The organism is Flavobacterium glycines, from assembly GCF_900100165.1.
Lineage (GTDB): Bacteria > Bacteroidota > Bacteroidia > Flavobacteriales > Flavobacteriaceae > Flavobacterium > Flavobacterium glycines.
Genome location: NZ_FNEO01000002.1, coordinates 57,672 through 115,342 on the forward strand (window position 1 = coordinate 57,672; position 57,671 = coordinate 115,342).

Below are 57,671 nucleotides of genomic sequence, written 5' to 3' on the forward strand. Positions count from 1 at the left end.
TTGGCTTCTATGATTGTCGCGTTGACCTTGGTTCCGTTTTTGGGAAGCCGATTTTTAAAAACGCACGAGCACGGTGAAGGGAATATTTTTCTTCAGTATTTGCAAAAGTTTCTTACTAGAGCTTACAGGGATATTATGCCAAAAGCATTGAAATTCCCAAAAACTACGATTGCCATTTCAGTATTTTTAAGTGTAATTGCTTTTGGATTGTTTTCGGTAACCGGATTCAAATTGTTTCCAACTTCTGAAAAACCTATGTTTCTTATCAACATAAAAATGCCACTTCAGGCGAATATTACCGAAAGTGACCGAGTGACAAAGTTGGTGGAAGCAGAATTGAAAAACCATAAAGAAATAGCGTATTTCACTTCAAATGTGGGACACGGAAACCCGCAGATTTATTACAACGTTCATCCACAGGACAGAAAATCTGATTTTGCTCAAATTTTTGTTCAGTTAGATGAGGAAGCAAAACCTTCCGAAAAAACTATTTTGATACAAAAATTGCGTAACAAGTTCAAAACAATGCCTTATGCCAAAGTGGAGGTAAAGGATTTTGAACAAGGACCACCATTGGAAGCTAATATCGTCGTGCGATTATTTGGCGAAGACCAAGCGGTTTTACGCAAACTATCTTCTCAAGTAGAAACTATTTTACGAAATCAAGAAGGCACAGTTTATATCAACAACGAGTTGAATACGTATAAAACCGATGTTAAAGTAAAAATCGATAAAGAAAAAGCAAGAACATTGGGCGTACTAACAAGCGAGGTAGATAAAGTGATCCGACTTGCGGTGGCAGGACTAACCGTTGGCGATTACATTGATGACCGTGGCGATGCAAGAAACGTGACCATTACACTCCCAAGAGACAAGTTTTCCAAATTGGGCGCATTAAAAAGTTTGTACGTAAATAACATTCAAGGAACCCCGATTGCGTTGAATCAAATTGCGAGCATCACTTTTGAAACCGCACCCACAGCCATCAACCACTTTAACAAATCACCCTTTTCAAAAGTCAGTGCGATGACAAAAGATGGTTATTTAGCGAATGACCTGTTGGTAGATATTGTTCCTAAATTGGATAAACTAAAAATGCCTAAAGGCTATTATTACAAACTTTCGGGAGAAAAAGAATCCGAAGGCGATGCGTTGGGAGGCAATTTTCTTTCGGTAATCATATTGAGCGCCTTTTTATTCATTGCCGTTTTATTGCTGCAATTTAAAACGTTTAAGGGAATTATCATCGTACTGTCTATCATTCCATTAGGCGTTCTTGGTGGTGTGTTGTTTTTATTGGCGACAGGAAATCCAATGTCATTGGTATCGATTATCGGTTTCATTGGACTGTCCGGAATTCAGGTGAAAAACTCCCTTCTTTTGGTTGACTTCACCAATCAATTGCGACAAGAAGGAAAATCCATTGACGAAGCCATTGCCATTGCCGGTGAAACCCGTTTTCTCCCTGTAGTGCTGACATCCATTACGGCAATCTGCGGTTTGATTCCGCTAGCGGTGAATCCCAATCCTCAAATATCTCCGTTGGCGATTGTATTAATTGGTGGGTTGATAAGCTCTACCATCCTGGCAAGAATCGTTACTCCGGTAATGTATAAATTGATTCCGCCAAGCATAGAAAATAATTAACAACAATTTAAATTGATAAAATGAAAAAAACAATTTTAATAACAGGAGCATCATCAGGTTTTGGATTGATGTTAGCAAACAAGTTGCACACAGAAGGACACAATGTAATTGGTACTAGTAGAAATGCAGAAAAACTACAAGCCACAGTTTCCTTTAAAGTTTTGACTTTGGATATTACGAATGAGAATTCCATAAAAGAATTTACCAAGCAACTTTTTGAAACTATAGATCAATTAGATATTTTGGTTAATAATGCAGGTTATATGCTCACTGGATTAGCAGAGGAAACTTCAACAGAGGCAGGAAAACTTCAATTTGAAACTAACTTTTGGGGAACGGTAAATGTAACAAAAGCCATATTGCCTTATTTCAGAAAACAAAAGTTTGGTCAGATTATTACAGTTAGCTCAATGATGGGACTTATATCGTTACCTATGCACCCAATTTATGCTGCATCCAAACACGCCTTGGAAGGCTTCTTTAAATCATTACGATTTGAGGTAAGTCAATTTAATATCAAGGTTAGTATGGTACAACCTATGTGGGCAAAAACAAATATTGGCACGAATATGATTTCTATTGATGGAAATATAACAGACTACAGGAACTATAAACTGCAGGTGAATAAGTATATCAAAAATGGTTTGGCAGATGGAGACGATCCATCAATAATAGTGAGCAAAATTATCAAAGTGATAAACGCCAAAAATCCAAGGTTCCGAAACATTGTAGGGAAAATGGCTGGAATGGTTTTATTTCTTAATAATTATGCCTATTCTATGTTTGAAGGTGCAATACATAAAAGTGTAAAAACTGCAAAATAAAATAACTAAATTTAATCTGCCCTTTAAATTCATTTGCGCTCCTTTAAAAAACAAATGACTGAAACGAAAAAAATATCAAGGAGAGAATTAATTAAACAAGGAGGACTTATTTTATCAGCTTTAGCTTTACCTTTTCCATTAACAACATTTTTAAAATTTAACGAAATGACAGATAACAAAAATTTTGACGTAATCATAGTTGGCGGAAGCTATGCAGGACTTTCGGCAGCAATGTCTTTGGGACGAGCATTAAGAAATGTTCTGGTAATTGACAGCGGTTTGCCTTGTAACCGACAAACCCCTCATTCGCATAACTTCATTACGCAAGACGGAGAAAAACCAGGCGTTATTGCGGAAAAGGCAAAAAAACAAGTGTTGCAATACGACACCGTAAAATTCTTAACTGACCTTGCCGTTAATGGAAAGAAAACCGATAAAGGGTTTGAGATTTCAACCCAATCAGGGCAACTATTTTCAGCTAAAAAACTCGTTTTTGCAACAGGCTTAAAAGACATAATGCTAAACATTGATGGATTTTCTGAATGTTGGGGAATTTCAGTACTTCATTGTCCCTATTGCCACGGATATGAAGTGAAAAATCAAAAAACAGGGATTTTTGCAAATGGATACGGTGCATTTCATCTGGCTCGACTCATTCGTAACTGGACAAAGGATTTAACGATATTTACCAATGGAAAATCGGAATTGACCGCAGAACAAACCGATGAAATCAAACGACACAATATTTCAATAGTTGAAAAGGAAATCACCTCATTAAAACACAAAGACGGAGTTGTTGAAGAAATAATATTTGCAGACAATTCAACTTTTGAATTAAAAGCTATCTATTCAAGACCTCCTTTTGAACAACACTGCAAAATCCCCGAATTATTGGGTTGTGAATTGACCGAACAAGGACTTGTTAAAATAGATGCGTTACAGAAAACAACAGTGGATAATATATTTGCTTGCGGAGACAATACCAATCCTCTACGTTCTGTACCATATGCTGTATCAGCAGGGAGTATTGCAGGAGTAGCAATAAATAACGCAATGACAGAAGAAGAATTTTTGGAAAAATAATAGAAAATAAATGGAAAACAAAAGGCTTCAGTTACTTCAGAGTTTTATTGGAAAACCAATTTCAAAAAGTCCGTCCCATTCACCAAATGGTTGAATGGGACGGTTATTTTTACCTCCCAAAATCATCCTGTAATCTAACAATATCCTCTTCATCAGATGGGTTTTCAGAATCAGTATGTTGCCAAATTTCAGCAACTATTCCCCATGAATCCAATCCTATTAAACGATGACGTTCTCCTTTATCCATTTGGATAAAATCCTCAGGTGTAAGTTGTTGAATTTCTCCTTCTTCGTCTGTTGGACTTGTTTTTACACCCACAATTCCTGCTACAATTTTCCAAATTTCTGCTCTTCGGAAATGATATTGCCAGGACAAACGCTTATTCGGTGCAACTACCAAAATTTTAGGACTTAACTTATTAGTAATTTTAATTATATCCATCTCAAGATGCGGAAAATATTTAGCTGCAAAAACAGCTGCCTGATCTTCGTCAATTACGAAAAAACCACCCCAGGGTCTTGTTTCATCTTTCTTGACAACAGTAAAATTTTCTTTTTTTAATTCTGCTTCAATTTGTTCAAAAATGACTTTTTTATCAATCAGATTAGAAGTATTCAAATTCATTTCTATTATTTTAAAATATTATTTTTTGTCGTAATTCAATTAATTACTCATTAGCAGGTTTACCAATAGTAGCCAAAATCCCTCCGTCTACATAAATCACCTGACCATTCACAAAATTACTGGCATCGGAAGCCAGGAAAACAGCTGTTCCGGCTAAATCTTCCGGATCTCCCCATCGTCCTGCCGGAGTTCTGCTAATAATAAAATCATTAAACGGATGACCATCCACACGAATTGGAGCTGTTTGTGAAGTAGCGAAATAACCTGGTCCTATAGCATTTACCTGAATATTGTGTTTTGCCCATTCGGTCGCTAAATTTCGAGTAAGCATTTTCAATCCTCCTTTGGCAGAAGCATAAGCACTTACATTATCACGACCTAATTCACTCATCATTGAACAGATATTGATAATTTTTCCTGATTGGCGTGCAATCATTCCTTTGGCTACCAACTTAGACATGATAAAAGGTCCCACTAAATCCACATCTATCACTTTACGAAAATCAGCTACCTGCATATCAATCGCTAAAACGCGCATAATAATTCCGGCATTGTTAACCAAAATATCAATTTTACCATGATTAGCTTCTATAGCAGCTACTTGTTTTTCAGCTTCCACTTCATCAGTTACATCAAAAACATAACCGGTAGCCTTAAAACCTGATTTTTTATATTGCTCAATCGCCACATCCAAAGGCTCCTGAACATTATTAGTAATAATTAATTCAGCACCGGCTTTGGCCAATCCTTCAGCCATTGCCATCCCTAATCCGTGAATCCCTCCTGTTATTAACGCTGTCTTACCTTCAAGGTTAAATAAATTCATTTTGTTTTACTTTAAAATTATTTTGGTTACTATTTAATTGACTTTCTGTCGAAAGACTTTCTGATAATTCTTCCAGAGTTCTTCCTTTGGTTTCAGGCATTTTAAAGAAAACCCAAAACAATTGCCAAACCATCATCAAGCAAAAAATACTGAAGACGGTTGTAGCTCCAATTTCTTTGAATAAAAACGGAATAAACGACGGAATCAAGGCCGCTAATACCCAATGAACTGAAGTACCAAAAGAAGTTCCGGCTGCTCTGAGTTTGTTAGGGAATAATTCGGAAATAAATACCCAAATTACAGAACCCTGGCCTACTGCATGAGAAGCGATAAATAAAAAGAAAAACACCGGGACAGTCATACCTTTCCATTCAAAATAAAAAGCCAATGTTACTAATCCTAAAGAAACAACATAGCCTACCGAACCTAAATACATTAATGTTTTTCTACCATACTTATCAATCAAGGAAATTCCAATTAGGGTAAAAATCAAATTAACAATTCCAATCCCAATACTACTGAAAAAGGAAGCTGATTTTTCCAAACCGGCCAATTCAAAAATACGTGGCGCATAATACAGGAAAGCATTAATACCTGAAAATTGATTAAATAAGGCTATAAAGAAAGCCAGTAGCAATGGCTTTCTGTATTTTTTCATAAAAATAGATTCATCCAATACTTCATTTTGATTTTCATTCTCCATAGCAGCCATTTCCTCAGCTACTTCTTCATCTGTATTTACCAAACGTAATATCTCAATTGCTTTTTCCTTATCTTTCGTATATTCATAAATCCAACGTGGGCTTTCCGGAATTCCAAAAACCAATAAAGTATAGATTAAAGCGGGAGCCGATTGTACTCCTAACATCCAACGCCAGGAATTCTCCCCTATATCCTGCAATAAATAATTAGAAAGAAAAGCAATTAAGATTCCAAATACGATATTAAACTGATACAAAGCCACCAGTTTACCTCTGTCTTTTGCAGGAGCAATCTCTGAAACGTAAGTTGGTGCGGCAATTGTTGAAGCTCCAATACCTAATCCTCCTAAAAATCGGAAAATAGAAAAAACTATAGAATCATTTGTTAAAGCAGTTCCAACAGCCGAAAGGAAAAATAAAACACCTATTAATACCAATGTTTTCTTTCTGCCCAAACTATTAGTGGGAATAGCTCCAAAAATAGCCCCAATTACGGTACCCCAAAGTGCCGAAGACATCACTACTAATCCATGATACAAATCAGAAGAGCCCCATAATTGCTGTAACTGTTTATCTGCTCCCGAAATCACCACAGTATCAAAACCGAATAAAAATCCGGCCAAAGCTACTACAATAGACCAGTATACTATTTTTTTATTTTTCATTATAATTTTATTTTTTTGATTGGTTATAATTTATTTTTTTAGTCAAAGCTATATGTCAATAATGGAGCATTACCAGCTTTCATTTTTTTATACCTTAATAAGGCTTCTACATAATAATAATCGGCATATATAATTGAATAATCAATTTCAGAACCAGCCGGTTTATGTCCTGTAGAATGTAACAATAATGCAGTATTTTTATCTCTGCTTTGATAATGTTCTGACAACTCTTTGAGCATCGCTTCTGCTTTATCAAAATATTCTTTGGCTAAAACAGCATCCTGAGTATAGGTTGATAATTCTAAGAGTGCTGAAGCTACTACCGCAGCTGCCGAGGCATCCCGAGGAGCCTTAGGAATTGTTGGATCATCAAAATCCCAATAAGGAATCAAATCTTTTGGCAAACGGTCTAAATATACGCGGGTTACTTTATGAGCGAAATCAAGAAATTTAGGATCTTTAGTTTCCCTGTAAACCATCGTATAACCATAAATTGCCCAGGACTGCCCACGAGCCCACATACTACTGTCGCTATAGCCCTGATGGGTAACCGCTTTTATTTTCTTACCCGTCTCCTTATCATACACTACTGCGTGATATGAAGTATAGTCTGGTCGGAAATGATTGTTCATCGTAACTGTAGCATGACTAACAGCCATATCGTATAACTTTTTACTTCCTCCATTTTTAGAAGCCCAAAACAACAATTCCAAATTAATCATGTTGTCCATAATCGTATTATGCTGTGGCCATTCCATATTAGGCACTTCTCTTGGCCAGGACAAAATGGTTCCTACTTTGGGATTAAAAAGTGTTGCCAATGTATCGGCTGTTTTTAAAATTACCTTTTTATACTCCGGATTTTTAGTTAAACGATACCCATTACCATAGCTAGTAAAAACCTGAAAACCTAAATCGTGATCCAGAGCCGGAGTAACCGAAAGTGGTGCTAAATAATTGGTAAATTTATCAGCCGCTGTTTCCCATTTTTGATCTCCTGTAGATTCATATAAATACCAAAGTTCACCAGGCCAAAAACCACTGGTCCAATCTTTGTAATCTACAAATTTCCATTGTTTACTATCAGGGGCAATATTCCTGGGAATCGTTCCATCATTGGGTATTAATTTTAAAGCATCTGAAGATTGTTTTACACAATAAGTTAATTGTGCATCTACATCAAATCCTTTATCTGATTTGTTATTTGTAATAGTACTTCCACAACTCACCAGCATTAAAGTTGCAAAAAGGGAGCCTACAATTTGTTTTTTTAAATTCATAATATATACCGCTAAATCTTTATTATTTTGTCAAATTCCAATAGATGATATACCTTTCTCCATGTATATTATAAATTGGACTCAAAATATTCTCTGTTCCTTTTATTTTAAATTCAAGGCCCATCTCTTTATCCTTCAAAATATTATTTTCAAGTTTTTTTGCCGAAAACGGCAGCTTATTCGAAAGACTATTTGGAACCTTATAATCGTAAGTGTAATAATCATTATACAACTTTGGATTGCTATAAGGTGCGGGTTCAGCCATAGCCTCCGTTCCCATTTTTCCTGCCAATACTACAGGTCCGTAAGTTATTGCCGCTATATTAGGATTATCAACTGTTGGCACTACTTTTATCTGCATCCCAAACGAAACTTCAATTGTATCTCCATCCATCCATTTACGCTCTAACACAATATAAGTTCCTGGTTTGGTTTTAACCATCTGTTTTTTTCCGTTTACTTTCACTTCGGCACTAATTGCCCATGACGGATATCGAATATGAATTGGCATGCTCACTGGATTAGGAGTACTAAGGGTCAGTTTGGTACTTCCTACATTTGGAAAACTAGTTTCCTGTTTTACGGTGATTCCTTTTTCTTTCCAATTCAATTCGGACGGAATAAAAAGATTTACATAAAGCCCTTTATCATGGTAATAAATAAACTCCCCATATTTTGCCTGATTTTCAAAACCACTTCCCACACAACACCAAAATGAATTTTCAGGCGTACTGTAAACCTTGTGTGCACCGGGTTTCATCGGTAGAAAATAAGCTACCATACCTGTTTTTGGATCCTGCTGCCCCAAAATGTGATTGTAAAGTGCTTTTTCATAATAATCAACATATTTTATTTGCGGATTATAGCCGTACAAATGACGGGTTAGTTTTAACATATTGTACACATTACAAGACTCACCTGTATAACCACTCAAATGCTCTGAAAGATGATCCGGTTCAAAAAATTTCTCCTTATCACTATTACTACCCGTAACAAATGTGTGATGATCGACAACAGTATTCCAGAAAAACTCAGGGATTTCACGATTTTTTGTCCCTCCTTCTAATTCATAATCACGAGAGAGTCCTATTAACTTAGGAATATAAGTATTAGCATGTTTTTTATTGAGATTATCAACCTTATCCATTAACGGATTCAACGCCTCTTCGTGATAAAAAAATTCGGCAAGAAATTTATATTTGCTTTCTCCTGTAATTTCATATAAAGCATAAAAAGAATCATTCATTCCCCCAAACTCATTTCTAAGCATTCTTTTACGCTCTTCATTAGTCAAAGGCTTTAACTTTTCGTAAGCCCAATCAGCCATTCCCTTAGCAATTTCTAATGCCGACGTACTGTCACAATACAGATATTGGTCGATTAAACCTGAAAAAAGTTTGTGTTGGGTGTACCAAGGTGCCCAAACACTTTTTCCTGCAATGGCGCGGTCTATTAAATTTTGTGGAAATGCACTCAGATAGCCTTTTTGATTCAATATTTTTTGAACCTCAACCAAGCCCGTAACCAAACTATCCGCTTTAACTTTGTACATTTTCTCTCCCGTAGCAGCATATAATAAAGCTAAACCTGAAAGGATATGCCCCGTACTGTGACCTCTTAAATCACAATCCAGCGATTCCCAACCACCTAATTTATTCATCGTAAAATAACCACCTTCCTGACTACTAAATGCCCCTGCATTAGTTCTAAAACTATGCAATAATCTATTAGCATCGATATCCATAATCCACTTACTTTCACGCACCATATTATCCTTAAACGGGCTGTCCAATAACTTCACATCATGAAGATCAAATCCTAAAACTTTTACATTTTTGGTATCATCCAATTTCAATTTCCCCGGATGCTGTCCCGGATAATGAGATTGCCCATACATACTAATTGACATGCCTGCTACTAAGATTAAATACTTAATCATTCAATTCTCTTTTTATATTAAAATCCATTCTCTTTTATGTAAAAAACTCTTCTTCACAAAAGTTCTTTCACAATATCTTTACTCTTTTTGATCAGAAAAAAACATCCCTGCTAAGAATATCCAATGTTAGCCAGAAAAATAATTTTAAGCGATAAATTATAATTCAATTACTATAAATTATAGTTCTTATACTCTATAAAATCCAGCAAATACAGCCATTTATCCATTCACCCCACACCATCATAAAAAAAGCAGCTAAACTTTACTGCTTAACTGCTTCTCTTTTTTTATACGCTGGAGCGAACTATTTCCTAATCCAAAAACATCGTTCAACAGGCTCTGCAGATTGCATTTGACCTACCATTCCATATTGCCAGGCTACTACTGTTACTTTGATTGGGAAATGGGTTCGAGGTGGAATTTTAGTAAAATGCAGTACATTACCTTCTACATAAACCGGCCCCTCTTTTACATAATAATTTACTTTTGTCCCCGCACTTGATTTTGCATTTAATGCTATTTTTTTTATTCCAATTTTAACATCATCTATCGGTGCAAAATCAATCTGTTGTGGTGTACCATCTTGATTTTTAATTGGAAATCGCAAATGCAACTGCTGTATGGCACTTTTATAAATGGCATCCCCTTCATTGTGTGCCAAAAGCCAAATATCATTACTTCGTTTACTATTATTAAAGCCGAGTTTATCAAATCTAATTTGGAATGTAGAATCATTAACTTTCTTTACGGGACCACAAATACGGTCAATTAAAAGTGGTGTTTTTGCAAAATCAAAAACCGATTTTAACCTTAAACTATCTGCAAAAAAAGTTTTTAAAGTAAAAGAAATACCATCTTGTAAAGGCTTAAACTTTAAAGCATAATTGGCATGGGTTTTATCTGGCTGAACTGTTTCTCCGTCTTGCATTAAACCAATGTATTGCATTTTCTTGCCTCTGGATTGCGCATAAAAATGTTCCGTATTTTTTGCCATTTTTTTATCAAATACCCAAGAAGCGGTTTTTCGGTCGCCTTTAAAAGTGGTAAATGAAGCAGTTTTCGATTGCGGAATAGAATCCTGTCTCCATTTGTCCATCAACCAGCCAGATGCCGGTTTTACTGTTTTCAGCTTTACGAAATCATTTGAAGCCAACTTATTTGGCAATCTCCTTTTAGCTGCTTCGCGAATATAATTCGCAACATACTTGACCATAGCATCTGAATAATCAAAATGACCATGTCCTGCATCAGCAAATAGCGTAATAATACTTTGAGGATGTTTTGCAATATATTTATATGCTGGTTGAATACGTGCGTCCCACCATTCGTATTCTCCCATTATAAACAAAGAAGGGATTCCGTCTATGTTTCGATCCCCCCAATTTGGATTCGGTTTTCCGTTTCCTGTCAGATTTGTTTGCGGGGCATCGCCATGAATTGAAACTAAGGTTAAGGTACGTTCCGGATTAAAAGCAGCAAAATTCCAGGGAAAACTGGCCATAGCAGAATGTCCTATAGGGACAATTGGAGCATAAGCTAATTCCTGATAGCCTGAAACATTAGCCAATTCCTGAAACATTTCTGAGATAATCTTATCCTCTCCTTTTGTCGTATCATACATCCAGCTCACCACTGGTGTGACCCAAACTTCGGCAAAACCCAATTCAGTCATTACTTTTCTAAAATAGGCATGCTCCAGCATCCCTTCTTCAATCATATTGTGCTGACCAAAGATGATTCCTTTTACTTGTTTACAATTTTCGGGAATCCACAAATACGCTTGTGGATGCTGTTTGGTTTCGTCAGAAATCATTCCTTTTACCGGAGCACTCCATTGCCATACCTGACTATATCCGCTGAAGCTTAAAAGACTTAAAAGCAACAATATGTAATTTATTTTTTTCATCTTCATAACGATTTATTTTTTCACTTCAGAAAAAATTAGCGCCACACCTCCACTAGCTTTCAACTCATAAACTAATTCACTGCCTCCTTTTATGAATTGTTCTTTAACGGCAACTTTAGTACGCGTTTGAATGTTATCATCATCCTGAAATGATTTCACCACATATTTCTTTCCTTTTTCGAGGAATGTTGTTGGAACGGTTATTTTACGAGCCTGATTATTTGTAATAGCACCAACAAACCAATCAGAACCGGTTTTACGGGCTACTGTAATGTATTCTCCCACCTGTCCATCAAGTACTTTTGTTTCGTCCCAAACCGTTTTTACCTTATCGAAAAACTCAATTTCAGATTCACCCTGATAAGCTGAAGGTTGGTCATACCAATACATAAACTGTATCGGGCTATAATAAACCACCGATAAAGCCAACTGGTGAGCATGTGTATTTTTTATATCTTTTCTATAATAACAAATGGTATAATCGGCTGGTCCGGCCAAAAAACGGGTAAAAGGTAAAATCGTATTATGATTCGCGTCAGGCATTTCTTCATTGCCACGAATTCCTTCCTGAGTCATCAAATTAGGATAAGTACGGCTGAATCCTGTTGGACGGTACTCATCATGGATATCCACCATAAAACCATATTCTGCACATTTTTTAACTGCTTCGTGCAACCATGTCGTCCAACGTTGATTTCCTACTTGTACAAAACCAAATTTAATTCCTTTGATGCCCCATTTCTTATATAAAGGCAAAATAGAATCTAATTGCTGAATCAATGCCCGTTGATTAACATAAACCCAAAGTCCAATTCCCTTGGTAGCAGCATAAGCCGACAATTCAGGTATATTTAGGTCTTTAGTTTCAGAAACTGTAGTCGCAGTGGAACTCATTTTCATCTCAGGACCGTACCAGCCCGCATCGAGATGAACATATTGTAAATTGCGTTCGGCAGCAAAATCAATACATTTTTTAGCGTCAGCCTGTGTCATTTTTGCCACTCGAATTACTTTCCCTGGTTTAATCCACGACACGTCCCTTAATTGATTTTCAGGATTTAGATTCAGAATAATATCTTTATTCACAACTAAATCTGTCGATTTCTCAGCAGCCATAATCACTCGCCAAGGAGTGCTATACGCAGGAATAACATCCACACTGCTATAAATTGTTGCCTGAAGCGTATTGGGTTTAGTCGCATTAAGACTGAATTTCATACGGGCATAATCCGTCATTTGAGCCTCGGCTATCGCTACGGTTAAACCATTAGCCAATTTCATTGTAAGAGGACGCTCACTCTGCCCTTTCCAGTCTTTTAAAGGAAGTAATGAAAATGGTCCTTGTGCCCACGGTTCGTAATAAGCCAAAGTTCCTTCGGGCATAGTAAACTGTGTTTGTTCTCCAACAATATGCAGAAATAAACCATTCGTTGGTTCCGGAAAATGATAACGAACCGCTACTCCTTCATCGTAAGCGCGTACAACAACGTTCATAAAATAACTTTTGTTCTTGTCGTAACCATCGCCTTGCTTTTCTTTAGGAAGTTCCCCTTTACGAAACGATACTGTCATTTCGTTATAGTTATTACGAATAACAGCATTTTCACCGTAAACAGGTTTCCATGTTTCATTTACGGCATTGCGTTGAACTCCTGTAAAATTTAAATTCTCACCCCAGACTTTACAGGTATCATTAGGGATTCCAAGTGCTGACTCGAAAGTTTGATTTTCAATCAAAACACCCAGTTCAGACTCCTTTACAACCATTTTTCCTTTGAAAGAAAGCGTATAATACATTTGTTTCTCTCCCGCATTATTGTGCTTTTGATAAAAAGCAAATTCGTAAGCCCCGTTTGGCGATTTTAATTTTTGAACGGTTTCTTGTAAGATGGCTTGCGCTTTTATTGTTAATGTAAAACAAAGCAACACACACAAAACATACATTCTATTCATTTTTATATTAATTTTAAATTATATACTATTCTATTATACCTTGAATCAATTTTACAGATCTGATAACTAGATACTAACTCTCATTATTATTAACTTCAGAATTGAAAAAACTATTTAAACCTGCTTTATCAAATAAAATTCTCCCTAACTTAATATCTGACCACCCTTTTTTAAGTTTATAAGTAAATGTGGGTACATCATCAATCAAATCACAATCTAAATAATAAGTGACAACTTTATCACTTAATACGTTTTTCAATTCCTGAATATGTGTAGATATAAAAAACAAGGAACTACCATAATTACTAACACCATTAATAGTTGTTTTACATATTTCTAGTGCGTCTTCAACATTTGTTCCACTAAAAAGTTCATCCAAAACTGCAAAACAGTTTATTCCTTTTGAAGCTCTTTCAACAATATTCTTAAGATTTATTACTTCCAGCATAAAATGACTATAACCATTAAGAATATCATCCCTCCTATTAATACCAATGGAAAAATTAGCAAAAATTGGTATTTCTCCTTTACTGGCAGGAATTCCAAAACCAAGATTTCCCAAATACAAGCATAAACTAATCGATTTTAATATCGTTGATTTTCCAGACATATTTGGTCCATTCAATACAATAACATTAGTAGCTGTATGCAAAGAATTTTTAACTGGATTTTTTATTAATGGATGATAAAAATCAACAAGATTAATTTCGGTTTGTGTAAAAATTGGAAAAGTAAACTTGTTTACTAAAATAGCTCTGTTTATTGACAAATATGCTTCAAATAAAAATAGATCCTCCCAAAATACTTCAATTCTGTTATCCAATATTAAGTATGAAATTTTTTCTTTAATTTCATTAATATGACTCTTGCGAAGCTTCTTTTCTCTAAGTAAATATTCGTATTTACGTAAATCAAAATATGATAAAAAAGACATAATCCTATTAATTTCAGAACGATAGCATTCAGGAAAAACATCTAACTTCAGTCTTGAAAAATAATTTAATTCCAGTCTATGAAAAAATAATATTAATTGATAAATTTTATTATTAAATAAAATTTCTCCTTTATTTGAAGTAAAGAAATGATACTTAGTATTTTTTAAATCTTCTGCTTTTAATTCATTAAGAAAAAAATGTACTTCATTTAGATAAAGAACCGTATAAGAATAATTATCTAGAACTTTAATATTAGAAGCAAAACCTCGAAAAATTTTTTGTCTTTCAATAATCCGTTTCTCATCCAATAAAGGTGTTTCTAATAATTCAAGAATTTTCTTTCTTGCAAAAAGATTAAGTGAATAATCAAAAATAGGTAAGATCTCTTTTTTAATATTTAAATCTTGGACATTATTCATCTTAAATTACTTCTATTTAATTATTTTATCAATAAGAAAATTGAACTCAAATGTTGAGCAAAGCTTCATATCTTACTTTTATTTTGTTATTCTAAACCAGTCGAAATCGGCATAGCCACCTATTCTAACATTCGGTTGACTTATGGCAAAAACTCCAATTTTGGCAGAAATCCATAAATCTTTTTCGGCGATTGCTTCTTGTCCAATTTCAAAAAAATCGATTCCGTTTTCACTGTAACTAAAACGACAAGCTGCATTAGGAGCTGTGATTTTCATACGCAATTGCACTTCATTTGAATTTAAAGGTTTTTCTTCAATTAGTTTTTCCAATGTCCCTTCATTAGCATTTACACAACTAATTTGCTGCACCCAATATTTCCCATCATGATAGGCAATTGCAGCATAAGCATACGATTTCCCCATTAACAACAAGCCTGCTTTTTTTCCAGACGTTTCCCATTCGGTAGTTAACTTCACTTTGGTTGTTGCCGTAAAATCCGGAGCCGGTAATTTTTGCAATAATAGATTGGGTACATTCCAAAGATTGGGTTCCTCCTTCTGGTTTATAGTAAAAAGTCTCAGATAATCTGTTCCCGGAATTTGAGCGCTCCATTTAACAGACGAATTGGCATACCATTGCCATTGCAACCCAGCTTTTCCATTCTCAAATTCATCGCTTTCAAAAGGATGTATTACCGATAAGCCATTACCAACAATAGGTTTTACATTAGAAAGTACGGGCTCTCCAACTCCGTTCCCATCATAATCCTTCCCTATCATTGGCCAGGCTTCTTTCCATTCTATTGGTTGCAGGTGCAATACACGTCCGTAAACTCCCTGATCCTGAAAATGAATAAACCAGGAAGCATCATCAGGTGTTGTCACCCAAGCGCCCTGATGGGGACCATTTATTGCAGTACTTCCCTGTTCTAAAACAATTTTATCTTCATAAGGTCCGTAAATATTTTTAGAACGCATCACTACCTGCCAGCCATTTTCAACTCCTCCTGCCGGAGCAAAAATGTAATAATAGCCGTCTTTTTTATACAATTTAGGTCCTTCCATAGTATGATGCTTATCGTGTGCATCAAAAACATTTTGTCCTTCATCCAGAACCATCGTTCCTTCGACATTCATTTTATTAATAGCCAACATACTATTTATCCCGGCACGACTTCCTGCCCAGGCATGAATCAAATACGTATTTTCACCATCCCAAAGCGGACAAGGATCAATGATTCCTTTTCCTGACATTACCAATATTGGCTTTGACCATTTGCCATAAATATCTTTGGTCTTAATCATATATACCCCAAAATCCGGATCGCCCCAATAGATATAAAATTCTCCTTTATGGAAACGTATGGCCGGTGCCCAAACCCCTTTACTGTGTTGTGGAATATTAAAAACGGCTTCAGGAATTTGTTGTTCCAAAGCATAGTTGACAATCTGCCAATTCACCAAATCCTTAGAATGCAAAATGGGCAAACCCGGAATACAGTTAAAACTACTTGCTGTCATATAATAATCATCCTTTACACGAATCACATCGGGATCAGAATAATCGGCATACAAAATTGGATTGGTGTAAGTACCATCACCCCTATCAGATTGCCAAACTTCCGAAATATAATTGCCTCCTTTTAGCTGTAATTCAGTTTTTTTTACCGATGTACAGGCACCAAAAGACAAGCCTAACACTAATATATATGTATATTTATTTTTAAAAATCATTCTCTTAATTTCTTACGAATTCCTCCCTTATTTTATTACCTTAACTTCTAAAGGATTAGCTATAATTTTTGCTTGTTTATCAAGCATTTCATCCCAGTCCATAACATCTCTAATCTGTTTACTTCCTGTCCAGGCAAAACCAGCATAATAAGTTATTTTATCCTCCGGATTAGTAAGAATTAACAAATTACTTTGATCGGCTGTTTTGGAATCATGAACAAAAGCAGTATCAATTAATTTTGGACTTAAGACAATGCCTTCACCAACAAATGCACTATCAATTGGCTCCCAATGACGAAACCATCCCTTAGGTTTGTTGATATTCACTTCTCCTTTTTTATCATGAAGCGTAATCCCTACTGTATAATTTGGAATTTCTTTATCAGCTTGATAGCTTACTTCAAATTTTGAAAAATTAGAATTCAGGTCCAATGAAATTCTTTTGGTTTCATACACTCCATAACTACTCCAGGGAGCATAAGTCAATTCAAAAACAGTTCTCAAAGGTCCAGTAGCAATAGTTTTGTAACTCACATAATTTTTAGATACCTGTAAACTATCTTTTTCCCACAGCCCTGTACCACCTGTACCACGACTGGCACCTACATGATAAGGATCATAACCTTCTCCATGCTCAATATGGTAATATCCCGGATTGGCTACATTTTTTTGATACCAACTGTCAATTATGGAATAGTCCACTTTTTTCAACCATAAGTCGATACCACTGGAAAGTGTTCCACCCTCTTTACCTTCTTCAACTAATTGTTGTGCTACAGGACCATAAGCTCTGAATGCCACCTTATTATTTTCCCAGGCGTAATCATCAATACGTTCCGGCACAAAACGGGAATAAGTCCTAATTTTACTTTCAGGCTCTTTTACTATATCAGTGACTATTACATATTTTGCTACGCTATTTGCTTTAATTTCTGCTTCAAAAAGCAATTCATCTCCCTTTCCATCATTGTTATAATCAATCCATTGGGTTCTTAGGTATTCATTAGCTCCCAGAAATTTAACCCGAATGTTTTTCTCGGAAATATTTTTTAATAAACCTGATAGTTTTCCAATTGGAATACTAACAATTTCCTTACGGTTGAAATCCAGATTATTTTTAACTTCAACATTTATTGCCTTTAATTTGTTTTTTACTGAACAACCGGATGCGTATCCAAGTACAAAAAGGCTACCTAGTATAACACTTAATTGGGAACGTATTTTCATGATCTCGTTTTATTTAATTTTAAAAGTAACTCCCTCCACATGCTCTCCTACAAAGAATCGGGCCATGTCTGAAGTTTTATACCATTTGGGTTTGCCCTGCATTTCATCATGTATCAAAAACCCATTTATCTTAAGGTTTTCAAATGTCACATCCTTTATTTTTCTTTGTTCATTATAACCAGCTATTATAGATAAGTTGGCATTTTTACCATTATAATCGATGTTACGAAACACCACATTTTCAATACCTAAACCTGGCGCAGTACAATATTTGGTATTATAAAACACTCTTAAATTAAGCAATTGCCCTTCTCTAAAATCTTCTACTCTTATGTTTTCAAATAGGACATTTTTAGCCAAATTATTATCCCCTACATTAATACTCAGACAGCCCTGATAATCGACCTGCATTTCTTTCTGATCCAAAATATCAATATTAGTATATTTCAAATTTTCTAGAACATCGGGATCTTTACTGTTCCCATGTGTTCCTATCAGAATAGGATGACCAACATCAGCCCAAAGTGTCGAATTTTGCATTGTTATGTTGTTACAGCTTCCTGTAAAACCTCCACGAGTTCCGTAAACAGTAGTACAATCATCAGATGAACGAATGAACACTCCATCAAATAACACATTATTAGCAGCCATCACATTCATCCCGTCACCCCAACCATAAAAACTGATAGTCTTTACATTTTTAATTGATACTCCGTCTGAGCCTCCGGTAAAACACTGTGAAGCAAACAGATCTTCTACTTCTACATTTTTTGAATTAGCAATCCGTATTCCACTTCTTATTTCCTGATAAACAATTCCTCTTCCCTTAATCTTTACATTTTCGACACTATCCAATCTAATTTGCCCTTTAAGTACGGCTCCACCAGCCAAATAAACCGTTTTATTAGAAGGCACCTGTAATTTTTGATTCGGAATTTCATGAATACCAGAACCAAAATAGATGACATTTGGATCTTTAGGATTCGGTACATCTTTCTCAATTGGATTAGCAAAAAGATGCAGATTATGAAAAATATCATCATTGATTTCTACCGATAGATTTGCCGGCTTTATCAAGTTAAAGTATAGCGTATTCTTCTTAATTCGGGTACTAATACCTTTCGACAAAGGTCTTACCCTAGCTGAATTGATATTTCCTTTATTTGAAGTCACAGCTACTTCAACCGTTCCTGAAAAATCAAAAGATGCCATCGAAGCATTTTGCACCGAATGGCCTGTACCAATGACCTGATCTACTTTTATAATATACTCAAACAACTCTTTCCACTCTCCGCCCGGTTTTCTAACCTTTACTGAAAAGTCATTATTATGCATCGTATTTATAATATCCTGAGTGGCATTATAAACCACCAAACTATCTTTGCTAACTGCAAAAACATTAAAAACCAAAAGACAAAATACTATTGAAATATATCCTTTCTTAAATATCATTTTTTATTATTTTTTAAAAATTCAAAGACTAATTGATTAAAAGCCTCCGGGTTTTCCACATTACTCACATGACCTGCATTAGGTACAATTACTTGTTTGGCAGCAGGCACACATTCTAACAACTTATTGCGATTATTTTTATCTGCTTCACCAGTTAAAACCATCACCGGAACTGTTATTTTTTGTCCTTTTAACAAATGAATCACATCATTACCTAATACTAACCGAGGCTCAGCATGCAATGGTTGCCATTGATCCCATTTGTAAATCATATCCCAAACGGGTCTTCTTATTGCTTCTAAATTAGTACCGCCTTTATGCATCAAACCATTTAACCATTCCCATTTTTGATTCATGATTCCTGCTTTTTTGATTTTTTCGATTTCTGCTCTTCGAATAGCTAATTGCTCTTTTGTCCAAGGTTCCGATGGTCCAGAAACCGGAAAAATATCACCACTAGCCATTGTAGCTGACAAAAGTCGGTCTTGATGCAAAGCCAAAAAATCCGTTGCTATAAAACCTCCCATTGAAAGTCCCACTAAATGAACCTTTTTGATTTTTAGATAATCCATTATTTTCAAAAGGTCTTCGGCATGTAAAAAAGATTCTCCTTCTTTTGGCATATCCGAATAACCATACCCCCTACAATCGTATCGAATGACTCTGTACTTTTTGGCAAATTCAAAAAATTGCGGATCCCATTCGCTATGATCAAAAGAATGCCCGTGGATAAAAATTAGTGGCTCTCCTTTTCCTAATTCTTCATAATACAATTTAGCATTTCCCACCTCAACAAAAGCTGTTTTTACCTCTTTGGGTAAGGCAGCATTTTTATATACATCCCGAACCATAATGGGCAAAACGGGACTATTATAAAAGGATGAAAATCCATCTTTATTTGCTTTTGCTACATTGACATGTGTCAGGAAAAAACCATAGGTATTCGTCGTTTTGTCAATCCAGGGATAAGCACCTGCCCAACTGGGACTACTAATTAAAACTACATTGCCTTTAGCATCCAACTCTTCTCTCCATTCTCCTAAGCCATAAATCCCATTATGCTTTTCAGCCCGTACTCTTTCCACATATTCGTGATTGGCAACTTTTGCATCTCTTATTTGATCAGACTGCATCTCTGCAACAGATGCCGCACTTAAAATTGGTTTACCTTTATAAATTCCATCATGACTGATCATCTCTAAAAAGTGAGCATAATCGTGTAGCGTACTTTTTGCTCCTCCTCCCAGCATAGGACTATGACCTCCACTATCATCCACAGGTACAAAATGAGTATTCTTCATTTCTAATGGAATAGCAATATTCTCCTGAAAAATAGTTTCAAAATCTTTACCAGTAGCCAATTCAGCCATTCTGCCTGCCACCTGCATTGCCAATCCCCCATAATGAAAAGTACTTCCCGGCTCGGCTTCAGCTGGTAAATTCACTATGTGCTTTACTGATTCTTCCAATGTTTGGTAATTATCAGTAACCGAATCTTTGGGTTGGTAATCCGGAAAACCGGAAGTATGTGAAAAAAGCTGTCTCAAAGTAGCTTCTCCTTTAACATCTTTAAATTCAGGCAACCATTTGTTCACCTTATCATCCCAGGAAAGATTGGTCTTTTCGACCACCGAAGCTATTGTTGCTGCAGCCAGCCATTTTCCGGCAGAGGCAATAAATACCTGAGTCTCTTTATTATAATTTCCGAAATATTTTTCGTAAATAATTTTGTCTTTTTGAGAAACTATAATTGATGCACCTGAATAATAAGAACTGTCCACCCAAGTTTGAATTTTCTTTTCAATAGGAGAAAAATTATAATCTCTGTGTTTTATATACAATTGGGTTTGTCCAAATAAATTACTACTTGCTGTTAGCAAAATAATAAAAATTGCAACATCATAAACTTTAACAAAAATTTGATCCAACGCTTTCATCATTTCATATCAATTATAACCCTTTGATACAACAATGCAGGCAGTTTAAAACTAAGCGTTTTTTCTTTTTTGTTATAAATCCCGTTATACTTTGTTCCGGCTGCATCCGTTAAAATTCCGCTGTTGATTTTTCCTTCTACAACAACTGAAAGCGTTAAAGCGGCATCCGAACTGAAATACAGCAGTCCGTTTTCGCTTTTTAATACAGCTGAAGCTACTTCATTCCCCAAATCAAGCGTATAATTCCCATTGGAAATGTTTTTTCCATTACCCAGAAAAAGAGTAAAATCATTCGCTTTTTTACTGATTATCCCATAAGTTCCCATAACTGAAAATGAATTAAAATTCATTTTTTCATTGGTACTCGTATTCGAAAAAATAAAATCTTCTTTTCCCGATTTATTAGTTACATGGATACCAACAAACTCATTTTTCCCAAAGTAATCCACCGACTGAATATTCGTTTCATTATTCAAAGCCGGTTCGTAAACAGCTACAAAAGGGCGATTCCAGGCTTCACCGTTTTGTCTCACTACCAATGTAGGTATTGGATTGTTATTGATATCATCAGATAATAATCCATGACTCAAAGCAGTTGATTTTGGCGATAACACTGAAAAAACTTCTCTGTCTGACTGTCCTTGAAACCAAAGGTTCATGTTTACTGTTTTGTCCTGAAGTTTTAAATTGAATCTTCCTTTAAAATCCTGAGCTGTCTCTATGGATTTTTTGTCCCACATATAATCATAAGCCATTAAATCGCCATCGCCAAAAGCTAATTTAGAAGTTGATTTTAAATCTAATGAAGTTCCATTTGTTGCCGTCAGTTCCAAATTTTGTCCGAGATTATGAAAAAAATATTCATTCTTTATGTTATTACCCTCTTTCTGAGTGGAACGAAAAATATCAATATAATACCCCTCTCCAATAGTATCCTTAACAATCCCCATGACCCTGCGTTGATTACTGTACGTTTCAGGCTCTAAAAAAGACACATCCGAAAAAGTGATTCCGGAAAAAACACCTTCTTTGACCCCACTTTTAGGATAAGCCGCATTCAAACTGAAAGCATGGTTGCTTTTCATTTCCGGATACTTGGATTTCCCATTTACAATTACGGTATTATGAGCAGGAAACTGAGTGTAATATTCAGCATATTCAATCGAAAAATAGCTGGAACCATGACCCATTTCAGGAGCCAGGGGCAAACCTTTTCCATACAATTCCATAGCTATTCCGTTAGAATGCATATGATTTCCTAAGGAACCGATTTGACTAATCATTAATGCCGAATCTCCTTCTCCCTGACGTTGCACCAGCCAACTTGCATGCGGCACATGAAACAAAGGTGTTGTAAAATCAATGAGTGGAGCTGCTTTTATATTAGTATCAAATTGTAGTGGTTTTTCAGCAAAAAGGTCCTGTATACTTTTCCCAATAAATTTTCCTTCTCTTGCTTCATCACTATAAATCGTTTGATACATTTTGGTAAAATACTCCTCATCGTCTTTTTTACCATATTTTTTAGCATTTTCAATCAGGTATAGCATAGGTTCTTTGCGCAGTTTGTTATAATGACCGTCACCAAAAGAAACCATATATTTATTTGGATACAGGTATTGCGCACTTGACTTTACAGCCTGTTTTAATATTGGCATTTCTTTTAACAAATCAATATTAAAATTACGATCATAAAACTCGGCAAACGAAATAAAATCGCTTAATACATTCATAGAATAACCCGGGCTTTCGTTCCAAACTCCCGTTTTTTTATCATAACCATAATCCATCAATTTATTCATAGACCATTGTCTGGTTGAGGTTTGATTCATAATCTGATCCAGGTAATATTGGGCTCCTTTACCGTTTTTATACGCAGAATTATTTTCTAAAATCAAAGCGATATGTGAAATATGAGCTGCTTCAAGCAGATTCCAATTATTAAAACTCACCCCATTTTTAATTTGTAAGTCTGCCCATTTTTGTAGGGTTGCATCATAAATTGTTAAACTTTCCGGATTTTTATCACGAATGAAATCATGTAAAAAATCATAACATTGCGTTATTTCATTTAAAATATGATCCTGAATGACTTCAAACTGAATGTAACTAACCAAAGTTTGATGATGTCCATGACTTAGATCAATAGGTTCATTCAAATAGTAAACCCCTTTTAAATAAGTATCCAGAACACTGTATGCTAAATTTGCATATTCTTCCTTTCCGGTGTACCAATACAGAAATGCAGCATCTCTGGCAATACTTAAAATTTGCCTGTTAATAGCATTTGTAATACCACTTGTAGCAGCTATAGGTCCCCATTCCCACACATTAGTAGTACTATTTTGAAGATATAAACCTCTCGGATCATCCATGTAGGGCTTAATATCTTCTAATTTTGGGGTTTTATAGCTGGATGGTGTTCCACGTCCACCAATAAACTTTACAGTAGGAACCGGTGCTTCTCCATCAGCATGATCGTATTTCCCTCCATTGATGTAAACCTGTGTTGATTTGGTTTTCCAATACATCTGCAATCGGGAGACTAACCAGGTTTTATCTGTTTTGTAATGCTTAAGATATGGTACAACATTATTTTGAGTTTTTGCAATAATAGCTGCAGCCCAATCTTCTTTTTGTACCAGTTCTTTTACTTGTTCCAATGACATGTCTTTTCCAAAAACACGTGGATGTTGTGTCCCAATGTTTTGAGGAACTGGTAAGTTTTGAGATTTCACATTACTTATTGAAAATAGTAGAAAAAGGAGTACCAGAATTTTATTTTGCATGTCAATCATTATTTTATTTAAGTAAGTTACAGAATATTTGATTACTAGTTGCCAAAGCAAATTTTGGCAACTATACTACTGTAATCAAACTAACACAAACTAACCAAAATTTGTATTGTATTCATCTCCATCTTAGAAACATTTTTAACCGTTTAAAAAACACAGAATCATTTATTTAACTTTTAAATTTATTGTCTTGCTTAAATTGTAATTAAGCAGTTGCTGACTAAGCAAACCAGCAACTGCCATAAATATTAGAAACACACTAATTACAAGTTAACCAAAACTTGTTTTTTTTTATATAATTCATCAGTATAACTATCTTTCCTAGACCGATTATATTTTTTCAACTTTTATATAAATTCTGATTTCGTTATTCAATAATCAGAGTAAATCGGCATTGTGATTATTTAATTCTCAAACCAGCTTTAATCTTTTTCAATATTACTAAGAATCCCTATTTTTAAAGATAAATTATAATTCATTTACTATAAATTATAACCCATAAACAATGGAAAACCCTCCATATTATTAACTTTTACCATTTAACACTTATAATCAATAGTATTTAAAAGTATAAAAGATTTAATTTATTTTATAAATAAGAAAGCCGACTATTCTATTAGAAATAGCCAGCTTTTAATATTTATTTTTTGTACAATAAAAAATTGATTTTATTACTTTTTAATATATTCCTGACCAATTATATGAAGGAGACACAATAGTCTGTGTAGTATTATTAAAAAATAAACTACCATATCCAACTTGATCTGTAATAGTTGAAGTTGTTCCTTCAATACTATTATTATTAATAACCTGTAATGTATAAGGCATATTCATGCCTCGATAATTATGATAATAATTATAAGCCATATACCAAATAGGACGAAATAAACCACGATTATTTGATGAAATTGAAGTAACAGGGTAGGTAACTCCCCAAATAGAAGTATCAGGTGTCCATGATGTCCATGTTACTGAATTCCCAAGATTATATTTAGCCGTATATTCTATAGCCTTACCAATTACCCCACTACGGGAATCATAAAGACTCGTGCTTCCTTGGTTATACGATATTTGAGCCGCTTCAAGAAAACTTGCTAAACCCAACTGTACATAATATTGGTCTCTTGCAGCCTCAAGTGGTTGTCCTGAATTTAAAAAAGCAGTTTGAATTGTACCTACATCAGCACCATCAGCAGCCGTCTTTTTAAAATAATTTTCGCCAAGGTTATACATTGTTAAATTTTGTGAAAAAACGCCAAAAGCCATAAGGAATTTCCCCTGACTTGAACCCCATGAAGGCCATCCATCTCGCACAAATGGTACAGCTAAACCATATTGTGTAGCATAGTTTGTCATACAATTGTACATGATATTAAACATGCTGATTGCATTTTGTTTTTTTGCGGGAGTAAAATTAGTATAGTTGTAAATCATATCGGCTCCATATACCATAAAATGCATTCCATAACCAACACAGAGTTGCCAATCATTGTCTGGATATTGAATTGAAGTTAAAGTTGAGCTCCATGAATCAAGTAATTCAATTGCCTTATCAGCATACCTACTTGTTCCTGTCATATTCCACATTACTCCATTTACAAAAACTGCCATAGCATCATTCTCGTAATCGTTCTTATATAAATTCCTTCCTACTTGTGTATGTGCATGAGAAGTATAAGTTGGAGACAAAAACGCACTATATTTAGTTTGAAAATTTGTAAACGAAGTACTATAAGGCTCAACACCGGCAATAGCCTGATTATAGGCATACTGCATCTGAGTTTGGGTTAAAACTGTACCTGGATGAACAAATGTATTTGAAGTTTTAAAAGTAGAACCATTACTTTGTATAATTTGTTCATTTATTTTTTCATTTGCTTCTGTTTTTGCTTCTAAATTTTCTTCTTTAGAACAATTGGAAAATCCTACAAGTATAATACTTGTAAATAATAAAATTTTTTTCATCATGGTTAAAATTTTTAATTAATAAATTTTTAATTCGTAACCTTTCCTCTCTATTTATGCTAATATTTTTTTTATATAAATTACCAACAATAAACGATCGAAACGCCTCTGTTCTTTATATTCTCTATTTAATACTAATTTCCAAATGAATTCAACAAATCATTATCATTAAAAATTAATTCCGAATAAATAACAAAAGCCAACTACATTTTATTAAGTAGCCGGCTTTAATTCAATTAATAGTTTTATTCTTTGATAATATTTTTTACGGTAATATCATTCCCGTTTATAACATACAACAAGTAGGCACCTGAAGGCAATCCTTCCAATGAAATCGTTTGCAGCGTATTTGTTAATGATTGAGAACGTAACTTAACACCCAAAATGTTGTACACTTCAAGTGTCGCGCCACTGTAAACTTCATTCACTTTTACATTCAATATTGAAGTCACAGGATTAGGATAAACTACTACATCTTCAGTTGTATTTCCATCAGTAATTAAAATTTTACTAACCACTTTATTTGTAGTAACACAAGAACCCAGTTTGTCTCCATGATTCAAATGTGCCTGAACCGAGCTTGAGTTCACACAAATTGCTTGGTTATTATGGCAAACCATCACTTTATCACCTGAATTACCACATTGTACATTAAGTGTTTTAATGACAATAGAAGCTGTTGTCTGACATCCTTTATTATCAGTTATCACTACAGTATAGGTTCCTGCAGCAGACACCGAAATGGCTTGTGTAGTTTTGGCTGTACTCCAAACATAGGTGTAAGGTGCCGTTCCTCCCACAGGATTCGCTGTGATGCTAAGAGATGAAGGGCCATATCCAATGTAAATAGTATTTTTTTCATCTACAGCTGCATTAAGAGCGTAAACATCTGGAATGTTTACGGTTAACTGAACTGCATTGGTATCATCGCAATCTGTATTATTTGCTACACCACAGGCTAAAGCAACACCAGCTCCAAATCCGTCACCATCATTATCTGCATACAAAAGCTTACTGTCATCACAATCAGCGTTATTGGTAGCATATCCTTCAGGAGCTACAGAAGTACAAAAGAAAACTTCAGTTGTTGAACCAAATCCATCGTGATCTGCATCAACATAATATTTAACAGGCTCATGAACTGTCACATCATTATCATTGCAATCTGTATTATTGGTAGCATAGCCTTGTGGAGCGACTGAAGAACACAACATAGCCGTTGTAGTCGATCCGAATCCGTCCTCATCGGCATCTACATAATATAGAATAGGTTCGTGTACGGTAGCATCGCTATCATTACAATCGGTGTTGTTAGTAGCATAGCCTTCAGGAGCTACAGATGAACATAACATAGCTGTTGTAGTCGATCCGAATCCATCCTCATCGGCATCTACATAATACAATTTAGGTTCATGAATTGTAGCATCAGTATCATTACAATCGGTATTATTAGCAGCATAACCTTCAGGAGCTACTGACGAACACAACATTGCAGTTGAAGTTGAACCAAATCCGTCTTTATCAGCATCTACATAATACAATTTAGGTTCATGAATTGTAGCATCGCTATCATTGCAATCTGTATTATTAGTAGCATATCCTTCAGGAGCGACTGACGAACACAACATCGCCGTTGTAGTCGATCCGAAACCGTCCTCATCGGCATCTACATAATATAAAATTGATTCATGAACTGTAACATCGTTATCATTACAATCAGTATTATTAGTAGCATAACCTTCAGGAGCATCGTTCACAGTAAGCAAAGCAGTTGTAGCCGATCCAAATCCATCTTTATCTGCATCTACATAAAATAGCTTATTCACAGTTAGTGGTTGTGTAACAGAAGTTGCAGCATTGTAGATTTCATCTCCTGACTGAGAAGCTGTGATAATGGTTGTTCCTGCACCAACAATGTGAACTTTACCATCAACAATTGTAGCAACTTCCGGATTAGAACTTGTATAATTTACTGTCAATCCTGAACTCGCAATAGCTCCGGCTGTAAAATCAGCATCCTCTATTGTTTTTGCAGATAGGTTACTGAACATAATACTCTGATCATTTTTAACCACCACAAGATTTCGTTTCACCACATCGGCAGCATAATAGTTAGCATCCCCAACTTGAGCAGCTGAAATTTCAGAAGTTCCTGCTCCAACAATATGTATTTTTCCATTTACAATAGTTGCAACATTTTCATTGGAACTTGACAAACTTACTGTTAGTCCTGAACTGGATGTAGCCGAACCAAAATCTGCCATTCCCATTTTCATAACGTCTATAGTTGCGAAAGTTATTGTCTGATAAGCCGGGGCAACCAAAGCCTGCAACTCGGCTACCGTTTTAACCGTCTTTACCCAATCTACCTGATAATTAGCCTCGCCTGATGTAATATCAGCTATTTTAAATTGAAAAGTTGTTAAACTCGTTGGAACAGTTAAAACACCTCCTGTACCAAAACCAGTTTTAGAAAGATCAAAATAATAAATGTCATTACCCACTTTACCAGTCCATTTATTACTGCCATTTCCAAAAGATCCCAGATTAGAATCTAGAGTGATATTGGCAACTATTGGTTTTTTCAACTTAATGGCTACAATAGGATAATTGGCTGGATATAATGTTGCTCCTGCTGTTCTTTTGACATCACCACGATAAGAACCGTTGGTTTGCTTGGCAAGACCTACCCGTAAATGACCATTATCCGCAGCAACAGTAGCTCCATTTGTAGTTGTACTCCAACCATCTGTAGTTGTCGAAAAATTATCATTAATTAAACCCGTTGCCGGATCAAAGGCAGTTAGCTCTGCCACTGTTTTAACCGTTTTAACCCAATCTACCGTATAACTTGTTTCACCAGAAGCAATATCGGCTACTTTGAACTGAAAAGTTGAAAGTGTTGTAGCAGCAGTAGTTGACAACATAGTAGGCGTTGCACCAAAACCTGTTTTAGTAAGATCATAATAATAAATCTCCTCTCCTACTTTTCCTGTCCATTTGTTAGCAGCATTACCATAGCTCCCTAAGTTTGTGTCAAAAGTAAAATTACAACTAACAGGCTTCTTCATTTTAATGGCAAGAATTGGATAATTTCCCGGATGAACCGTAGTAATGTTATTCTGCATGTCTCCTCTTCCTTTTCCATTCGATTGAATCACTGTAGTAATTTTTAATTGCCCGTCTTCTGCTGTAGCTACAGATCCGGTAGTTACAGCTTTCCATGTCTGAGTTGAAGTTGTAAAATTATCATCAATTAATCCCTGATTTACGAATGTATAATCACTTGCCGGATTCAAATAAAATAACAAAGAACCATACCCCGGATTGTCCGCTCCAAAAGGCGCACCTTCAGCCCCCATTCTTCCTAATACAGCCATCGTTTGAGGCATTGCCAAACCTTTGCGGTAAACATAATGATTGTACGCAATTTCGAACACGGCCCTTAAATCACCTCTTCCATTGGGAGAAATAGCAGTTGGTGTATAATCCTGATAATTTTTCTCGCAATAATCATAACTGGTTTGATAAGGAACATCCATACCCAAATTGTATTGAGAAGTATATTCATAACCTCTCATAATAGCATTATTATTAGCGGAGTACAAATCAACCCCTTGTTTCAAGGCCATTTCTGCCAATTCAGCAAGGGAACCTATCGCCAACATTACATGCGGTTGATCCCGGTTACTTTCCTGCAATTGACCTGCATCAGTAAGTACATAATTTTTAATGCTTCCATTACCTTCTCCGTAATAATAGTAGTTTATAGTTTTGTTGAACATGGCTGTATCTTCGGTAAAAATGGCTATTCCCATTAAGGCTTTCATACAAATAATATCCCAGTTACCATGAGCACAAGGTTTGAAATTTCCAATTATTGGATAAAAAACCGACTTCAGCATATTTTGGCACTGCAACACTTTGGCTGCCGCCCATGAAGGGTAAGCAGAACGCATGATTTCAGCTGCATTTACGAACATAAATCCATATAGGCCATTTAGCTCCGCATCAGCACCAACTATAGATTTAGTAGTAGCCGAATAGGCATCCAATATCTGAATAGCTTTTAAAGCGTGTGCCTCATTACCATTAATTTTATACATTAATGCATTGTAATAAGCCGCCAGAAAATCGCTTTCTACATTATTTTTGACCGTTCCTCCGGCTACCCCGTCAATAGTAAGAGAAGCATCTCTTGTAAGAGCACTGTAAGGTCCTTTCATAGTATAAGTGGCAGAGGCTTTACCCGAAGCTACTAAAGCCTGATAACTCTGGTACGGACGACCTGCCTGTTGAGCTACTAAATCCTTAATCCTGTTAAGGTCGGTTGTATTATGAAGCAAACCAGGATGTACAAAAGTACCACTGAATTCAAATTGTGGATTAGTAGTTCCTGAAGGATTTAAGTAAGCGCGCAGCGCGTCTACAGAAGCAAAACTTTTTACCCAGTCCACCTGATAATTCGTTTTATTCGAGGCAAGTTCTTCAGAAGTTAATACAATATCAGCGATTTTTAATTGAAACGAAGTCAATGTAGTAGGCTGGGTTGTTGAAAGTGTAGTAGTCCCCAGCTTACCGGTTGAAAGATCCCAATAATACACGTTTGCTGTCTCTGTCACAATTTTAGTCCCATTATTATTTGTGCCGTTATAAGAACCCAGGTTCGTGTCAAAAAAATAATTACAACGTGGGGGCTTGTTCATTTTAAAAGCGATAATCGGATAATTACCAGCATGAATAGTTATCCCTCCATTCTTTTTAAAATCGGCCCGATATGTTCCGGTTGATGATGGTGCCGGAAAGTTTACGTTATATTTTCCATTTAAAATTTGACCTGTTGACCCTGCGGTTGCAGCAACCCAGTTAAAAGTAGCTCCTGTAGAAAAATCATCATTTATAAGACCTGTTTGTGCTTCAGCTTTTATAATAGAAAAAAGTAATAGTACAATGGCCAAGATGGCAGTGTTGAACAAATTATATAATTTTTTAGATACTGTTCCAGATGTAGCAACTAACCCAAAAGATTGGGGTAAAGTAAAGTTTTTGTCAATATTTATCAGTTTAAAATTTCCCATTGGTTGGTTTTTAGATATAAATTCATAGTTTTTTGGTGGTTTTAGTTTTTTATTCAACTTATTATCATTAAGTTGTATTTATTTTCATCATCTCATTTTGACATTAAATCAATATGAATGACATACCAATTAAGTTTAATTTTTATTCATCATAGGCGTTTTGATTTTTGATTATAGCATAGCGTTATCTTCATTTATTTACAATCAAAAATACCTACATGAATTCTTCTTGAATACTAATTATCAACCATTATATATAAACTATCATCCATTTTTCAATTTATTTTATAAAAAACACAGATAAATTTTACAACGTATTAACACAACATAAACTATTGAATTAAAATTATTTACAACAGAACAAAGACACCCCATAATTCTAGCAATTCTAAATAACAAAGCCAAGATTACGCTTAAGAAAACGTAGTCTTGGCATTAAAAAATTAGTACTGGTTTAGGATAATGGTACTTTTACCTTATTTAAAATTTATATTTTGAGCAAAACGTTTTATCACATAATTATTTGTTTTATCCTCCTGAATCAACTCACCATTAATTTTAAAATTATTAATTTCAACATCCTGTATTAGTCTATCTTTTGAAAAACCTTCCAGTAAAGACGGATTTACGGGACGTCCATTATAACTAATGTTTGACAACACTAAATTTTGGATCCCCTTACCAGGAGCATTACTGTATTTTTCATTAAAATAAACTCTGAAATTAAATAATTGCCCTTCCTGAATATCATCAATTCGGATGTTTTCATAACGTATATTTTTCACCAGATTATTATCGCTGGCACTAATGGCTAAACATCCCTGATAATTTCGATCGTCTTCGTCATGTTCCAGAATATCGATATCTGAGAACGTTATATTTTCAATTAGATTTCCCTTACCTTCAGCATCTCCGTGAAGCCCTATATTAGTAGGGTGTGCTATATCTGCCCATAATACTGAATTATGAATAAGATAATTTTTAGCATCGCCATAAAAATCCCAACGATGTCCATAAATAGCGATACAATCATCTGAATTTCGCATAAAAACATCATCAATTTCCACATTAGAACAGGACATCAAATCAATGCCATCGCTCCAGCCTTTACTGCTAAACGATTTGATATTTCGAATAGTTAAATCGTTACTTTGCCCTCCATAAACGGTGTAATGGGAAGGATTAATAAAAGTGAGTCCATCAATAATTACATTTTTCGAATTCCGAATTTCCACCCCTCTTTCGGGCTGCATAATAATACCTCTTCCTCTAATAGTGACATCTTTTGCATCAGATATTAAAAACTTTGCTTTTACAATGGCTCCGCCGTCAATATAAACTGTTTTTCCGGAAGGTATGTGATAAACATTCCCAGGCTGATCATTGGGTTGGTGAACTCCCGGACCAAAATAAATCACGTTGGGATCTTTTGGATTCGGCTTATTTTTTTCAAGGGCATTGGCAAAAAGATGTAAATTATGCAGTCTGTCGCCATCAATTTCTATCGATAATTTGGATGGTTTGTCTAATGAAAAAGTTATCGTATTTCCCTTTACTATGTGCTGAATCCCCAAAATTGCAGGACGAATATTTACCTTATTAACTAAGCCATTATTCTTCTTAATCATGACTTCCACTTTACCGGAAAAATCAAAATAAGCCATCGAGGCAATTGACTTAGTATCCAAATCCACTTCTACATTGTATTCAAACAAATCTTTCCATTCTCCTTTTGGAGTTCGTACAAGCACGGTAAAATCGTCATTATGTGCCGAATATTTATATCCTCCCGGTGCCTCATAAGTAATTAATTCCTGAGCTGATAATTGAAAAATCATCAGCAACCCAAGGATTGTAAAAAAAGTTTTATTCATATTTAGTACTATTCTATTTTTCATAGTGGTTATAAAATGTATTAAAAATCAAATGATTAGATTTAAAAAACCCATTAGATTTGAAATTCTAATGGGTTTCAAAATTTGATTCTTTTAGATTCATTTAAAAACTACTCTACGCTATACAATAAAGTTCCAAATCCTAAATCATCATATCCTCCACTATTAACATCATATTCTCCACTTCCTCCTTCCGGATATACAATATCTCTAGCCATTTTTATGTAACGAGCTTTAATCCCTTTTTTTACAGTGTAATGATTGTAAATTCTTTCCCAAACAGGTCTCAAACTTCCTCTTGCAGCATCATCTGCAGCAGTTGTGTGAGTAATATTATCGCAATTAGTATAAGTTGTAAAGGGTACTGATAATCTAGCTGCATTAAATTTAGCTTCATACTCAGCTGCTTTTAAAATCATATTATCATTATAGCCATACACATCTAACCCTTGATTATTAGCCATTTGAGCAATAGAACCTAGCAAACCAATTACCATTAAAGCATGTCCCTGATCTCTTCCTGCTTCCTGAATTTGCCCTAAATCAATATCATCATTGGCTGTTTTAGGATGTATATAATTAATTGCTTTAATTAATTGTCCATTTCCGACACCTTTCATTAAATAATTAATAACATAAGTATATTTAGCAACATCATCATTTAAAACAGCAATAGACATTATAGAAGCTAAATTACACAAATCCCAATTCGCCCAATAGTGAGAACTACAGGTATTGTAATGTGTTTGTAAAAAATTATAATTAACTGGATAAAATACATCCAACATCCATTTTTTAAACTTTGCTAAATCGGTAGCATTCCAACCTGAATAATCACGCATAATCTCAGCCGCATTAGCAAATTGATAACCGTAAATACCAGCTCCCAATGCTTTATTAGAATCTCCGCTAATAGATGTACAGGTAGCTGCCCAAGCATTCAAAATTTGGATTGATTTATTAGCATAAGCAACATCACCTGTAATTTTCCATCGAATAGCCGTTAAATAGGCCGCGTGAGCATCATTAAAAGCAGTACTATAATTATCTGGCAAAGGTTCCTCTAGCGAACCTCCTCCTCTGATAAGAGTTACTACAGGTCCTTTCATCGTATAAGTGGCCGAAGCATGACTATTGGAAATCATTTTATTATAACCTGAAATCCATGGATCTACCAAATTCTGAACATTTGTTTTCATTCGGTCAAAATCGGTCTGAGAATGCAATAATCCGGGATGAGCAAAGACCATATTTGATGGTACTGTGATATCTTCAGTAGTAGTAGTTCCAGTATCTACTTTGCTTTCTGGCAATCCATAATCATAACTACAAGCAATAAAAGATAAAGAACCTATTATTGCGATTGCTATTTTAGCTTTTATATTTTTTTTCATTTTTATACTTTTTTATTTACTAATAATAGACCAAGAATTAAGGTTATTCTTGGTCTATAAATTACTTTTTTTACAAACCAAGGAATGTTTTAAGTTCAGCAGTGCTTTTAAATGTACGTATCCAATCTACCTCATAACCTGTTTCAGTCCCCACTATATCGGCTATCTTAAACTGTCTTGTTGCTAATTCGGTTTCTGTTAAATAATCAGCTGATAAATCGTAGTAAATAACATTTTGAGCGACAAAGTCGGTTTTATATTTATTATTACCCGCATTAATTCCACCTGAAACAGATGGATCAAGGATAATATTACCTGTACCAGGCTTAACTGCCCCTGTTCCGGTAAAAGCAATTTTCATTGCCAAAATAGGATAGGTTGGAGATTGAACCCATTTCGTTTTAGCTGTTCCTGATGGATATGGAAAAATACCATTAATTATGTTATATAAATCTGCGCGACGTTTACTGGCAGTTGTACCTAATTGTGTTGGATCAAAAGTAACTTTCATTTTACCATCTTCAATTTTGTAAGTACCATTTTGAGCTGGTAACCATTGAACATCTGTTGGATCATCAAATTCAAAAATATACTTCCCTTTTGGTGGTGCGATTACTTTAAGTTCAGGTCCAGTGATAATTTGATTTTCTAACCAAACCCTTACTTTTCCGGTAACCGCTCCTTTAGGAACTAACACCCCTATTTGAGTATTTGAAACAGAAATAACTTTACCAAATTTAGCATCATATTTGGTTATTCCGTCGGTAAAAGTAACTTGTACCTTTGATAAATCAGTACCAAAACCTTGCCCATTAATTGTCACTAAATCTCCAACATTAGCAGAATTAGGAGAAAGATTTGAAATAGTAGCTCCGGTCATATAAGTAAAATCTTCCGTTATTACTTTGTTAGTCCAAACTTTTACAGTTATAGGTCCTGTTCCTGCATCCTGAGGCACCCTAACTGTAACTGAAGTATCCGTATAACTTAATATCTCATCCGCAAGAATACCATTAAAATAAATTTTTGCAGCTTTAACATATTGACCAAAATTAGTCCCTGTTAAAGTAACAATATTTCCTGAAGTTCCCTCAGAAGGTGAAACTGAGGAAACCGTAACAGCAGGATAGGTAACCAGGGATTCTCCCGTGAAATCTTTTTCCTGATCACTACATGAAGCCATTAGTACTATACTAAATAATACTGTTAGGGCTTTTATTTTGTTTTTTATAATCTGATTCATAGTAGTATAATTTAAAAAAATTACTAATTAATACTGTGGATTTTGCAATAGTTTCGTATTCAACTGCATTTGAGTTAATGGTATTGGAAACAAATAATGCTTACGCTGAAAATTTCTATTCCCTACTGGATCTAAAAGCAAAGCTCTCAGACTACCTTTACCCGTAGCTACTGACAATTCTCCATATGGATACAATGCTGGTTTATAAACAGCAGTATTACCTTCATAATCAGTACCCTGAATAACAGACCCTAAAATTGGATTGTTCAAGGCTTGTTCTGCAATACCCCAACGTTTTAAATCGTCATAACGCGTATTTTCACCAAATAATTCTACTGCTCTTTCTCTTCTTATTTCGTCTAACATATTCAAATTATTTGCTGTAACAAAGGCATTTGTCAGTGCTGGAAGCCCCGCTCTACCTCTAATCAAATTAATTGACTGGTTTAATTCCAGATCGGTGATAGCTCCATTCAATTCATATAAAGCTTCTGCATAGATAAGATAAACTTCAGCTAAACGAATTTGAGGATAATCTGGAGATTCTGTATTTGCGGCACGATAAGTTCCATATTTATAGGATCTAAATTTTCTGTTAGCATAACCAGAACCACTGTCTCCTCCTGGTCCAAATAATTTAATAGCTCCTGAAACCGGCACAGCATCAGTATTAATATCAACAAAATAAGAGGTTAATCTATAATCACGGTTTTGATATTCATCTCCTACTTTTACATATCCTTTGAACAAAGGGGATTTATCAACAGGCAAACCGTCAGTGCAAAGAAACATATCCATAAATTTTCTGGAAGGAGCTAATCTTGAAGCTACAGTATGGCTTAAATTAATCCCCCCTTGTAATAGACCATAATCGTATTTGCTAGATAAAATAAATTCTTTATTAGTTGATTTATCCAAACCAGCCGGATTAGAGCCTGCATCTTCTAAATTGAACAAATAACACATACTCATATTATTCAATACTGAATTATAATTCCATAATTCATAACCTCCATTCCCCATTACATCTTTTGCTAATGCAATAGCCTCTTGTAAGTAAGCAGTAGTATTTGACGCTACTTCGACAGTACCTGCACCAGTAGTCACACCATCACCATCAGTAGTAGTGCCTACATATTTTTCCCATGTAGCCTCATATAAAAGCACTCTGGCTTTAAAAGCTTCAGCTGCCCATTTGCTCAAATGTCCTTTATCGGCTGCTGCAATATTTTGCTCCAATGGTAAATCAGGAATTGCTTCTGATAAATCTTTTAGGATTTGCTTCATTACTTCATATCGACTACTGCGTTTTCCATATAAGCTCTCATCGTTTATATCAACTACTGTTGTTACAATTGGCACACCACCGAATCTTTTTAATAAAAAGAAATGATGCCAGGCTCTAAAGAATTTTGCTGCAGCAACATATTGTGCAATAGCTGATTTATCACCAGAATAATTCTCAGCTGCCTTTAACAAAATGTTATTTGCACGGATGTATTTGTAAGGATTTGTCCAGTATATATCTGAATTGGTTGCAACTGTATTTCCTCTACCTTCTTCCTGAGCTAACGAAGTTAGATCAGTACCGAAATCCATAAAATTATAAATACTACTACCGTTAATAGCTTTCCAACTAACCATTTTATTATAAAAATCATTAGATGCCGCTTTAAAATCTGCCGGAGTTTTAAAATAAGCTGCTTCTGTTTGTACATCAAGAGGATCTAAATCTAAATAATCACTCTGACAACTGGAAAATAACAATACTGAAGACAGAACTAAGGTTGTTACTATATTTTTCATATTATACTTTTTAATAATTAAAAGGATATATTTAATCCCAGAGAATAGGTTCTTGTAAATGGATAGATAACATTAGAACTATCTCCAAATTCAGGATCATATCCATCTTTTACTTTTGAAAACTCAAATAAATCATTTCCAGAGAAATACACTCTGAATTTATCTAACTGAAAGTTTCCGATTTTAAAATCATTCATGGTATAACCCACGATTAAAGATTTTAATCTAACATAACGGTTGTTTTGTAACATAAAATCATTGTCTTTCCAGTTCCAAGCTGCTCTGGTCGTATTGGCTGTCATTCTTGGGTAAACTGCATCTGTATTTGTCTCAGTCCAGGTTTTACCTATGTAAGCCGTAGTTTGACTACCATATAAAGTATTGAAAGGATAAGATAAGAAACCTGTTCTAAGAATGTTTTGTTCTAAAAGCCCCTGAAAGAAAGTAGAAACATCAAACTTACCGTAATTTGCACTTAGGTTAATACCGTAAACATAGTGGGCAGCAGTATCCCCCATAAATTTCACATCCTTCACATCAATAATACCATCACTATTTAAATCGACTCTTTGTGTGTCTCCTGGACGTAATACATTAACTCCTGAAGGCAATGAACCGTTACCATTAGTATTTGCATAATAGGTATCTACAGCAGCCTGATTTGGAAACAAATTGGTTGTTTGGTATAAGAAAACCGCATTTAAAGGATATCCTACAACACCATTCGTATTTATACCATTTGAAATAGCAGTAGCATTTTCTTTCTTAAGCAAAATATTTCTACTATCTCCCATATTAGCCGAAACGGTATATTTTAATTTACCCAGTTCACCTCTATAACCCAACGAAGCTTCCCAACCTTTGGTTGCTAATTCACCTGCATTGGTTTTTGGAGCAGTACCACCTAGTACATCTGGGAAAATAATATTAGTCAACATTCCAACATTCTTTTTGGTGTAACCATCAAACGATCCAAATAATTTTTTATTAAAGAAGCTGAAATCAACCCCATAAGTTTTCATTACAACTCTTTCCCAAGAAATATCATTTGAAGTAATACCATTTACATAACTGGCTGTTTGTAAAGCCGGAGTAGTACCGAAAACCGAACTGGTATTAGTTATATTAGAAACATAACTATAATTTGAAATACCGGATTGTGAACCCATTTCAGCATAAGAATATCTTAATTTTAAATAGCTTAATGGTTTAAAATCTTTCAGAAAGCTTTCTTCTGTAACAACCCAACCCGCTTGTACACCTCCGAAATTATTCCATTTATTTCCCGGACCAAATTGTGAAGAACCATCACGTCTTCCACTCACTTCTAACAAATATTTATTTTTATAACCATAGTTAAATCTGGCTAAATAAGAATACAATCCTTTATGTCCTCTACCTCCTGTAGCTTCCACTTTGTTTTCAATAGACCCCATATTGATATCATAAACACCGTTATCAACAAAGCCTAATCTGTATCCATACAATCTAGTATCTTCAGTTTTTTCAGCTGTCATACCTAAAAGTGCTGAAAAATTATGATCTCCTACTTCTTTTTCATAATTTAAGAAACCACCATAATTTTGATAGGTAATTTGTTTGTTCTCCTGTCTGATTGAAGAAACGGAATTAACCGATTCAGGCGCCAACTCACCATACCAACTATACTGAGGAACTGTAATAATATAATTAAGATTATTAAAAAAATCTTTATTATAAGCTACTTTAGTTTGGAAAGTTAAACCTTTTGACAACGTAAAAGTAGCTGCCATATTCATCATAATCTGATCTCTGGTCGTTTTGTCTCTACCACCGTCAACCGTTGCTGCTACTGCATTTCTATTACCAGCAATGTTAAAGTTGGCATACCATTGCCCATAGGGATTTCTTGACGGGAAGAATGGCGGATCTTGCGATACCGAACCATCCAGACCAGAAGATGGTGAAGAAAGGTCATATTTTAAATACGATACATTTGTTTCTAACTTCAACCACTTATTAACATTAAAATCATAATTTAATCTAACGTTGTATTGTTTTTTTCCATCATAGGCTGTTTTCAATGCCCCTACATCCTCTGAATACCCATAAGACACACGATAATTCGAATTATCAGTACCTCCTGAAATACTACCATTATGATAGGTAGAAACCGATCTACCAAACATTTGATCATATCTAGGAGAATTGGAAATGTATATATCACCCCAATATAGTGTTGGGTAGATACCGGCATAACCCGTTTGCATTAATTGTAAATTTTCTTTAGACTGCCATCCCCAATAATTAGCCTGAGTACCATCCTGTTCTGCAGCATCTAACCAAACTGTCGCATATTGCTGCATCGTTGGTGCCTGAGGTCTGATTCCTAAAGTATTTATTCTGGTAGTTGTAGCCATTTCAATTCTCATTTTACCTGACTTCCCTTTTTTGGTTGTAACCATAATTACCCCATTAGAAGCACGTGAACCGTATAATGCAGCAGAAGCATCTTTTAAAACTGTTATGGATTGGATATCATCCGGGTTCATATTGTAGAAAGCTTCATTATTAATAGCAGGATTTCCATCGATTACAATTAACGGTGAGCCACCATTAATAGAACTAGCTCCTCGAATTTGCAAATTAATACCCTCACGACCTGGTCTTGATGAATTACGGGTCACAGTTAAACCTGGAGTCTGACCTTGTAAAGCCAAAGCCGGGTTGGTAACTGCTCTATCTTGAAAAGCCTTAGCTGATACAGTTTCGATAGAACCCGTTGCTGTCATCTTCTTTTGAGTACCATAAGCCACTACAACTACTTCTTTCAAATCTGAACTAGCAGAGACTAAAGTGACATTAATTTCTTTTAGATCACCCACTTTTATTTCCTGAGTTTTATATCCTAATGCACTAAAAACAAGTACTGAATTATTAGAAGGCACTCTGATTGCATAAGCTCCATCAAAATCAGTACTTACTCCACCCACTGCAACACCTTTTATAGTAACATTAACACCTGGAATTCCCATATTATCCTCAGCAGCAACCACTTTTCCTTTAATTATAATTTGTTGTTGGGATGCGTTTAAAGCATATTTTTCAACAAAATTTAAAGCACCGCTATTTGTTGCATACGTTTGGGAAGAAACACAAACCAGAAAAGACAAAACCAAAGATGGTTTCAGCCTGTTCCATAATTCGGTTTTATTCAAAACATTTATCTTCATAATGAATTGTTTTTTTCGTTATTAATTGATTTAGTTATTAGTTTTTTTATTAGAATTCACGTTTAAAATTAGTGAATCGAAATTGGTAATGAAATTTAGTTCTTTTTACATTTAATTATTTTTTGAAGGTTCATAATTTTAATACTCATAATTTTTAATCATTAATTTTATCATAATGATGATAATAGCATTACAATATTATAGATTAAAAAAAAAGCAGTCTATAACCTATGATTCAAACAGTATAACTTATCGACCATTTTCTAATTTTCTCTTATTTCACAGTACTTCCAAGCTTTCAAACCCAATTAGTTTTGAAGAGAATAATTTTAAAAATATTTTTTATTCGAAGGATTTTTCAGTAAAAACATCTTAAATAAATATTAAAAAAAGGCTCCGTTTTTAAGTTGAAACGGAGCCTTTTTAGCAAAATATTATGTTAAAAAATCTATTCTTCAGTAGTCTCCTCTAAGTCTTTTTGATCCTGAATATACTGTGTAGGGGTTACTTTAAAAACTTCTTTAAAGGTTTTTGTAAAATAAGCTGTAGAATTAAATCCACAATTCAAGGCTACTTCTTTTATCGAAAATTGATTGGTCAACAACATTTCGGAAGCATATTTTAAGCGAATAGTTCGGATAAAATTACTTGGATTTTGTCCTGTCAAAGAATTAATCTTTCTGTAAAACTGCGAACGTCCCATTCCTAAATTTCCAATTAAATCATCCAAAGTAAAATCGATATTACTAACATTATCTACCACTACTTTTGTAGCTTTATCTAAAAATCGTTCATCTAAAGAATTGATGGTGATTTCAGAAGAAGCCACAATACCCCCAATAGCAGCAAAACGTTCTCTTGATCTTTTTCTGGCTTCCAACAAATTATCAATTCGGGTTTTAAGTACCGCCATATTAAATGGTTTTGACAGATAAGCATCGGCTCCGGTTTGATAACCTCGAATCATGTCTTCATCCAGATTCCTGGCCGTTAACAACAAAATAGGAATATGACTGATTTCAAAATCATTTTTAAGCTGTTGACAGAGTTCAAAACCGTCCATTTTTGGCATCATGACATCACTAATAACCATATTTGGCTGATACTTTCTGATTTTTTCCAATCCTTCTACTCCGTTTGTTGCTTCTTTGACTTGATAATACTCTTTCAATTCGCTTTTAAGATGATTACGAAGCACTTTATTATCTTCTACTATTAGTAATAACGGTTTAACTTCTTTATCACTTTCGGAAGTTACCGTTTCCGGTTTCAGCTTTTCATCAGAAATTGCAATTTCATACTCTGCCGATTGGATGGCATTCATTTCCACACCTTGAGAAGTCCAGGCATTTGATGTTTTTTGTTTCACCACTGCTTTCAAATCAACAGGAAGAATAATCGAAAAAGTAGTTCCTTTTTTATACTGGCTTTCTACTGTTATTTGTCCTTTGTGCAATTCTACCAGACTCTTAGTATAATTCAACCCAATACCTGTTCCTGTTTTGCTGGAATCAGCATGAAAAAAACGTTGAAACACTTCCTTCAATTGTTTCTTTTTAAAACCAATACCTGTATCAGAAATTTGGATTTGAATCCCTTTCACCTGAGTAGTCGGACTAAAAAACAGTTTTTTATATTTTTTTTCAGACAACTGCACTTCAGATAAAGAAAGGGTAATTATTCCACCATTATCGGTAAACTTAATCGCATTGGACAACAAATTAGCCAACATTTTCTCTATTTTATCGGGATCGAATTGTCCGTAATATTCTTTTAAAGCAGATTTGAATACAAAACGGATTTGCTTCTTTTTAGCTAAATCTTCAAAAAGAGAAAAAGTATCTCTGGCAAAAGCGACAATATCCATATTAGAAAGTTCCAAACGGGACTTACCCATATCCATCTTTCTTAAATCCAAAAGCTGATCCACCAAATAAAGCAATCGCTTACTACTCTTTTGAATAATCAGAGCTGATTTTTTGACTTCTTCGGTATCGTTAAAATGAGATAAAATCTTTTCTACCGGATTTAAAATTAAAGTAAGTGGCGTTCTGAATTCGTGAGAAACATTGATAAAGAAACGCAATTTCATTTGATCCAATTCATGTTCTTTTTCTTCGTTTATCTTGTTAGTATAATAATCCAATCCAAACCACAATAAAGCAGCAAAAAGAATAACATACAAAGTATAAGCCCACCATGTTCTCCAAAAAGGAGGAAGAACCTTAACTAAAATAGTGGTTTTTTCGGCATTTTTCCATTGTCCGTCAATGGAGGCCATTACTTCAAATGTGTAACTTCCCGGAGCCAAATTAGCATAATTAGCCACTCTGTTATTATCCACATTAACATAATCATTATCCAAACCGCTCATCTTATAAGCATACTTAACCCTTTCCGGATTTTGATAATTCAAAGCAACAAAACTGAAAGAAATATAACCTTCATTGTATTTCAACTCTATTTCTTTAAGATTTGAAACTGCTTCATCAAAGAGTACCCGCCCATTTATAGTATCACCCGCATTAACTCTTTTATTAAAGATTTTAAGATCAGTAATAATAGGTTTCACTTTATCTGAATTCAACGAAATATCATTAGGGTAAAAAATATTAAATCCGTTAAGTCCTCCCACAATGATTCTGCCATCAAAGGTTTTAGCTATCGATTTACTCTGAAACTCCAATCCTTGCAACCCATCATGAACATTAAAGTTCTTAATGTTTTGGGTTCTGGGATTCAACAAAGACAATCCACTTTTAGTACTAATCCATATACTCTTATTATTGTCTTCCTGTAACCCAACAACTAAATTATTTGGAAGTCCGTTTTTAGAAGAATAAGAATGCTTTAGTTTTAAATTAATATCTAGTTCATACAATCCCATATCACTACCTACCCAGATATTTCCTTTATAATCTTCGGTAATATGATTAATACGGTTTCCTTGTATGTTTTTTATTTTTATTTCCTCAAAATTGATGCTTTTAGGAATTCTGCTTGTCAAATTATTAAGTTTCACATAACAAAGTCCCAATGAAGTTCCAACCCACAATCTGTTTTTAGAATCAACAAAAAGCGAGAAAACAAAATTACTTAGTAAACTTTTAGGCTTATTCAGAACATTCTTATACTGGTAAAATTTCTCAGTTTCGGCATCAAACAAATTCAAGCCCGAAGTTGATGTTCCCAACCACAGGCGTTTTTGATTATCTTTTGCGGCACACCAAACTGTATTTTGTCCTATTGAAAAAGGATTTCCAGGATTATTTTCATATCGTTTTACCTGACCTGATTCAGTGTTAAATCTATTAAGTCCTCCATCCCAGGTACATACCCACAAATCATTACTATCACCTTCTAACAAATACAAAATCTTGTTAGAACTTAAAGAATTTGGATTTCCGGCAATGCTTTTAAAATGAGTAAAACTTCCATTTTTATCATTAAACAAATCCAATCCACCACCATCAGTTCCAATCCAAATCCTTTGTTTACTGTCTTCTATCACCGATTGTGCAATTCTGGTACTCAAACCGTTATTACTATTGGCTTTATAAAAATGATGCCCAAAAGATGATTTAAACAAGGCCAATTTATTGATTCCTTTATTATAACTGGCAATCCAATAAATTCCTTCTTTATCTTCCAAAACCTTTGAAGGCTGATTATTAGGCAATGAAAAAGGATCATCCGGATTTTGCATCAAATGTTGAATCAAACCTTTATTTTTATCTAACAAATAAAGACCGCTTCCATCAGTAGACACCCAAACCGTACCTTTTTTATCCTGATACAAATGAAATACAGGAATATTTTGACTAACAGGAGCAATTTTTTTGAAGGTATTTTTATTAATATCAAACAAATACAGATGAGACAAATTATTCCCAATCCAAAAATGTCCGTCCTTATCTAATAAAATTTGTTTAGGTAAATGATCTAAGTATTGATTGGGTTCAAAAACAATATTAACCCTATCGAAAGTATTCGTTTTAAAATTATACCTATGTAAATTACTACCTTCGGTGCCTATCCAGGTATTTCCTTTTTTATCCTGAATAATATTAGTTACATTATTATTATCAATTGACTTTTTATCCTTGGGATTATTTGTATAACGGGTAAATTTGAGATTACTAAAAGAAGGCGTATTTGCAGAATCCAGATCAATTTTCAATAATCCGTTTTTTGTCCCTACCCAAAGTAAATTATTTTTTTTATCAAATAAAAGACTATTTATTTCTTCCTTTAAACCTAAACTTTCAATCTTATTCTTATAAAGATTGATTCGGTAAAACTTTTGCGATTTTTTATCAAAAACATTCAATCCATTACTGGTACCCACCCATAAATAACCTTTACTATCTTCTTTGATTGCATTAATACGATTATTACTAATAGAATGTATATCATTTATTACCGGACGGTAAATCTCAAATTCGTAACCATCATATTTATCCAAACCATCAATAGTACCAAACCACAAAAAACCATCACTATCCTGAAATATCTCAACACTAGTACTACTTGAAAGTCCTTTGTTAGTATCAAAATTTTCAAATTTAAGATTAGAATATTGGGCAAAACTTAAATGACTGATAAAAATTAACAACCAAATGATGATTGATTTTTTCATTAATCCTGAGGTATTTTTAGATTATAAAATAAATAATTGTGGAGAGCTCCAAATTTATAAATTAAATCTAAACAGTATAAACAAAACCTCTTTTTATTCATTATAAAAATGTTTTAAAATTTGTCTTACATATTTCATTTAGAAATATGCTAATTTCTTCAAATCCTGCATAAAATGGTTTGAAAATTGTATCGTCGAGGTCACAAACTAAAAAAGCCAAACTTTACAGTTTGGCTTTTTTTTAAGACATAAAAAAAAATTGAGTACTAACAAGAAGATTTTCTTTTAAATAGTTAGGGTTTAGTCACTTTAATATCATAAAAAGAAACTGTACTATTATCCGAGAAGATTCCCCAATTGGTATTCGAAACTTTATAAACCCTATTGGAAAGAGCAACTTCATTATTAATATATACCACAAGCATAGAATTTTCTATCACAATCTGAATATCATATAAAGTATTTGGGCTAAAAGTATACGGTACGTCATTGTACGCAACTGTATTAGTAGTTAATTGAGAACGCACTGTTTTGTCCAGACTAAATCTATTTTGCGAAGGAACAAACCTTAAACTATAAAAATTTTCATAACCGTCACATGCTCCAATCATAAAACCAAAATCTTTATTGCAATTGCTAAACGATACACTTGTGCTTATTTTATAATTAGCTAAGTTAATCGGTTCATAAATGATGTTAGTTACATCAAAATCAGCACTACTACTCAATTGATAGGACAAACCTCCTGAAAGCGGTGTTACATTACCCCATTGACTATTTTGAACCGGAGTATAATTTGTAGTTTCCATCTTGTTTTTTAAGGTATGCGGTATCGCTACAGCCAAATCTCCGTTACTTTTTTGATACAATTTATGTACAGCTAAATTTCCACCCCAACTCCATGAACCCGCATCAGTATTACCGGTTAAAATATTTGTCCAGGCAAAAATATATCTGTCAATACCATTTGTTGCCGTCTTTCCGGCATAAAACCCTTTCCCATCAAATCGGTCAGCACCCGATGGCATACTCCATGGTCCGTTTATAGAGCTGCTTTTTCTATAATATAAATTTTTGCTGTCTATATCTGAAAAAATAAGATAATAAGTACTTCCCATTTTAAATATTTCAGGAGTTTCCATCATAAAGAAATTTTGGGTTCCCCCATCGTATAGTACCCCTTGATAGCTCCAATTAAGCAAATTAATTGATGTATATTTAACAATTACACCTTTCCATATTCCACTAACATTCTTTCTTGCCGACACAAGCATAATATATTGTGATGAAGTAGTATCCCATAAAACATAAGGATCTCTAAAATTATCGTTTTCATCAAAACCCTGCCCAACAGGAGGATAAATGGTAGTAAAAGAAGTATTATAAGTGAAATTAGTATTTAGTTTTGTTGAAGTTGCCAACATAATTCCTTCTTTTTTAGTAACACAAGAAGAGGGATAATTTGGATTATGCCCGGTATAAAAAGCGTAATATTTGCTTCCGCTCTTAATTATATTTCCAGTACCCAGAGCAAAATTTTGAGAACATCCATCGGTATTACAACTCAAAATTTCACCCGATGAAAGTTCTGAATAAGAATAAAAATCAGTAGTCTTAAATCCATACCAAGGATGTCTTTTATTAATTGCATCATTCCAAATATCTTTTAAATAATAAACATAAAAAGAACTGGTTGCAGTATCATAATAAGGCATAACATCACCTATACGACTGCCGTCGGATACCATTCTGTAAATACTGTAATCTGTTTGTTCCGCCTGAGCGTCACAGGAAAGTAAGGAAGCTGTTGCTGTTAATAAAGCTGTTTCAACATCCTTTGAAGAGTCTTTTAAAGATTCGGAACTACATCCATTTAACACTGTAGTCATAACAACTAAAGTGATAACTTTTGAGAATAAATAAGTAATTTTCATATAATTAATTGGTTTTGGTTACTGGTTAGATAATTAAAATGAAATTGAAAAACGACAAATAACTATTTATTTCATAACAAATATGAAACTCATTGTCATAGAGTAAAAAGGAATAGACTTCTAACCCAGAATAGTAAATTAAACGAACAAAGTGTACTATACTTTTTGGGGAAGTTTTTTATTAGAATAAAGAGCAGTTATTTTTTTCAGAATAAATTTCTGAAGGAATACTCTATTGTTTAAAGCTGCTTTTAAACAACTCATGAAGGACGGAAAATATAAAAGATAAGAGCCCGTAAACACGGGCTCTTGAATAACAAATTATACTTTTATATTTGACATTAATTTTTCTATTGCTGAAAATGAAATAGCCGGATTAGCCCCCGGAGCAGCTGCTACTAAAGCTCCAACAGCACAAGAGAAATCAATAGCCATTTGAGGCAAGCTGTCTGTTAATAAAGAAGCAATTAATGTTGCCAAAAAAGAATCTCCTGCACCTACTGTATCTGAAACTTCAACAGGATAACCTCCATTTTCATAAAGTTCCCCTTCCCACAACAATAAAGCACCGTGTTTGCCTCTGGTAACACACATGGCATTGGTATTAGTTTTCTCGGCTATAAAATGAATATTTTCTTCTAAACCTTTAAAAGGAGAATTCATTGCCATAGCTATTTCTAACAATTCTTCATCATTAAATTTGATAAAATTAGCCGAATACATTAACTCTTCAAGTAGATCATAAGTATAATGCGGTTTTCTTAAATTCACATCAAATACTTTATATAACTGCATTTGCAATAATTCATTCAGGGCTTGTCTGGAAACCTGATCTCTACAAATTAAACTTCCATAAATTAACACATCAGCTTGGGAAACTAAATTTCTGGCTAAATCAGTTAAAACAATTTTATCCCAGGCCGATGGATAAGCAATCTCATAGCTTGCGGAACCACGCTCATTTAATGTCACATTTACCAATCCGGTTGGGAATTCTTCCGATTTAATAATTGCATCAGTATCAAGACCCAGATTTTTAATTTGATTTATAATTAAGTCGCCATCCTTATCACTTCCAACACAACTAATCATAGCTACATCACAATCTAAAGTTTTCAAGCGTAAAGCAACATTCAAAGGAGCTCCTCCTATCTTTTTCTCATTTCCAAAAACATCCCAAAGTACTTCGCCAAAAGCTACAACCTTTAATTTCTTTTCATCATTCATTTTAATCTTTTTTATAATTTTTTATTCAGGTTGCATGACCTGAAGTTGTGAAACAGTACAATTTTGTCCTTCAGCTAAAATTCCCCAATTATACTTTTCTCTTCCATAAATTCGATTAGTTAAGGCTACTTTTCCGTTGATATACAGTACAACTACACTTCCTTCTGTAATTATTTCAACATTATATTTCGTATTAGTTTGCAAATCAAAAGGTATTCTCGTTGTTTCTTGAGATGCAGAATTGTATCCGATAATTGCATCATGAACAACGTCTAAAACCGTTTTATAATAACTTCCCGTACTATTAGTATGAAAAACAAATCCTGAAATTCCACTTGAACTTGTTAATGTTACTTCGGCACTTATTTTAGCTCTTTTACCAATAGGATTAAAAGTCACCATTGCTTTATTGGTTGACCCTGATAAAACATAGGTACCATTATTACTACTTACTCCTTCTGATGATGCATTGACTGCTATATTAGCATTCTTAACAAATAAGTTTTGTACAGTATTTGGCGCTTGCGTTCCTAATGTTCCATCCGAATTTTGAACCAATTGATGAATAACCATATTCCCTGCCCAATCTTTATTTCCTAAATCAGTTTCAGGTGTTTTTCTGGCATTCCAACCAAAGACATATCTTTTATTTCCATCGGAAGCCGTTTTTCCTGCATAAAAATATTCACCATCAATTCGGTCATTTTGCGGAGTTATCCAAGGGCCATTAAGTGTTGTTGCCATTCTGTAATGCGTTCCTTTGCTTCCACTCCAGTTTTCTGAAAAAAACAAATACCAATAATTACCCATTTTAAAAACATCAGCACATTCCATCATCAAATAATTTTCTTGTGAAGTTGTTGTGTAAATTGGAGCCTGAACAGTCCAATTCCCTGAAGCAGGATTAGTACTTGTATAATGTAATAATACCGCTTTTCTTCCCGGTTCTGTTTGAGTACTTACTAACATTGAATACTTATTCAATTCTTCATTATAAAACACATGTGGATCTCTAAAATCATAATTATAATATCCTGCAGGTGCAGTTATTTTAAATGAAGGCACTTTAGTCCAATTTTTTAAATCTGTACTTGTAGCACACAAAACACTTTCTCTTGGATTAGATTCTAAAAAGGCTGCAATTCCATTATGACCTGTATAATAAAAATAATATACATTTTCTACTTTAACAACCGAACCTGTTCCTATTCCAAAATCGGCTTCATTAGTTGTTCCATAAGGAATCATTTGTCCATTATAGGTAAAATGTGCCAAATCATTAGTTTGGTATTCATGAATATCATGAAATCCTTTTCCGGCAGGCTTGTTTTGGGCATCATGCAGGAAATAAATATGGAATTTTCCATTATCAAAAAAAGGCATAATATCTCCGGTATATCCGGCACTGTAATAAGGATCCTTTCCCCCCATCCATTGGGATGGAGGAATTGGATAAATACTGGTTATTGAGGATTCGCCTCCTGAAATGGAACCACCAATGTAAGTATCTTCATTTTGACTGCATGAGAGCAGCGAAAAGAATATTGATGAGCCCAAAATTATGTTTTTAATTTTCATCTGTTTTTATTTTAGTTATTTAATGCTAAATAATGGATACTGTTTTGAGTTAATAATTTTATGTTAGTTATAAACTCATTTGCCTGACTTGGAGTACCATTACTTTCTTCGTTATACCAATCATAAGCACCCATTGAGATCACTACTACATTTTTATTAGCATTATTATTTGGCCATTCTGCAATTGTTACACGACCGTTTAAATTATCATCCCAACCTTCACTGGCTAAATTTGTACCACCTGTTTGATCTCTCCATCCTGCACCATTAACATATCCTCCCCATTCCGGTAAAAACCACCAGGCAGTATGATTTAATCTGTAGGTGCCACTTTGAAGTAAATAGGCTTTTCCTGTTTCATAAGTAGTAAGACCATTAAAAATAGGATGTGATTCATGACCTCTAAATGACATTCCCCATGAATTTCCGTCAACCCAACCTGCAGGTAAGAAATCTCCAAAAACATTATTTGGTCCTTTACCTGATGGTACAATACCCAAGGCGTCAACATATTGTGAAGCAAATGAAGTTAATAATAAATTACCTCCATTAGATCGGAATGTTTGTAAGGCTTGTGTAACTGCCGGTTTATAAGCAACTGTAGGCAAATTTGTAGCTGAGTCAAAATGCCACCAAATCACATCAATACCTGCTAATGAAGTGCCATTTACAATATCATCAAAAGAAATATATCGGGCTCCGCCAAAAGTATCAAAAAGCCAATTGGCTGCTGTTATTTCGTCCATATTAGTCAAAGCGGCTCTTGTTGAAGCTGTTCCTAAAAATGCGACTACCAAACCTTGTACCGGTACACCTACATGAGCTGTATAATTAACGCTTTTGCCTTTAGCAGTAATAACAAAGTTAACCGGATTAGAAAAATCAATTGTTGCTCCTGAAGTTGGAGAAATACTAACCCCTGTAGTCGTTTCAATAACAGGTTTTAAATTAGTTAAATTAGTTCCTTCCGGTAAAGTAAGTGTAATTGTTTTAGCTACATCATTGATAACCGCCGCTAGATTGTTAATTGTAAAAGTTTTAATTGGGCTTAATATGGTAGTTTTTATTGTGTAATCTTTAAAAAGATTACCATTTACAACTCTAAATTTGATGGTATTTCTAAAATCCATCGCCTCTGAAAAATCAATATTGGCAGTTGCACCTTCTTCTAAAACCACTTCCGGGATTACAGAAGTTACATCTGAACCATAAGGCATTACCAAATTAATTTCTCCTGTATTCTGACTTATCGTTGCTTCAACGCCATTAACTGTTAAAGAAGCAACATTTGAAGGATTATCAATATCTAATCCGTTATCGACAAAATTATCTTCGCAAGAAGTTAGACTTAACAGCATTATTAAAAATACTGTCAAGAGATATCCAATTTTATTTAGTGTTATTTTCATCTTTTCTGAATATTTAAATTAATAACCTGGGTTTTGTTTGTATAAACCTTGACTAAAGTTAATCTGAGCTAATGGGATAGGACAATATTCTTCTTTTTCAGCATCAAAATGCGCATCGTTATAATAACTTCGTTTTGATTTTTCGCCATCATAAAAAGTATTCATCACATCCTTAGTAACTCCCCAGCGTACTAAATCAAAAAAGCGGCTTCCTTCCATAGCAAATTCCAATCTTCTTTCAAATCGCAATGCTTTTCTGGCATAAGCCTGAGTCCAATTACAGTTTACACCATCTACATAAGGGTTTATTTTGAAATTAGTAACATAAGTTAATCTGCCGGTACTTTGAGCTGCTCTGTTACGAACCTCATTAATTAAAGGAAGAGCGTCAGCTTGCTGTCCTAATTCTATCAATGCTTCAGCTCGGAACAAAAGAACATCTGCATATCTAATTTGAATTCTGTTTTTTGAATTTCCGTAAAAAGGATCAATATTTACCACACAACTACAACTAGGAGCCACATTTTCTTTTAGCGAGGCATAATAACCATAAGTACCCGGATTACGAACCCATGCTTCAACATATAAATATTCAGGATCGTATTTATATGGCAGTCCCGGCATAGCTACTGTATGGTATAATCTTGGATCTACTGTATTTGCACCTATATTTTTATAATCAAAATCTTGATTATTGAATGTATCAAATTCAGGTAAACCATTAGCTCCTGTTTTAAAAGCATTTACTAAATTCTGACTTGGTTTATGGAAATCACAACAACCTAATCCCTGAGGTGTGGAAAGCACATCAGAAAAGTTTAATCTTCCGTATAAAGTACCGTCATTATCCGAAAATTGGATTGCAAAAAGAGATTCCGGTCCGTTTTCATACGATCCCGGTAAAAAGTTATTAGCAAAATCGCCTTCCAGGCTTGCTTTTCCGATTACTTTGTCGGTAGCATCTAAAACCTGTTGCAAATGTTGTGTATTAATTCCGGTAACATTGTATTTTTCATCCTGTGTATAAGCCTGATACAATCTGGTTTTGGCCAAATAAGCATAAGCTGCTTTTTTGGTAGCTCTACCTACTTGAGATTGTGTTTCCGGTAATACGGCTGCAGCTGCTTCAAAATCTTCAGCAATCTTTTCCCAAAGCGCCTCATTAGAAAGGGTATTATTCGCTATTAGTTTATAATCTTCAACCGGAATATCTTCAGTAATATAAGGAACATTTCTGAACATTATTTTCAACATGAAATAGAAATGACCACGAAGAAAACGCATTTCGGCAATTCTTTTTTTCTTCAAAGGATAATCACTTTCGTTGATTAATTCTAAAGCTTTCAGGGCTTTGTTTACTCTGGAAACACCTACATAACTGATGTACCAAAAGGAATCTAACTCGCCAAAATCCGGACGAATGTTATTAGACACTTCAAAAAAGTGAAAATCCTGTATGTCATTGGTCCCACTACCACCTTTGTAAGCATCATCGGAACGTACATTTCCGAAAGGCCATAAACTGTAAGGAGAATCATAATGATCATTTCCTAATTGCGCGTAAGCTGCGTTCATAAAACCTTCAATTGATTGAGGAGTTACCACATCATCTTCAGATAAAACTCCTCTGGGATTATTATCCAAAAAATCGGTACAGGACGAGCTAATAAATAATGCTATAAAACTCGCTATATATACTATTTTTTTCATTTTGCTATTTTTTTAATTAGATTATAAAGTGAGATTAAGTCCTACAGTAAAAGTGGTTGGTTGTGGATAACCAAATCCGGCATTTTCCGGATCAACTCCCGTGAATGATTTTGCATCCAGAATGAATAAATTTTGTCCACTCACATAAAATCTAAAGCTGTTCATTTTCATTTTTTTCAAAAAATCTTTAGAAAGACTATATCCTAGTTGCAGTACACGTAGTTTTAAATAACTTCCGTTTTCAACATAATAGGTAGAAAATCTTGATTCGGCATTTTTGTCAATTGTAGTCAATGCCGGAATAGTAGAATTAGGATTATCTAATGACCAGGCGTTTAATAAACGCGTTCCTTTGTTAGACCCCACATCATCCACACTCCAAAAATCAGTTTGATATTTTGTTCGGTTTATTACATCTACATTTCCGGTTCCTTCCCAAAATGTTGTCAAATCAAAGTTTTTATAACCTAAACCAAGATTAAATCCGTATTGGAATCCGGGATTAGGGTTCCCAATCCAGGTTCTGTCTTTATCTGTTATAGCTCCATCACCATTTAAATCAACATATCTTATACGTCCTAAGCCTTTTCCTTCCTGAACCGGAGCATTATCAACTTCATCCTGTGATTTAAACAAACCATTGGTAACATATCCATACATGGAATTAATTGGTCTTCCTAAAATATTGTCATTCAAACCATTTCCTCCATAGTTGTTTTTTACCTCATCAGGTAGTTTTGTGATTTTATTTCTATTGGCAGATAAATTTGCCGAAACATCATATTTTAAACCAAATGAAGTTTCGTCGTGATAAGCTAAAGAGAATTCCCATCCTTTGTTTTCCATAGCGGCACCATTTACCCAACGATTTCCTCCTTCTCCAATAACTCCTAAATAAGGAGGTAATACTAAAATATCTTTCGTTTGTTTATTGTAATAATCAATAGATCCACTTAGTTTTTGATTGAAAAAACCAAAATCCAAACCAATATTCGTTTGCGTAGTGGTTTCCCATTTTAAGTCGTCGTTTCCGGATTGCGTTGCAATAAATCCGGATGGAAGTAGTCCATTTCCATTTCCTGCAATATCGTAAGCCGTTCCAAAAGAAGTCGCCCAGGTAGGGCTTCCGCCGGCATAACTGGCTAAATAAAGAGAGTAAACGGCTGTGTTACTAATTTCCTGATTTCCGGTTTGTCCCCATCCGGCACGTAATTTTAAATCAGAAATAAAAGCTGCTTTGTCTTTTATAAAGGCTTCATTACTGATTCTCCATCCGGCTGAAACTGCCGGAAATGTCCCAAACTGATTGTTTTTTCCAAATCGGGAAGAACCATCTCGTCTTATTGTACCTGATAACAAAAAGCGATTGTCAAATTCGTAATCGATTTTTCCAAAATAAGAAAGTAAAGAATAGCTTGTTGATGAACCGCTGGTAAAAGATTCCCCTGTTCCCGCATCAGGATACATATAGTCAGGAGTTTCGATTAAAAAGTCATTTTTTCTTAAAGTATTGGTATCAAAAACATCTTTGTACATTTCTGTACCCGCTAATAGATTTAATTTGTGTTTCCCAAATTCTACATTATACAAGGCAGTATTGGTCCAGGTCCATTTGTCACTAACTGACTGATCAATCGTAACCGAATTTTGGTCATTTTGTAAATAACCCGAAACATAACTGCGTTGCAAATTTCTTTTTTTGTAAAAACCGTAATCAACTCCAAAACTGGTTTTGACATGTAGATTTTTAATAATTTCCAAATCTGCATAAGCATTTCCGAATAAACGTAAGTAATCGTATTTGTTGTCTTTGTTGTATTCTAATAAACGAACCGGATTTTGTCTGTCGTTCATTCCTCCTACCGGCCCTCCCCAACCTTTACCGTCCACAGTTCGTACCGGAATTAAAGGCAAAGCACGTAAAGCCGGATCAAGAACTCCCGGATCACTTACCTCATTGGTACGGTTCAAAGTAAAGTTCTCACCAATAACCAGTTTTCCGTCAAAATATTTATAAGAACTGTTCATTCTGGCAGAAATTCTTTCAAAATCGGTTGTTTTTACAACTCCCTGATTGTTGTAATAACCTAAAGAAAATAAATAACTTCCTTTATCCGAAGCATTTGAAGCAGCCAAATCATAAGATTGTGCAATACCTGTTCTGGAAATTTTATCATACCAGTTGGTATTCGCTGATTTTAAAGTTTGATTGACATCTAAATATTCAGGAACCAGAATTTTATTTAATTGCGGCTTGTTGTTCGCCACTTCCCAGTCAAACTGATAACTTAAATTGTTACTGTTTGGGTTCAAACCATCGTTAATATTAGCCTGCCATAAAGCTTTTCCGTATTGTTCTACGTTTAAAACGCTCAATCTTCTGCTGTAAGATGATAATGCCGTATAATGACTAAAATCAATTTTCATATTACCTGCTTTTCCTTTTTTAGTGGTAATAATAATCACCCCGTTTGAAGCACGCGAACCATAAATACTGGCTGAAGAAGCATCTTTTAAAACCTGAATCGACTCAATATCATTAGGATTTAATTCATGCATTCCTGATTTTGTAGGCATCCCATCAATTACTAATAAAGGAGAAGTATTATTAAGTGTTCCTACCCCTCTAATCACAATATTAGTATTTGAACCACTTGGAGAACCATCTGAAGTAACTTTTACCCCAGCTAATCGTCCTTGTAATCCTTTTAATGGATTAGGTTCCGGTTGTTTGGATAATTCTTTCATATCCACTACACTCACCGCTCCGGTAATATCTGTTTTCTTTTGTTTAGAATATCCGGTAACTACAATTTCGGTTAATTGATTACTCTCAGACAGTAAGCTTATTTTAAAGTTTTTTTGTCCTTTTATTAAAACAGACTGAGAAGTATATCCCACATAAGAAACGATTAAAGTTCCATTAGAAGCGACATCTGCAAATGCAAAATTTCCATCAATATCAGTACTGACACTTTTATTTGTACCTGAAATTAATACCGTTGCACCCGGTAATGGCAATCCGTCTTCAGATGAAATTACAGTCCCTTTGATTCCTGTTTCCTGTGCCTGAAGAATAGACATCGAAAACAGAAAACATAAAAAATAAATAAATTTACATTTCATTGGTTAGTTGTTTTTAGTTAATATTTAGTTGGTTAATTTTTAGTTTTTTTACATTGAGTTCTCCTTTGGACACCAGATCCAATTGAGTAAAAGGACTGCTATTAAAAAAGATTTCAGTCATGACCTTTTCACCATTATTAAAGAAAATTTCGATAGATGTTTTGTCCAGAATAATTTTGAATGTTCCTTCCAAAAAAGTTTGATCTAAATTTGCTTTGGTTATTGGCATAGAAAACTTGTCTGAAAAATTGTTTTTTCCCGATTTTGAACGGTCAACAAACAAATAATTCTCTGCATTATTGATTCCAAAGGACAAAGTTTCTCCTTCTTTGTTAGACAAAACAAAAGTGTAGGTTTCGGCTTCTAAATCTTTTAAATTCAAATTGACAACTGCTTTTGTCAGGTCAATTTTATTAGCTTCTGAGAGTGTTATTTTTTCTCTGGCTGTTATTTTTTTCTTTGTAAACGACTTGGCAGTATAATTTTCTAATTCACTAACCGGAGCGCTTATCAAACTATAATTATTCTCTTTTTTAACTAATTTCAATTCACGGGCAATAGTCGTACTTCCTCTCCATTGATTAGTAGGAACTTCTTGTGCGTAATCCCAGTTTGACATCCATCCGATGATGACTCTTTTGTTATCAGGGACATTATCAAAAGATACACTGGCATAATTATCCCTTCCCATATCCAGCCAGGCCACTTTTTCTTTCTGTAGTTGTTTTGTAAAAAGTGTATCCATTTTAAATGTCTTACCATCAAAATCGCCTACAAAATATTGTGCTGCCGAACCACCATTCGGACCACCCGGATTGATGTTAACAATAAGAACCCATTTTTCTTCATTAGTCCCTTCTACTTTTATTGGGAAAAGATCAGGACATTCCCAAACACCTCCATGTCCGCCAACATCTTTACCAAATTCGGAGAGAAATACCCAGTCTTTAAGATTTTTAGAGGCATAAAAATGCTGTCTGTCCTGTGCCGCTACCCCCATTACCCATTGTTTTCTTTTAGCATCCCAGAATACTTTCGGATCTCTGAAATCTTTTATTCCCGGATTTTTTAATACAGGATTATTACTGTATTTAGTCCAGGTTTTACCGTTGTCCAATGAATAAGCTATAGCCTGAGACTGAGCATCAATTTCACCTGCTTTCTCCTTTTTCATATCATGGTAAGTAAAAATTGCTACCACCGGTATATTCTTACCATCCCCAAATCCCGATGTATTATCCTTATCCACAACAGCGCTTCCGGAAAATATCGCGCCTTTCTCATCATAGGCAATTGCAGGAGTAAGTTCCTGCCATTTTATAAGATCTTTACTTATTGCATGCCCCCAATGCATCTTACTAAAATCGGGCACACTTTGAAATGGTGTATGCTGGAAAAACAAATGATAAGTACTATTGAGATAAAACATTCCGTTTGGATCATTCATCCATCCTTTTTTAGGTGTAAAATGAGAATTAGGGCGATACATTTGTTCTTCAGCAGAAAT

The 57,671-nt window shown here is 34.5% G+C and carries 31 protein-coding genes (2 of these 31 cut by a window edge); 3 read left to right on the forward strand and 28 right to left on the reverse strand.

Features of this window, described 5'->3' with window-relative positions; genetic code table 11:
* The 3 genes in view from BLR17_RS08830 to BLR17_RS08840 are tightly spaced (at most 54 nt apart) and all read left to right on the forward strand, a layout consistent with a single transcriptional unit that may run on beyond the window.
* Positions 1 to 1,647: the 3' portion of an efflux RND transporter permease subunit gene (locus tag BLR17_RS08830; RefSeq protein ID WP_066329889.1), read on the forward strand. Its footprint begins 1,404 nt before the window's first position; only the last 1,647 of its 3,051 coding nucleotides appear in the window; its start codon lies off the left edge, out of view; the stop codon is at positions 1,645 to 1,647.
* 20 nt (positions 1,648 to 1,667) lie between these two features.
* Positions 1,668 to 2,471, forward strand: a complete 804-nt coding sequence (locus BLR17_RS08835; RefSeq protein WP_066329886.1) for an SDR family oxidoreductase — start codon at positions 1,668 to 1,670, stop codon at positions 2,469 to 2,471.
* 54 nt (positions 2,472 to 2,525) lie between these two features.
* The gene (locus BLR17_RS08840; protein ID WP_066329885.1) at positions 2,526 to 3,554 is read left to right on the forward strand and encodes an NAD(P)/FAD-dependent oxidoreductase; all 1,029 of its coding nucleotides are present in this window, start codon (positions 2,526 to 2,528) and stop codon (positions 3,552 to 3,554) included.
* A gap of 109 nt (positions 3,555 to 3,663) precedes the next feature.
* Here the strand turns inward: BLR17_RS08840 and BLR17_RS08845 are convergent, their stop codons facing one another.
* From BLR17_RS08845 to BLR17_RS08980, 28 genes are all read right to left on the reverse strand, one after another.
* Positions 3,664 to 4,179, reverse strand: coding sequence for a cupin domain-containing protein (locus tag BLR17_RS08845; protein WP_174544394.1), 516 nt, complete (start codon positions 4,177 to 4,179; stop codon positions 3,664 to 3,666).
* Between the two features lie 43 nt (positions 4,180 to 4,222).
* Complete coding sequence (locus BLR17_RS08850) at positions 4,223 to 5,005, reverse strand: gluconate 5-dehydrogenase (protein WP_066329883.1); 783 nt, start codon at positions 5,003 to 5,005, stop codon at positions 4,223 to 4,225.
* Positions 4,992 to 6,371: a sugar porter family MFS transporter gene (locus tag BLR17_RS08855; RefSeq protein WP_066329881.1), complete on the reverse strand. Its 1,380-nt coding sequence runs from the start codon at positions 6,369 to 6,371 to the stop codon at positions 4,992 to 4,994. The genes BLR17_RS08850 and BLR17_RS08855 overlap by 14 nt, the downstream gene beginning before the upstream one ends.
* 38 nt (positions 6,372 to 6,409) lie before the next feature.
* Positions 6,410 to 7,651, reverse strand: coding sequence for a glycoside hydrolase family 88 protein (locus BLR17_RS08860; protein WP_066329880.1), 1,242 nt, complete (start codon positions 7,649 to 7,651; stop codon positions 6,410 to 6,412).
* Between the two features lie 22 nt (positions 7,652 to 7,673).
* Positions 7,674 to 9,590 carry a glycoside hydrolase family 127 protein gene (locus BLR17_RS08865; RefSeq protein WP_066329878.1) on the reverse strand — a complete coding sequence of 639 codons (1,917 nt, stop codon included), beginning with the start codon at positions 9,588 to 9,590 and terminating at the stop codon, positions 7,674 to 7,676.
* A gap of 304 nt (positions 9,591 to 9,894) precedes the next feature.
* Complete coding sequence (locus BLR17_RS08870; RefSeq protein ID WP_066329877.1) at positions 9,895 to 11,496, reverse strand: hypothetical protein; 1,602 nt, start codon at positions 11,494 to 11,496, stop codon at positions 9,895 to 9,897.
* Positions 11,497 to 11,508: 12 nt separating this feature from the next.
* On the reverse strand, positions 11,509 to 13,449 hold the full coding sequence (locus BLR17_RS08875) for a glycoside hydrolase family 97 protein (RefSeq protein ID WP_139068407.1): 1,941 nt from the start codon (positions 13,447 to 13,449) through the stop codon (positions 11,509 to 11,511).
* A gap of 73 nt (positions 13,450 to 13,522) precedes the next feature.
* Positions 13,523 to 14,803, reverse strand: a complete 1,281-nt coding sequence (locus BLR17_RS08880) for a MutS-related protein (protein ID WP_066329873.1) — start codon at positions 14,801 to 14,803, stop codon at positions 13,523 to 13,525.
* A gap of 78 nt (positions 14,804 to 14,881) precedes the next feature.
* Positions 14,882 to 16,537 carry a glycoside hydrolase family 43 protein gene (locus BLR17_RS08885; protein WP_066329871.1) on the reverse strand — a complete coding sequence of 552 codons (1,656 nt, stop codon included), beginning with the start codon at positions 16,535 to 16,537 and terminating at the stop codon, positions 14,882 to 14,884.
* Between the two features lie 27 nt (positions 16,538 to 16,564).
* Positions 16,565 to 17,764, reverse strand: coding sequence for a DUF4861 family protein (locus tag BLR17_RS08890; RefSeq protein WP_066329870.1), 1,200 nt, complete (start codon positions 17,762 to 17,764; stop codon positions 16,565 to 16,567).
* Between the two features lie 9 nt (positions 17,765 to 17,773).
* A complete protein-coding gene (locus BLR17_RS08895; RefSeq protein WP_066329868.1) occupies positions 17,774 to 19,216 on the reverse strand; it encodes a glycosyl hydrolase family 28 protein in 1,443 nt (480 codons plus the stop codon).
* Positions 19,213 to 21,156 carry an alpha/beta fold hydrolase gene (locus BLR17_RS08900; protein WP_217635893.1) on the reverse strand — a complete coding sequence of 648 codons (1,944 nt, stop codon included), beginning with the start codon at positions 21,154 to 21,156 and terminating at the stop codon, positions 19,213 to 19,215. The genes BLR17_RS08895 and BLR17_RS08900 overlap by 4 nt, the downstream gene beginning before the upstream one ends.
* Positions 21,153 to 23,942 (reverse strand): endo-acting ulvan lysase-like protein, encoded by a 2,790-nt coding sequence (locus tag BLR17_RS08905; protein ID WP_169817173.1) that lies wholly within the window; start codon positions 23,940 to 23,942, stop codon positions 21,153 to 21,155. Before BLR17_RS08905 ends, BLR17_RS08900 begins: the two co-directional genes overlap by 4 nt.
* A 684-nt stretch (positions 23,943 to 24,626) precedes the next feature.
* Positions 24,627 to 25,916: an alginate lyase family protein gene (locus tag BLR17_RS08910; RefSeq protein ID WP_066329865.1), complete on the reverse strand. Its 1,290-nt coding sequence runs from the start codon at positions 25,914 to 25,916 to the stop codon at positions 24,627 to 24,629.
* Positions 25,917 to 26,158: 242 nt separating this feature from the next.
* Positions 26,159 to 30,991, reverse strand: coding sequence for a DUF4979 domain-containing protein (locus BLR17_RS08915; RefSeq protein ID WP_066329862.1), 4,833 nt, complete (start codon positions 30,989 to 30,991; stop codon positions 26,159 to 26,161).
* A gap of 476 nt (positions 30,992 to 31,467) precedes the next feature.
* A complete protein-coding gene (locus tag BLR17_RS08920) occupies positions 31,468 to 32,865 on the reverse strand; it encodes a glycosyl hydrolase family 28 protein (RefSeq protein ID WP_066329860.1) in 1,398 nt (465 codons plus the stop codon).
* Between the two features lie 131 nt (positions 32,866 to 32,996).
* Complete coding sequence (locus BLR17_RS08925) at positions 32,997 to 34,280, reverse strand: alginate lyase family protein (RefSeq protein WP_066329858.1); 1,284 nt, start codon at positions 34,278 to 34,280, stop codon at positions 32,997 to 32,999.
* A 70-nt stretch (positions 34,281 to 34,350) separates the two neighbouring features.
* The gene (locus BLR17_RS08930; RefSeq protein ID WP_066329857.1) at positions 34,351 to 35,523 is read right to left on the reverse strand and encodes an IPT/TIG domain-containing protein; all 1,173 of its coding nucleotides are present in this window, start codon (positions 35,521 to 35,523) and stop codon (positions 34,351 to 34,353) included.
* A 27-nt stretch (positions 35,524 to 35,550) separates the two neighbouring features.
* On the reverse strand, positions 35,551 to 37,329 hold the full coding sequence (locus tag BLR17_RS08935; RefSeq protein WP_066329855.1) for a RagB/SusD family nutrient uptake outer membrane protein: 1,779 nt from the start codon (positions 37,327 to 37,329) through the stop codon (positions 35,551 to 35,553).
* Positions 37,330 to 37,346: 17 nt separating this feature from the next.
* Complete coding sequence (locus BLR17_RS08940) at positions 37,347 to 40,541, reverse strand: SusC/RagA family TonB-linked outer membrane protein (protein ID WP_066329854.1); 3,195 nt, start codon at positions 40,539 to 40,541, stop codon at positions 37,347 to 37,349.
* A gap of 448 nt (positions 40,542 to 40,989) precedes the next feature.
* Positions 40,990 to 45,180 (reverse strand): hybrid sensor histidine kinase/response regulator transcription factor, encoded by a 4,191-nt coding sequence (locus tag BLR17_RS08945; RefSeq protein ID WP_066329852.1) that lies wholly within the window; start codon positions 45,178 to 45,180, stop codon positions 40,990 to 40,992.
* Positions 45,181 to 45,473: 293 nt separating this feature from the next.
* Positions 45,474 to 47,114, reverse strand: coding sequence for a glycoside hydrolase family 32 protein (locus BLR17_RS08950; protein ID WP_066329850.1), 1,641 nt, complete (start codon positions 47,112 to 47,114; stop codon positions 45,474 to 45,476).
* A 321-nt stretch (positions 47,115 to 47,435) separates the two neighbouring features.
* A complete protein-coding gene (locus tag BLR17_RS08955) occupies positions 47,436 to 48,341 on the reverse strand; it encodes a carbohydrate kinase family protein (RefSeq protein WP_066329848.1) in 906 nt (301 codons plus the stop codon).
* Between the two features lie 21 nt (positions 48,342 to 48,362).
* On the reverse strand, positions 48,363 to 49,919 hold the full coding sequence (locus tag BLR17_RS08960; protein WP_066329847.1) for a glycoside hydrolase family 32 protein: 1,557 nt from the start codon (positions 49,917 to 49,919) through the stop codon (positions 48,363 to 48,365).
* An 11-nt stretch (positions 49,920 to 49,930) separates the two neighbouring features.
* The gene (locus BLR17_RS08965) at positions 49,931 to 51,328 is read right to left on the reverse strand and encodes a DUF4960 domain-containing protein (protein WP_083189566.1); all 1,398 of its coding nucleotides are present in this window, start codon (positions 51,326 to 51,328) and stop codon (positions 49,931 to 49,933) included.
* Positions 51,329 to 51,346: 18 nt separating this feature from the next.
* A complete protein-coding gene (locus BLR17_RS08970; protein ID WP_066329844.1) occupies positions 51,347 to 53,038 on the reverse strand; it encodes a RagB/SusD family nutrient uptake outer membrane protein in 1,692 nt (563 codons plus the stop codon).
* A 21-nt stretch (positions 53,039 to 53,059) separates the two neighbouring features.
* Complete coding sequence (locus BLR17_RS08975; RefSeq protein ID WP_066329842.1) at positions 53,060 to 56,164, reverse strand: SusC/RagA family TonB-linked outer membrane protein; 3,105 nt, start codon at positions 56,162 to 56,164, stop codon at positions 53,060 to 53,062.
* A gap of 13 nt (positions 56,165 to 56,177) precedes the next feature.
* Positions 56,178 to 57,671: the 3' portion of a glycoside hydrolase family 32 protein gene (locus tag BLR17_RS08980; protein WP_245683130.1), read on the reverse strand. The gene runs 27 nt beyond the window's last position; only the last 1,494 of its 1,521 coding nucleotides appear in the window; the start codon falls outside the window, past its right edge — the gene reads right to left on this strand; its stop codon occupies positions 56,178 to 56,180.

Bases quoted from the DNA above. Each gene is read 5' to 3' on its own strand.
- BLR17_RS08835 (WP_066329886.1), top strand. From the start codon at position 1,668: ATGAAAAAAACAATTTTAATAACAGGAGCATCATCAGGTTTTGGATTG.
- BLR17_RS08840 (WP_066329885.1), top strand. From the start codon at position 2,526: ATGACTGAAACGAAAAAAATATCAAGGAGAGAATTAATTAAACAAGGA.
- BLR17_RS08845 (WP_174544394.1), bottom strand. From the start codon at position 4,179: ATGAATTTGAATACTTCTAATCTGATTGATAAAAAAGTCATTTTTGAA.
- BLR17_RS08850 (WP_066329883.1), bottom strand. From the start codon at position 5,005: ATGAATTTATTTAACCTTGAAGGTAAGACAGCGTTAATAACAGGAGGG.
- BLR17_RS08855 (WP_066329881.1), bottom strand. From the start codon at position 6,371: ATGAAAAATAAAAAAATAGTATACTGGTCTATTGTAGTAGCTTTGGCC.
- BLR17_RS08860 (WP_066329880.1), bottom strand. From the start codon at position 7,651: ATGAATTTAAAAAAACAAATTGTAGGCTCCCTTTTTGCAACTTTAATG.
- BLR17_RS08865 (WP_066329878.1), bottom strand. From the start codon at position 9,590: ATGATTAAGTATTTAATCTTAGTAGCAGGCATGTCAATTAGTATGTAT.
- BLR17_RS08870 (WP_066329877.1), bottom strand. From the start codon at position 11,496: ATGAAAAAAATAAATTACATATTGTTGCTTTTAAGTCTTTTAAGCTTC.
- BLR17_RS08875 (WP_139068407.1), bottom strand. From the start codon at position 13,449: ATGAATAGAATGTATGTTTTGTGTGTGTTGCTTTGTTTTACATTAACA.
- BLR17_RS08880 (WP_066329873.1), bottom strand. From the start codon at position 14,803: ATGAATAATGTCCAAGATTTAAATATTAAAAAAGAGATCTTACCTATT.
- BLR17_RS08885 (WP_066329871.1), bottom strand. From the start codon at position 16,537: ATGATTTTTAAAAATAAATATACATATATATTAGTGTTAGGCTTGTCT.
- BLR17_RS08890 (WP_066329870.1), bottom strand. From the start codon at position 17,764: ATGAAAATACGTTCCCAATTAAGTGTTATACTAGGTAGCCTTTTTGTA.
- BLR17_RS08895 (WP_066329868.1), bottom strand. From the start codon at position 19,216: ATGATATTTAAGAAAGGATATATTTCAATAGTATTTTGTCTTTTGGTT.
- BLR17_RS08900 (WP_217635893.1), bottom strand. From the start codon at position 21,156: ATGATGAAAGCGTTGGATCAAATTTTTGTTAAAGTTTATGATGTTGCA.
- BLR17_RS08905 (WP_169817173.1), bottom strand. From the start codon at position 23,942: ATGCAAAATAAAATTCTGGTACTCCTTTTTCTACTATTTTCAATAAGT.
- BLR17_RS08910 (WP_066329865.1), bottom strand. From the start codon at position 25,916: ATGATGAAAAAAATTTTATTATTTACAAGTATTATACTTGTAGGATTT.
- BLR17_RS08915 (WP_066329862.1), bottom strand. From the start codon at position 30,991: ATGGGAAATTTTAAACTGATAAATATTGACAAAAACTTTACTTTACCC.
- BLR17_RS08920 (WP_066329860.1), bottom strand. From the start codon at position 32,865: ATGAATAAAACTTTTTTTACAATCCTTGGGTTGCTGATGATTTTTCAA.
- BLR17_RS08925 (WP_066329858.1), bottom strand. From the start codon at position 34,280: ATGAAAAAAAATATAAAAGCTAAAATAGCAATCGCAATAATAGGTTCT.
- BLR17_RS08930 (WP_066329857.1), bottom strand. From the start codon at position 35,523: ATGAATCAGATTATAAAAAACAAAATAAAAGCCCTAACAGTATTATTT.
- BLR17_RS08935 (WP_066329855.1), bottom strand. From the start codon at position 37,329: ATGAAAAATATAGTAACAACCTTAGTTCTGTCTTCAGTATTGTTATTT.
- BLR17_RS08940 (WP_066329854.1), bottom strand. From the start codon at position 40,541: ATGAAGATAAATGTTTTGAATAAAACCGAATTATGGAACAGGCTGAAA.
- BLR17_RS08945 (WP_066329852.1), bottom strand. From the start codon at position 45,180: ATGAAAAAATCAATCATCATTTGGTTGTTAATTTTTATCAGTCATTTA.
- BLR17_RS08950 (WP_066329850.1), bottom strand. From the start codon at position 47,114: ATGAAAATTACTTATTTATTCTCAAAAGTTATCACTTTAGTTGTTATG.
- BLR17_RS08955 (WP_066329848.1), bottom strand. From the start codon at position 48,341: ATGAATGATGAAAAGAAATTAAAGGTTGTAGCTTTTGGCGAAGTACTT.
- BLR17_RS08960 (WP_066329847.1), bottom strand. From the start codon at position 49,919: ATGAAAATTAAAAACATAATTTTGGGCTCATCAATATTCTTTTCGCTG.
- BLR17_RS08965 (WP_083189566.1), bottom strand. From the start codon at position 51,328: ATGAAAATAACACTAAATAAAATTGGATATCTCTTGACAGTATTTTTA.
- BLR17_RS08970 (WP_066329844.1), bottom strand. From the start codon at position 53,038: ATGAAAAAAATAGTATATATAGCGAGTTTTATAGCATTATTTATTAGC.
- BLR17_RS08975 (WP_066329842.1), bottom strand. From the start codon at position 56,164: ATGAAATGTAAATTTATTTATTTTTTATGTTTTCTGTTTTCGATGTCT.